This window comes from Roseibium sp. (genome assembly GCF_025698965.1).
In the GTDB taxonomy this organism is placed as follows: Bacteria; Pseudomonadota; Alphaproteobacteria; order Rhizobiales; family Stappiaceae; genus Roseibium.
This window is the reverse complement of the sequence record NZ_JAILWL010000002.1, coordinates 1-44499: the sequence shown is the minus strand read 5'-3', so window position 1 is coordinate 44499 and position 44499 is coordinate 1. Positions and strand designations below refer to the sequence as shown.

The following is a 44499-nucleotide window of genomic DNA, read 5'->3' as shown; positions in this document are numbered from 1 at the left end:
TCGCAAAAAAACGCTAGTTGATGCCGCTGTCGAACTTCTCAAAACAGACGATGTTTTTGCCAACGGACTCCAATTATTGATACCTACTTGGAAGCTTCCTGAAGACACCAAGGAAGCTTTGGAGTTCAAACTGCTCTTTGCCACTTTGAACCGTGACAATTATCAAGTCATGACGGATCCTGAGACCGGTGATGAAAGTCTAAATTTAGTCTATCCGGAAGAGCTCAATCTAGAAATCCAGTCGTGGCAAAGCGAAAATGCAGAGCCAACAGATTACCTGTATTTGCCATACCGTTGCGAGAAGAGACTGCAAGGAGGGCAAAGACTCAACAATGAGGAAGCTGAGTATCTTTCTAGCTTTATCCAGGAGTTCGAAGCGGGTACGCACGATAACGATGCTGCGAAATCAGAATGTAGAATTGCAGCAGCGGCCACGCTCATTTCTCTCGGCGAGCAATGGCTATCAAAAAATCCCGAGGCGCAAATCCAAGTGCTGGCAATCCTACGAGAGACCCTTTCAGGGATTCCATCGACTGAAGATAGGATTCGCGATTACCGTATCGGAAAGTCGCACAGCGAGATTCAGTTTGCAGCCTATGCTGTCATGCATCTCTGGCTCAAGAACAATGAGGCTTCACAAGAGTGGGAGGGCGATGTCCTTCGGCTCTTGACGAGTGGTGATGAAAATGTGGCGGCGACTGTCGTAAGAATCGCCCACGAAAATCGCGAACGACTTGGATCAGCATGGTGGCGGCTGCTTCGTGCTGGGGTCCTCTGGTCAGGTTTGATACGCTTGGCGCGACACCAGTTCGATGGTGAAGAAGTTGAAGATGCTTGGAAAATTTGGCTTGCACGGCTCCGCCGTTTTCCCTTACGAAATAAGGACGCTACACCAGACGATCTCAACCTAGAACGCGTCGCTCAGGGTTGCGGTCGGTTGGATTACCAGCGTCGTATGCGCCACTATGAAACCGGGCAAGATGCATGGCGAGGAAAGCCGAAACGCGATAAATGCTTTTCCTTAGACACCCATTTTCTAGGCGCCTTGTTCAGTTGGCTCATAGACAGCATTGGAACTGACGATTGGTCTCTGCGCGCTGACCTCGCGCTGCGGCTCTGGGATTACGAAGCAACCCGGGGAAAGGCGCATTCGAAAGAGAAGTACGGTGAATACGACCTTCCGAGCCAGCGTCTCGGTTACGGAACTCTCTCGAAGCTTGCTGTATTGCTGGTCGCAGCACCTGAAAGGGAACAAAAGACAATTTGGAAGTCTGTTCTGAGGCATGGACCAGCTGCTCACGCCGCATTGCAATACTTCATTTCTACCTGTTTTCTGCGTCTCAGCGACGTCGATGACCCCTCAGCGTTCGAGCCACTTCTACGTGAGATGGCGGAGTACGGACTCGCGGCGGACTGGTCACAACCAGGCCTCTGGTTCTACGGTGAACGTTTGATTTGCGATTTGCTTGGTTTCGGAAACGAAAGTATTCTCGCGACACTCAGGCCAGGCGCAGCTTTGCGGCTCAAGGATCTCTACCAACGCTGGGCTGAAACCCATTTAGATAGTGACGAAGAATCTGTCAGACGATTCTGTCATTTTCTAATGACAGATTTTGGAGCCCCGTTGCGATTTGATGGTCTCCGTTGGCTTAGTACTATGCTAAATGGGGCCAGCCGCTCCGGTTACTGGTATCGCGAGGGCACCGGCGATGCGTTAGTCGCGCTTGCCGTAGAAACTTTGACTTCGGATACACAAGCTCTGTCAAAGAATCCCGAGGCACGGCAGGCGGTGATTGAGATTGTCGCATCTTTGGTTGCAAAAGGTGTTCCTGAAGCACTTGCTCTGCAAGACCGCATAAAGTGCATTCGATAAAGGAGATCCAGTTTAGCGGATCGGCATAGGTCGAATGAAACTGCATCTCTTCCAAATGCAAAAAGAGCCTCAAGTCCAGCTCCGCCGCAGCTAGTTCATTCCAACAAATTGACATTGTCGACTACGCCAAGCATCACTCCCAATGAGTGATTAGCTGAGTGCTCATGCAAAAAGGAAGACTTCCCGCCCGAAAAAGCACCGAACGGATGTCTTTTGACCTGCTCCCCTGATTGTCCGCATTCATAAGTTAGCTCTGTTCGGCAATGTGGAATCTGTGACTGATCAGCAAGTTGTCATTCATGATGACCATAGTCGCTTGGTTGTCGCAACCCGAGCGCTTAGTCGGATCGATGCGCTGTTTGGTAGTAAATCACACTGATTGCAATTTTCAGCAGAAGACTTACCTCCTACTTCACGATGGGAGGAGTGGTGTGAACATGAGCAGGTGGGAATACAATCAACGTGAGTCTGTGAGACGTTCTGAGGCGAACTGGCGTGCGGAGAATCCACATATCGACACCGAGGTGTGGGAGATCGACCCGGCCCATCATCAGATCTACGTTTCCCCAAAACAGGCAAACCTGAGTGATATCAAGCGGGACTTCGAACACCGATATGCCCAAGCCGCAGACTTCGTAACAATGGTCGACGAGCGTCCAGAAAATGCGATCCGCATTGCGTCTATTTCTGACAAAAACTGGTCGACCGGTTTTGCGGGCACCCCGCTTACGGTCGCTGATACACAAGTTCTGCTGGCCGGAAAGTTCCCCGATGCACCGCTGCTGGCGTCAGCTGGGCCAGACGGGAATGGCTCCCTCGACTACGCTTTCGAGGCGCCACTGCCAGACGGTCTGTGGGACGAAATCAAGGTGGTGCTTGAGCCAAACACAAAAGGCATGACGCCACGCCTCGTGAATCCACAACCGTTGGAATCACAAATAGATGAGAGACAAGCAGAGGGAAACCTTTTCAAGCCAGCCAAACTGCGCTGCCAAGTTCCTGAGTTCGTAGCGAAAGACGAGGCTTGGTGGTTCGACGAAGTCGAGACGCTTTACGAAGGCCGGTTGTCTCCACGTGCTTTCGGCTTCACTGACGATGCTGACATGGCTTGTTACGTCGATGCCAGCATATGGCCAACAGTCGATCTGCGCCAACTTCTGCTCGCTTTCGACACGATCTACATGACACCGCCCATCACAGACGGCTCGGCCGGCGACAGATTTTGGGAAACACAGACCATAGACCAAACTGGCCTTCTGCAAATGATTGAAGCAGATCGAGTTCGGCTATTACTATCTCATCCGGAGGAGCGATACGATGTCGATTTCCTGAGTAGAGCTCAAGCCCTAAACCTGCGAGGTGTTCTTAGCAGGCGAAAGTCTGCTGCCTTCTACATCTCCAATATCGTTGAAATGGACGATTGGTTTCTGTTTTCCGATCCCGCGCTGCGTAGCGATCTGCAGTTGGTCATTAAGCGGTTGGTCGCAGAGCTGAACATCTCAGACAAAGAAGTAGCTGCGTGGTTGTTCTATCCTCGCATGGCTCGCCGCAACAGTTTTCCCTACACGATGAGCCAAGGTTTGCTCGGTATTCAGGGATTTGGACAGGGACGGCACTTCGGCGATAGTCTGCATCGCATAACTGGCAAAGATGGTCGGTTGGAAGCCATGACCTTTGGCACACAGGTTGAGATCGCCCGAATGCTGGACGCAACGTTTATTCCGCCTAACAGTCCGAACTACGTCACAACATGGCACGAGCCGATGCGCATAATCGGCGACAGGCTGAACTTCTTCCGCCACTTCCGAAGAGGCATCTCTGCTCGATGGGCAACGAACGAACGTCGCAAGCGGAAAGAATCCGCAACCCTTCTGCCTCCTCTTCCGCTCATGACTTTTCATCCCGCTGCCACAGTTGACGATGTGCTTGCCTATACCAGCCAAACCTCGTTGCGAAGAAAAGGCAGGAGCCTGATAACGCGGCTGGCTGAACTGCCAGAAGAAGAACGACGTCAGGAACTCGATCGTCTGGAGCGAGAGCTGTATGAGGACAAGCTAGGCAAACGCAAATGGCTCGACCGCCGCGATGTACTGGATCTCTCGGCGCCCTTGGTGTCAGCAGGTACAGGGTTGCCCTTGACAACATTTCTGGGCGCTTGGGACATGCTGCAAAGCATTCTGCGCGTTGCTCGCCGTGCACCAGCACTGGATCGGCTCGTCGAGGTTGTTGAAGAGGCAATCAGCGACAAGGTTCAAATCAATGACGCTTTGTCTTTCCTGTCGAAGATGGACCCAGTCGCGACCATCCGAAAGGAGTAGCTCAACTTTAGAGGCGTTTTGGGAACGTTTCGACTGATGGTTGCCGAAAAAGAACGTCGGAACTAAACGCCTCAACAGTTGGAGTAGTGCACTGGGTTCCAGAACGCTTTGCACGTCGGGTCTTATGAAACAATATGCTGTTATATTGGCGCAGATGGCCGAAACCGACACGTGCGTGCCGCGCAGCATCCTGCAATGTGGGCTTCAAGCCAGCCCAGATAACGGATCAATCGGATGACAGTTACCTTGTCATGAGGAAAGAGACTTTCTCAGCGTTATCATGTCCGCCAAATTGATCGGCGATTGCATGTCGAATGCCGAAGAGAATAACATTTCGAGCAAGTGTCGGGTTGGATTCCATTGCGATCAAGGCAGCTGTCGCTTGAGGGGGGCGCCGTACGAAGCCGTAGGTTCGTTTACAGAGCACAGATGAAATGCCAGAGGAGATTGTGCACCAAAGCGCTCTCTGCATTTCATGTCGCATCTATGTTGCATGGACTTGCCGTGTGTAGTTTGAAATTGGCGGAATTCTGCGGAAATTGGTTGTGAGAAGATGCAACAAAAAAATGCAAAAGAACTGCCGCTTCTTTCTGTTAAGTTGTTGAATTTATTTGGTAAAATTTGGTAGCGGAGGAGGGACTCGAACCCCCGACACGCGGATTATGATTCCGCTGCTCTAACCACCTGAGCTACTCCGCCATCTGCGCGATCCGGGCAGAGGCGCCCGCGCGACGTGGGGTGCTTATAGTGAGGCTGCGGGCAGGCGTCAAGCGTTGAATGTGCGCCTGCCCGCATTCTTTTTTGGTTGTCCTCAGGCCGCTGAAACCGGGGTTTCCGCCTGTGGAAAATCGATTGCCCAAGTGCCTGTGCGCTCGGTCTTGTGGATCCATCCACCGCCCAGAACCCGGGCGGTTTCATCGTCGCTGTCAAAGAAGACACAGGCCTGTCCCGGAGCAACGCCGGTTTCACCATTGGCAAGGTCGACAAAGGCTTTGCCGTTCAGCACCCGGAGTGTTGCCGGTGCCGGCGGCCGGGTGGAGCGAACCTTGGCAAAGACCTCAATTTCATCACCCTCGTCGAGTGGCTGGTCGCCGACCCAGTTCATTTCCCTCAACAAAATGGTTCGGGTTGCCAGTGCCTCGCGCGGGCCGACCACAACGCGCCGGGTTTCCGGGTCAAGGCGGACGACGTAAAGCGGTTCGCCCGTTGCAACACCGATGCCGCGGCGCTGACCGATCGTGAAATGGATGATGCCGTCATGCTTGCCCAGAATACGGCCGTCCATGTGGACGATGTCTCCCGGTTCGATTGCGTTGGGGCGCAGCTTGCGGATCACTTCCGCGTAGTCACCATTGGGCACAAAGCAGATGTCCTGACTGTCAGGCTTGTTGGCAACCGACAAGCCGAACTCGGCGGCCAGTTCACGCACTTTCGCCTTGGGCATGCCGCCTAGGGGAAAACGGACGAAATCCAGCTGTTCCTGGGTCGTGGCAAACAGGAAATAGCTCTGGTCCCGGTCCAGATCCGTCGGGCGATAGAGTGCGCGCTTGTTGCCCTGCTGTGCGGAACGGACATAGTGGCCGGTCGCCAAGGCGTCCGCGCCCAGATCCCTGGCGGTTTTCAGAAGGTCGGTGAACTTGACCGTCTGATTGCATGAAACGCACGGGATCGGTGTTTCGCCGGCAATGTAACTGTCAGCGAACCGGTCCATCACCTGCTCCTTGAAGCGGCTTTCATAATCCAGCACGTAATGAGGAATGCCGATTTTTTCCGCCGCGCGCCGAGCATCATGAATGTCGACGCCGGCGCAGCACGACTTGGCCTTGGCAACTGCTGCACCGTGGTCATAAAGCTGCAGCGTGACGCCGATGACGTCATAGCCTTCGGCGTGCATCATCGCCGCAACGACCGAGCTGTCGACACCGCCGGACATGGCAACAACGACACGTGTATCTTCCGGCCGGCCGGGCAGATCCAGACTGTTTCGCATTTAATTCACTTCCAGAAGTCTTCTGGCTGATCGGTGCAGGGGGAACACTCCAGCGTTCTCGCGCTTCTGTCCTCAAGTCGATGGTCCGGCAAGATCATGCGAACTCGGGTTCAGGCGCACCAATCGAGGCCTTTTCAAAGTTGGCGGCACTATACAGACAAGAATATGCAATGCCAATTGCTTCCTTCCGAAGGATTCGTTTGACCGCCCGGACAAGCAGATCGCGAGTAATGCCAAACCGGTTCCCTGATTTTTCATCCGTGGATATGAGGTTCAGGATCGCAATTTCAAAGGCGTTACGCATGGTGCGGGCGGATGGGTTTCGGGCTTGATCCATTAAGCATGCTGGCCGCGTTGTCTTGTTAAAATGGAAGAAAGTCATTAGAATTTCCGTAAGGTAAATAAGAATTTAGATTTGGATAGTGTGTTTTATTGGTTGAGGCGCTGTAATGAAAGTTGGCCTTGTCGAAACCATGGATCAGCTGCAGGCGTATAAAAACGTCTGGTGTGATGTTTACCAGCGAGACCCGGAAAGCCAGTTCTATCTTTCCTGGTGGTGGCTTACCGACTTTCTGAGCCGGTCAGATGAGGACTGGGTCGTGTTGACGGCTGCCCCTGAGGAGACAAGCCAGCCGGTCGCCTTTTTGCCTTTGCGGGTAAAGCTGAAGCGGCGCAAGAAGTCCGGTATTTTCGTCAACGGTTTTATCATGGCCGGTAATTATGCGGCCGATTACACCGGTCTTTTGTGTCTGCCTGAGTTTGAAGACGAGGCAATTCCCGCCTTTGCAAGACATCTCAAAACCATGGCTTGGGCGTTTCTCAATCTTGACTACCTGCGAATGTCGGAGAAGCGCAAAGGGTTGTTTCTTGGTGAGTTTCCCAAGAAGACCTTTGGTTTCAAGTCCCTTCCGTCAGTCAACAAGAAAGACAATGTCAATAACCTGATTTGTCCCTATGTCGATTTGCCGGACAGTTTTGACGCATATCTGGCGGAAAAACTCAGCGCCAACTCGCGCCAGAAGTTGCGCCGGCTTTTGCGCAAGGTCGATGCGGGCGACGACTATCGCATCACACATGCGGATGCTGACAGCATAGACCGTGACATCGAAACTCTGTTGAAATTCTGGGAGGCACAATGGGCATCACGCAAGGGCGAATATCTTAAGAAGATCCTCTCCAACAACCGCATTCTTCTGCGCAGCGGTTTTGAACTCGGTCATTTGTATATGCCGGTCCTGTGGAAGGGGGACCAGCCGCATGGAGTACTGGGCAGCTTTCTCGACCATGAGAAGAAGGCAGTGCTGTTCATGATTTCCGGTCGCGATCCCTCATTTAACGAAATTCCGAGCGGGCTGCTCCTTCACGCACACAGCATTCGGCATGCTATTGAAACGGGCTTTCGCACTTACGATTTCCTGCGCGGCAACGAACCGTACAAATATTCCTTCGGATGCCAGGAGCGCGCTATCGAACGGATCACGGTCTCAACCAAAAGCGGGGTCAATCTGGGAGGGAGGCTCGCTGCCCGGACCGTTCCTCTGGTATTCAAGCAGGTGCTGTTGCTTCACAAGAAGCGCTATCGGGATGAAGCTGAAATCGGATACCGGCAGATCCTGGAAACCGCGCCAAGGCATGCTGGTGCGCTTTACGGCTTGGCCCAGCTGCTCGCAGCCAGGCAAGAAGATGCGGAGGCGGCGCAGTTGTTCGAGACGCTGACCGCCCTGCAGCCGGCAAATTTAAAGGCGTGGTTGCGCCTGGCTCAGGTTTATCAAAGGTCGTCCGGCGCCGAGGCCGCCTGCGGTGCATATCGAAAGGTGCTCGCGATCGACCCCAAGCTGATTTCAGCACATTTCGGCCTTGCGAAGTGTCTGGCGGAAATGGACCGGCCAAGTGAAGCCGTCGACGTGCTTCAGGCTATCATGCGCTTGCCGCCGCGTAACGAAGCGGAGCGGACGGTTGCAGTTGAAGCAACGAAGCTGCTGAGCGTCTTGAAGCCTGGCCTGGTCTTCACGCATCCGCTGGTTCAATCCATTGCAGCGCCTGGTCAGACGCCCTTTGTGGTTCCGGGCGAGACTGGCGATGTAAATGTGGTGCTGAAGCCTTCCGAGAAATAGTCCCTCGCAGACCATGTCAGGGCGGCACTCCTGCAAACCGGACCAAGCGGATCCACATTCATGGGAACACAGCAGATGCGGCAGGCACGCATTGCCGTGTCGGCAAAGCTTGCCGCCTCCTCGTTTCGAAAGATTGTGCTGTATCTGCGGTAAAGTCATTAAATTCAACATCTTAATCAGTTGATAAAAACTGGCCCGATGCTTGCTTTGTCCTGTGGGACGAAATGCGTCCGCGTGGGCGGTGAAGGGATCGGGGGCGAAATTGCTGCCATTTGGATTGATGACCGATGTTTCTGCTGGGGCCTTGGCAGCCGGAACAGGTGGTTTGCAAAATGCAGGTCAGGTTGTAGCTGGTGGCAAGCAGCCGACCGGATTTGCACAAGAGTTGTCCGCATTCGCACAAGCTCAGAGTTTACCTGGCGAGGGAACGCCTGGCTTCGATGCTTTTGAAAACGGCGCGGGACTGTTTGTCGAAGAACTCTCGGCAGACAATCTGCCTGAGGCTGGTGGTGAGGGTGATGTCGATGCATTGACCGGAAGCACTGGGGATGAGGTTCCCGGTGCTTTTCCTCCGCAAGCCGAAACAAAAGTGAGGACAGCTGGAGAAGAGTGGTCCTGGAAGGATCTCGGCTCAGAACAGCTGACGCAAAAAACTTCCGGCTTGCCCCCTTTGGATCGGGCGTCGCCGACGCAAGGTGAGGGTGTTGCCGATCAATTGCCAGGCCCACCGCGATCGTCAGCACAGGGCGCGCAGGCACAGCCGCCGCTGGGTGCTGGAAACAAACCTGAAAGCGAGACGGCGCTTGCGGCCGCAGATGGCGCGCCGCCAAAGCTTAACGGAGCACAAGCTCAACCGGCATCAGTGTCGCTGGGCCCTGTTGCAGCCGATGAGGGTGCTGCGGGTTCTCAGGTTGGTGTCGGCAAGATTGAGGCAGGTGATGCAAAAGCTGCCAAAACCGTTGTTGGCAGCGACGAGCCTTCCGAAGCCAGGCAGGTTTTGGTTCGCAGTCCTCTTCAGGACGAAGCTGCCGGCGTCGCGAACAGGTCTTCGGGAGAAAGGCTGGGGTTGGGTGGCATCGAAGCCGTATCATTGCAGAGCAAAGCGCCCTTGTCTGCCTTGGAGCCGATCACCGGGGCAGTTGAGCGCCGTTGGCAAAGTGAGTTGCCGCAAGAACTTCGGGCGTCCGCTGGTCGCACTGGAGTTGCTACTGATCCTGCTGCACAAATCGCAAAGAATGCTCCTGGCATCTTGGGTGTGCCTAGTGACGATGCAATTGTGGTTCCGCAGGCAAATGATGGAAAAAACCACGTCTCCGTGCCGGAGCAACCTGTTCCGGGTCAAGATGGCGAGCCAACCGATGGAGCCGTTTCTGAATTGCTTCGGAAAGCTTCCGGTGCGGGTGACAATCCGGCCGTGAAAGACGCACAAACGACTGTTTCGGATCAGGGCAGGGATGCGAAGCAGCAGCAAGGCGCTCCAACAGTCGCTGCTGCCGCTGGTGTGCGGTCTCAGAACACTTCTCAACACGCATCGCAATCTGCTTTTCAGGGAGCGGTTGTTGAGGGAAGCCCTGCCGCTGAAGCTGCATCGGTTGATGCGCCGCTTGAGGCCAAGCCTCAGGAAGTTGTCGGGTCTGGCAAGCAGGTTGCAGTCGGTGGTGACGAGCCTCGTATCGGTGGCAAGGATAAAACTGCAGGTGGAAACGAGCGTCTGGAGGCGCTGGCAGGACGTCCGGGTGAAAGGGCGGCGGCTGCCAATCCATCAATGACTGGAAATCCTCCGATTGCCGCCGCCGCAATACTGACGTCGCAGGTCATGACCGAGGATGGGGACGTGACACTGACAGACGTCAGTTTTACTGGTGAAGCTTCGGCAACGGTTCGCGGTGGAGACCTGACCGGAGCGATGCGGACGGAAAGTCTGCAAACGCCGAACCAGGCGCAGTCCGGTCACGTTTCGACGCAAGTGGCCGCTGAAATTGCACGCAATCTCAAAAATGGCCAGACCAAGTTTCAGATGAGATTTGATCCGCCGGAACTGGGTCGCGTCGAAGTGAACATGAAGGTGGGTGCTGATGGCAGTGTTCAGGCTCATCTGATCGTGGAGCGACCGGAGACCCTCGACATGTTCCTGCGTGACCAGCGCGGACTTGAGAGAGCGCTTGAGGCTGCCGGCCTCAATACGGATTCCGGCAATCTTCAGTTTTCGCTGAAGCAGGACGGTGGACGGGAGTTCGCCTCTGGTGACGGGCAGTCCGACCAATTCGGTGGTCAATCTGATGAGCGAGATGGCTCTGAAGGGGCGGGTTCCGATCCGCATGAGGAAGAAATTGTTCGTTTGACGCTTGCTGCTCAACGCGGTGGCTTGGATGTGAAAATATGAAACTGATGCGCTCTAGGCAGATGTCGGTTCGGGAGTTGATACAATGACGACGGTTTCCTCAAGCACGGGTACCACGACGACAAACAGCAGCACTGGCCAAGCCGGCCTGATGGCAAACTACGACTTGTTCCTGAGCATCCTGACAACGCAGATCCAGAACCAGGATCCGCTCGATCCGATGGATTCTGGCGAATACACCAGTCAGCTGGTGCAATATTCGAATGTTGAGCAATCGATCCAGCAGAACCGGAATCTTGAGAGCATCATTGCCTCGTTGGCAAGCAGCCAAAGTCTGAGCTTTGTCAGTTACATCGGAAATGAAGTTACGGCAGACGCCTCAACGACAACATTGTCCGGAGGGCAGGCGACCTGGAACTACGACGTCAGCGAGGCGGCAACCGGAACAGTTGAAGTCCGGAATTCGAGCGGGGCTGTTGTCTATAGCGGTGATGTGGAACTCGAGGCGGGGAGTGGAACATTCAACTGGAACGGTCAAACCGATTCCGGCGGTGAAGCCCCGGACGGACTTTACACAATCTCGTTCGACGTGAAGGATGCCAACAGTCGTGCCGAAACAGTGCGCACAGAGCTTACCGGTATTGTCGAAAGCGTTGATATGTCAAAGTCCGAGGCGATTTTGAAGGTTGGCAATCAGGAAATTCCGGTGTCGTCCGTTATTGCCGTCTCACGTCCGAGCTGAAGCAGGTCATATCCTCATAAGGTGGACCGCGAGGGTGTGAGGATCTGCTCTAGTGGTTCGGATTACTGGCTTGCTTTGCTGCGTTTGGTGCTTTTGCCGGACGTGTTTGGCTTTATTTTGTGCCTTCTTATTGAAAATTCTTCTGAAAATGCCGAGATGATCGTGCGACGGCTCAATTATTTCGAGTGTGCCGGCCCGTGTTCCATTCGTAATTTACACGATATCTCCGTTCTGCCTCGCAAAATGCATCACATGCTTTTTATGGTTAACAAATTCATATATTGCGGTTAATAATTTTAGTTGTTTTCTTTGTATAATCCTAAATATCATTCACTAAATTTAGATTTTATAGTTAATAAAAACACAACTTTGCTTTAGTCGTTTGTTAAGTGTCGTCCTGTAGTCTCAATTCAACCTTGGTCATGGTTAGTGTGAGAGTACAATGACCGAACATATTCGTTCGCGTGTTAAATACGTCATCGGGCCGGATGGTAGTCCGCTTACAATAGCGGATCTGCCGCCGACATCGACAAAGCGGTGGGTGATCCGTCGTAAGGCAGAGGTGGTCGCCGCAGTCCGCGGGGGGTTACTGTCCCTTGAGGAGGCCTGTCAGAGGTATACTCTGACGGTTGAGGAGTTTCTCTCCTGGCAAAGCTCGATTGAAAAACACGGCCTTGCCGGGTTGAGGGCAACTCGTGTTCAGCAGTACCGGAACTGATTGACCAGCTACTGGTTTTTACAGCATCCGTTAGGGCATGAAAGAGGTCGGCTAAGCCGGCCTTTTTTGTTTGTGCTGAAAAACGTTTTGCCAACCGTGTGAAGCATCGGCCGGCTTCGTGTCGTGAAGGCCCGAAAGAGGTGGTGGCATCAGAAAGTTAGCCACATTCTCTAATGTGAATTGCGATCAAATCACGGCAAATTCTTGGCGCAAAGGCTTTCCGGTCAGCGGTAAACTTATCCAAAAGTTAATGAGGTAGGCAGTTTTTCCCCACCTCAGTTGCATATTGCATAAGGCAAAATCGCTGAAATCCGCGGTTGCGCTCATATTGGTTAATGCCTGTTAACGAGTTGTTAACCTTGAAGGCGGCAAATTTTGCCGATCAAGGGCATGGCATGTCGAGCCGACTCCAATAATAACGGCTTGAACATGTTTCAGATGCGGGCGGGCATTCGTGAACGGACTTATTGAATTTATTAAAACACTTGGACCAGCACGTGTTGCCGCCATGGGCGCGGTTGCCGCAATATTGGTTGGCGTGTTCGCGTTCATCATCTTTCGGGTAACCGCCCCGCAAATGACGACGCTTTACAACGAACTGACGCTTGAAGATTCCGCAGCAATCGTTACGCAGCTCGAAAGCCAGGGTGTCCAGTTCGAATTGGCCCGTCAGGGCTCCACCATTTTGGTGTCGAAAGATCAGGTTGCCCGTTTGAGAATGCAGCTTGCGGCTGAAGGTCTGCCAACCGGGGGGTCCATCGGTTACGAGATTTTCGATCGTTCCGATACGCTTGGTGCAACCAGTTTTGTTCAGAACGTCAATCATATGCGTGCCATGGAAGGCGAACTATCGCGGACAATCGGGTCGCTTGATCGTATCCGGGGCGCTCGGGTTCATCTGGTTATCCCTGAACGCCAATTGTTCCAGCGGGACCGCAGGCCTCCTTCCGCATCCATTGTCCTGAACGTCCGGGGCGCACTGGGCCCGGGAGAAATTCGTGCTGTTCAGCACCTTGTAGCCACGGCGGTTGATGGTCTTGACCCGGACCGGGTGTCGATCGTCGATGAAAGCGGTCGTCTGCTGGCATCAGGTGCCAACGGCGATGAAGAGGGGCTCGTTTCCGCTTCGCTGCAGGAACGCACCGTGGAAGTTGAAGGGCGTTTGCGAAACCAGGTTGAAGAGATTCTGAATTCCGTTGTCGGTCCAGGACGGGCGCGCGTGCGCGTCAACGCCGAAGTTGACTATAACCGGCTGACGGAAACGACCGAAACCTTCGATCCGGATGGTCAGGTTGTGCGCTCCACACAAACCAAGGAAGAAGCTTCTTCAGCTGCCAGCCGCAATGCGCAAGTCACCGTCGGCAACCAGTTGCCGAATGCGGCAGGGCAAGGTGGAGATGGGGGGCTGGATACGGCTTCGCTGACCGAGGAAGTCGTCAATTACGAAATTTCCCGTTCCACCAGAACGCAGGTTGTTGAAGCAGGTCAGGTCAAGCGTCTGTCCGTGGCGGTGCTTGTTGACGGTACTTACGAGCCAAACGAGGACGGAGATGCGATTTACACGCCCCGCACACAGGAAACGCTTGACCGGATCGCCGTTCTCGTGCGTTCCGCTGTCGGCTTCGATCAGGGGCGCGGCGACGTCGTTGAAGTCGTCAATCTGCAGTTCGCACTGCCCCCGCAGGATGAGCTGCTGACCGAAGGCGACGGGTTGTTCGAATTCACGCGCGACGACATCGTCCGGTTTGCCGAGCTGGGTGTTTTGTTCCTGATTGCGCTTCTCCTGCTGTTGTTCGTTGTCCGTCCGCTTCTGCGCCGTATCGTGACACCGGAAGAAAAGCAGCCGCAGGAACTGATGATCGGGCCGGACGGAACGCTGGTCGTTGAGACGGAAGTTCCCCAGGAAGAAAGTCATGAAGAAGAGTTCGTGATCGAGTGGCTTGAGCAGGCCAAGCAGGAAGGTGCAATGCAGGCGAGTTCGATCGCGAAAGTGGGTGACATGATCAAAGACCATCCGACAGAGGCGGTGACGATCGTCCGCGGTTGGCTGGATGACCAGGCGGCCTGACAATGAGTGACCAACTTCAAAAACAACTCAAGGTCAGTGCCGACGAAGAGGATCGGGAGCTCAAGGGTGCCGAACGCGCTGCGGTCCTCCTGCTTGCGCTGGGAGAGTCTCACGGTGCCCCGATCTGGCAGAAGCTGGACGAGATTGAAGTTCGCCAGGTGTCAGCCGCCATGGCCAATCTCGGTCCGGTTACACCCAATATGCTTGAAGACCTCTTCAAGGATTTTGTCCGGCGCGTCAGCTCCAACGGAGCCTTGACGGGCAACGTGGACGCAACCGAGCGTCTGCTCACCAGTTTTCTGCCTGGCGACAAAGTTTCCATCATCATGGAAGAAATCCGCGGACCTGCGGGCCGCAACATGTGGGAGAAGCTTTCCAACGTTCAGGAAAACGTGCTCGCCAATTACCTGAAGAACGAATACCCGCAAACCGTCGCCGTGGTGTTGTCCAAGATCAATTCCGATCATGCTGCCCGTGTTCTCGGTATCCTGCCGGAAGAGCTCGCCCTTGAGGTGGTAAGCCGGATGCTGCGCATGGATGCAGTCCAGAAGGAAGTCCTGGAAAAGGTGGAGCAGACACTCAGGGTCGAGTTCATGTCGAACCTGACCAACACCTCTCGTCGGGACAGCCACGAGATGATGGCCGACATCTTCAACAATTTCGATCGACAGACCGAAGCGCGTTTCCTGGCGGCTCTTGAAGAAGACAACCGCGAGGCAGCGGACCGGATCAAAACGCTGATGTTCACCTTCGACGATTTGTTGAAGCTGGACGCGGCCAGCTGTCAGACGCTGTTGCGCCATGTCGAAAAGGACCAGCTTGCGATTGCTCTGAAAGGGTCGACCGACACCGCCCGGGAGTTCTTCTTCGGCAACATGTCCTCCCGCGCGGCCAAGTTGCTGGAAGACGATATGGATGCCCTGGGACCAGTGCGCTTGCGGGATGTCGATGAGGCTCAAACGAGCATGGTGAACAAGGCCAAGGACCTGGCAGCCAAGGGCGAGATCATGATCTCCAAGTCCAAGGGCGAGGATGAAATTATCTACTGATGCGGCAGACGGCAGGTATCTACAACAGCATGGGCAGCATGACAAACCCATCCAAATTTCTCTTCAATGTCGACTTTTCCGAGCCGGAGGAGCCGGAAGTGGTTGCACCGCTTGAACCGGAGATCCCGATGATCGCCGTTGCGGATCACGAAAAACTTTTGGCGGACGCCAGAGCGCAAGCCTTTGAAGAGGGCAGGGTCAAGGCGCTGCAGGATCTGCAGACCAAGCAGGAAACATTGCTGACGGCTGAAGTGGATCGTCTCGTTGATGCTGTGTTGCAGGTTGTTCAGACTTTGGATGAAGAGCAGGCCGGCAGGGAACAGGATGCCATCAGCCTCGCATTTCTTGTGGCTAGACGCCTTTGCGGCCATCTGATCGCACGTCAACCGCTGGCGGAGACGGTGGCTTTGGTGTCAGAATGTCTCGGACCGCTGCGTAAAGCTCCGCATCTTGTGATCCGTATCGCGGAACGGGATGTCGATGCTCTGAAGGCACAGGTGGACCCGATCGTGCACGAAAAAGGCTTCGAAGGCCGTCTCGTGATCCTGGGGGAGCCTGAAATCGATCGTGGGGACTGCCACATCGAATGGGCCGATGGCGGGATCAAGCGTGACCGGAGAGCGCTCGAGGGCGAAATCGATACGAACATCAAAGCCTATTTGCGCGCTCGTGGCACGGCCAAAAAAGCTAAAACGTCCGACACGTCGGCGAAAAAGGATACTGACGTATGAGCGACGAACAAGACACAAACATCCCGCTGGACGAGCTGGAAGTTCCCCAGCGCAGTCTTGAAGACGAGGATATACAGGCGCCGCAGTCTGCGGCCGATCTGGAAGCCGTGTTCGATGTACCGGTTCGGATTTCGGCCGTACTCGGACATTCCAAAATGCATGTCTCTGATCTTTTGAAACTGGCTTCCGGCACCGTACTGGAACTCGACCGGAAGGTTGGTGAAGCCATCGACATCTATGTGAACGACCGGCTTGTGGCCCGTGGAGAAGTTGTCCTTGTGGAGGACAAGCTCGGGGTGACCATGACCGAAATTATCAAGACTGACCGATAGGAAGGCTAACGAATGCGCCTGTTAATTGTCGGAACCCTGGGCGGCCAGCTATCGACGGCATCGAAAATCGCGATGCAAGGTGGGGCACAAGTCACCCATGCGGAAGATATCGAAGGAGCCTTGAAAGTGCTTCGCTCGGGCCGCGGGGCGGATCTGATGATGGTCGAAGTCCATCTCGATATCGCCGGGCTCATTGCCAAGCTCCAAAATGAGCGTGTGCATGTTCCTGTGGTTGCGTGCGGTGTGGAGACTGACGCCCAGGCAGCCGTTTCCGCTATCCGTGCTGGAGCCAAGGAATATATTCCGCTGCCGCCCGATCCGGAGATGATCGCGGCCGTGATTGCAGCGGTTGCACAGGAGCGCGGCGACCTGATTTACCGCGACGAAGCCATGGCGTCGGTCGTCAGGCTGGCGGAGCAGGTTGCGCCGTCAGAAGCCTCGGTGCTGATTACCGGCGAGTCCGGCACGGGTAAGGAAGTGATCGCCCGTCATGTTCACAAGTGTTCCAACCGGGCTTCAAAGCCGTTCATCTCGATCAACTGTGCTGCGATTCCGGAGCAACTGCTGGAATCGGAACTGTTCGGGCATGAGAAGGGCGCATTCACAGGTGCGGTTGCCCGCAGGATCGGCAAATTCGAAGAGGCGGATGGCGGAACGTTGCTGCTCGACGAGATTTCCGAAATGGACGTGCGACTGCAGGCCAAATTGCTGCGTGCCATTCAGGAGCGTGTGATCGACCGTGTCGGCGGAACCCGACCTGTACCGGTGAATATTCGTATCCTTGCGACGTCCAACCGCGATCTGGCGGAAAGTGTGCGCGAAGGGCAATTTCGGGAAGATCTTCTCTTCCGCCTGAATGTGGTGAACTTGAAATTGCCGTCGCTGCGTGAACGCCCGGCGGATATCATGGAACTCGCGCAGTTTTTCATCACGCATTATTCAGAAGCCAATGGTGTTCCCGTCCGCCCCCTGTCCGTGGAGGCACGTCAGGCACTTATGGCCAATCCCTGGCCGGGCAATGTCCGCGAGCTGGAGAACACCATCCACCGGGCCATCCTTCTGGCCTCGGGCATGGAGATCGGGGTTGATGCGATCCGAATGCCGGATGGCACGCCGTTGACGGTTTCCAGAGGGCCGGCTGAAAAGGCCGCCCAGACTGCGGAAGCTGTTGCAAGGTCGTTTGTTGGCCGGACAGTGGCTGATGTGGAACGGGATCTGATTCTCGATACGCTGGATCATTGCCTTGGCAATCGAACGCATGCTGCAAAAATTCTGGGTATCTCGATCCGTACGCTGCGCAACAAACTGAATCAGTATACCGATGATGGGATTAGCGTTCCGGGACCGGGCGAAGCACGGATCTGAACGTAAGAATTGACAAGGGGCTGGCGCCTGAACTCTGGAAAATAAGGCGCCAATAGGAGACCGGACCAGGGAATGTCGGACACGACAGCAGGCGGACAAGATAAAGCACCGGCTCCCACTGGGGAGCAGCAGGCGCTGGCAGAGCAGCCTGGCGCCGTCGCGTCCGCTCTTCCAAGTCTTCAGGATTTGGTCGATACCCTGCGCAAAGGCGACATCGGCCTTGCGACAGGCATTCTCGTTATCCTGACACTCCTGATCCTGCCGATGCCGCCGGTGATGCTGGACATGTTTCTGGCGGTCTCGATCATTTTTTCGGTCTTGATCCTGATGACCGGTCTCTTCATTCAAAAGCCCCTGGAATTTTCCTCGTTTCCAACCGTTCTTCTGATCGCGACCATGTTGCGCCTTGGTTTGAACATTGCGTCCACGCGCCTGATCCTCGCCAATGGACATGAGGGAACAGCGGCTGCGGGAAACGTCATTCAGTCCTTTGGCAATCTCGTCATGGGCGGAAATTTCGTTATCGGGATCATCGTGTTCGCGATCCTGGTGATCGTGAACTTCGTCGTCATCACCAAGGGTTCCGGCCGTATCGCAGAAGTCGCAGCGCGTTTTACACTGGACGCGATGCCTGGCAAGCAGATGGCGATCGATGCAGACCTTTCAGCGGGTCTCATCGATGAAGCGGAAGCCAAATCCCGACGCAAGGCGCTGGAGGATGAAAGTTCGTTTTTCGGTGCCATGGACGGTGCCTCGAAATTCGTCCGTGGTGACGCGATTGCAGGCCTGCTGATCACCTTCATCAACATTCTCGGCGGTATTTTCATCGGTGTCGCCCAGATGGATCTGAGCTTTTCCGAAGCCGCCAACAATTACACGCTGCTGACCATCGGCGATGGCCTGGTCTCCCAGATCCCGGCACTGATTGTCTCGACCGCGGCAGGTCTTCTGGTGTCGAAAGCCGGCGTGCATGGTGCAGCCGACAAGGCGTTGACGAGCCAGTTCACTGGATATCCGAAGGCGCTCGGCATGTCGGCCGCCGTCATGGTGGTTCTGGCCCTTCTGCCGGGAATGCCGATGATACCGTTTTTCAGCCTTGCCGGTCTGGCCGGCTATCTAGCCTATCAGGTTGGTGCGAAGAAGAAGAGGGTAGCGGCGGAGGTTGCCGAGAAAAAGGCCGTCGAAGCCGCACCCAAGCCACCACCCGAGCCACCGATCACCGACGCGCTCAAGATGGACGAACTCAGGATCGAACTTGGCTATGCCTTGCTGCCGCTGATCAACGGCAAGGCGCAAGGAGATGGCGATGTTCTGACCGAGCAGATCAAGGCGCTGCGCCGTCAGGTCGCCGGAGATATGGGGGTTATCATGCCGCCCGTGCGTATCCTGGATAACATTCAGCTTGGAGCCAACGACTACGTCATCAAGGTCAAGGAAGTGGAAGCCGGTCGCGGCATTCTTTACCCGAACCACTATATGGTCATGGATCCGGCTGGCGGTCAGGTGAAACTGCCGGGAACCCATACCACCGAACCGACATTCGGACTGCCGGCAACTTGGGTTGAGGCCCAGTATCGCGAAGATGCGTCGCTGCGCGGTTATACTGTTGTCGATCCTGCGACAGTTCTTTCCACGCATCTGACCGAGACCATCAAGGGCAACATCAGCGAATTGCTGACCTATGGCGATGTCCAGAAACTTCTGAAAGAGCTGCAAGGCGAGCAGGCAAAGTTGGTCGAGGATCTCGTTCCTTCACAAATCACCGTATCCGGCCTTCAGCGCGTCCTGCAGGCGCTGCTCAACGAACGCATTTCTATCCGAGATCTCGGCACGATCCTGGAAGGTGTGTCGGAGGCAACCGGCATGACGCGCAATACCGACACGATTGCAGAGCATGTGCGTACACGGCTCGGGCGTCAGATCTGCGCGGCCAATCTCGCACCGGGCGGCTATCTGCCGTTGATCGCCCTGTCGCCGCGTTGGGAACAGGCCTTCCTTGAGTCCATTGTGGGAGAGGGGGATGACCGCCAGCTTGCCATGCAACCGAGCAAGCTGCAGGAGTTCGTCGGCAAGGTCCGGGATGCATTTGAAGAGGCTGCCCAGCAGGGTGAGGTACCGGTGCTGCTGACGTCTCCGCAGACCAGGCCGTTTGTCCGTTCGATTGTCGAGCGTTTCCGCGCGCACACGACCATCATGAGCCAGGGCGAAGTGCACCCGCGCATCAAGCTGAAAACCATCGGTTCAATCTGACGTCTTGCTGTAGAGCGCTCTATCGCATTCAAACCAGAACACTGACGCGCGACATGACCGCTGTCGGATTGGCGTAAGGGCCGCTGACATTCTGGTTCTGCATCGAAAAGAGAGTTGTTGCCTGCGCGGCTTGAGCGTTGATCGTGCTGAAGTTGTTGGCGATTGTTCGCAGCTGCTTGGATTTTTCCAGCGCGTTGGAACGGCGCGTGCTCCAGCTTTTGTTATAGTCGGACCATGTCGATTTGCGCTGCGAGCGAAACCGATTGTGATAGTCCTTCTGGACGTAATTTCCGACTTTAGGCATGAATGCATCTTTCCTGGATACGGTTCCAGCCTCTCAAGGCGTGGTTAATAACCGGTTAACAGATCGCAATACGCAATTCGGGCACTTGGTGTCGTCGCTCTGTCCTGATATGGCCTGATTGCTGACAACAGGTTGGAGATATCATGAGCGGGCAAATGCTTGATATGAATGGCTATACGGATGTTCCTGACGGCAAGATTGCGTTTGTCGTCACTTATCTGGAAATGCTGGAGGGCCCTTCTTCACCGCTCGCGCCGCCACGAGATGACATCATGCTTGAGCGTTGGCGGGCGCCGGAGCCAGCAGACTACAAAAAACTGTTCCGGGAGGTCGGGGAGGACTGGATCTGGTTCAGTCGCTTGACGCTTGAAGAAACTGATCTTGCGAAACTGCTGAGCGAACCGACACGGGAAAATTACCGACCGGTCATCAACGGCGAGGCGGTGGGTACGCTGGAGCTTGATTTTTCCGATCCCGCCGAACCCGAACTTGCCTATTTCGGTCTGACGCCCGGGGCAATCGGCGGCGGCGTCGGCCGCTGGCTGATGGCACAGGCACTTGAGATCGCCTGGTCGCGTACTGAAACCAAACGGCTTTGGTTGCATACCTGTACCGGCGACAGTCCCCAGGCAATGAAATTTTACATGTCCTGTGGCTTCCAGCCCTACAAACGGGCAATCGAGGTGACCGACGATCCGCGGCTCGCCGGCGTGTACCCCGTAGACAAGGCGTTACATGTTCCTCTGATTGGATAACGCGTTTCGTGTGTTCAGCGCAGCTTTAAGCGCTGAGCTTCACTCTTTCAGGAAACGCTTCCGCAATCGCCTGCCGGTTTGCAGAGAGCACGCCACGCTCGGTGATCAGGCCTGAAACCAGCCGAGCCGGGGTAACGTCGAATGCCGGGTTGGCGACTTCGGAACCATCGGCGACGATGCTGATGGTCTCGATGGCCCCGCTTCTGGAACGACCGGTCATGTGGCTGACTTCCTCACCGCTGCGTTCCTCGATCGGGATCTCCCGGATGCCGTCAGAGAGCGAAAAGTCGATGGTCGGGGAGGGCAAGGCCACATAGAAGGGCACATTGTTGTCCCGGGCTGCGAGCGCCTTCAGATAAGTGCCGATCTTGTTGCAGACATCGCCCGTGGCCGTCGTGCGGTCGGTGCCGGTGATGACCATGTCCACTTCACCGTGTTGCATCAGATGGCCACCGGCATTGTCAACGATGACCGTATGCGGAACACCGTGATGGCCAAGTTCCCAGGCCGTCAGGAAGGCTCCCTGGTTTCTTGGGCGGGTTTCGTCTACCCAGACGTGAACCGGAATGCCGCCTTCATGGGACATGTAAATCGGGGCAGTTGCCGTGCCCCAATCGACTGTCGCCAGCCAACCGGCATTGCAATGCGTGAGAATGTTGACCGGTTCGCCCTCACGCTTGGTGCGTGCAACAGCGGCGATCAACTCCATGCCGTGCATACCGATCGCCATGTTGATGGCAATGTCCTCATCGCAGATCTCGTTGGCAAGCGTGAAAGCCGCCACAGCGCGATATTCTGGCGCGACCTGGATAAGGCTTTTGCGAGCTCGATCCAGCGCCCAGTGCAGATTGATGGCAGTTGGGCGTGTTTCCAGGAGCACAGAGCAGGCAGTGTCCAGAGCGTCGTCGGATGAATCCGCGCGCATTGCCAGCGCGACGCCATAAGCGGCTGTCGCGCCGATCAGAGGTGCGCCACGAACCTGCATGACGCGAATTGCGTGCGCCGCGTCTTCCATCGTGTGAAGTTTAGTGATTTCAAAAGCATAGGGGAATTTGGTCTGATCGATGATCTCGACACTTTCACCGTCTTTCGCGAGCCAGATCGTGCGATATTTCTTGCCATCCACTTTCATGGTGGAACCTCCTGGAGCGACGCAATATGTCATTGCATACCCCAAGAGCGCGGCACAAACCAGCACCGCTGACTGGCTTCAGGGTTAAAAATCTCTTAAGATTCATTAACCAAGTTTGGATCATTGCCAGTGGATAGCGGGGTGGAACGGCCTTCAGGTTGTTTCGTACCGGTCTGAGTCAGTTAAGACTCGATTCACCAAAGGCATAAAAACGGAGTCAGGCGCCTCATGTCTGAAATGCAGGATAACGTTGTTCCACATACGCGCATGCGATCCCTGCGGGATGCGATCCGCAAGGTTCAGCTCGGTGAAGTTGAGCGGTCGGATGTGGTGGTGGAGCTGCAGGACACTGAAAGAGCGCGGCTCGACATGCTTGCCGACGAGCTGAAGGATGTCTTCAAGGAGATCCCCGAAGACGACGACCAGTTCTCGTTGCAGATCATTGCCGGATCGACACCGCGCCTTTGGATTGATGCCACCAGTCACGTCGCGGTTGGCGGGGATCGCCGTACCTATCGTTTCCTCAAGGATACCCGGCTGGGACGTGTGGTCATTCTGGAAACGGCCAATATCGACGACATGGCCGACTGTCTGACCGAGTATATCGCCGAACGGGTCATCGAGCGGGAAAAGGCTCTTGAGGGTGATTGGCTCAACAACCGCCTGCGTCAGGTCGCGCTTGATTCCAAGGTTGTGCGGGTCAAGGAAAGCCGGACGCCGTGGCTTGCGGTTGCCGGTGCCTTCGGGATTGGCATTGCAGCCGGCATCATGGGTCTTATAGCCTTTGCCTGGTTTGCCAACCCGCTTTGAGACCGTAGCCCGAAATACGTGCCGGATCAGTCACGATCTGATTTGCCTTGAGCGCCCGGCATCGTTGGCCCCAGCCATCTTCGATTGCACATTCTAACTTGCAGGCAGCGCTGACAGGCGGCCGTTCGGAACCGCTACGTCGCGTTCACGCATTAGCTTCACCGGTGTGTTCGGGGCTTCGAAACCGTGTTCTTCCATGCGGCAGGACCAGCCGTCATTTGTTTTTTCGATCCTGAACAGATTGTAGCGGGCCGCCGGATGCTTGCCTCCGGGCGCGCTGGTTGCCGACGGAACGCCGACGACCGGGACCGGGCCATGCGGTCCGTCGATCACTTCAAAACTGTCGATATGGGTATGGCCATGCAGGATCAGTTCCGCGCCGGCACGCTTGACCACGGTTCGAACTCTTGAGGCATCCGACAGACGCTTGTGCCATCTTGTGGCATGCTTGAAAGGTGGGTGATGCAGCATGACGACCCGGAAGAGGCCTTCCTTGCCCAGTTCTTCCAGGGTTGCGCGCAATCGTTTGCTCTGTTCACTGCCGACGCGTCCTGTTGCAAACCAGGGGGCACTGGCGCGACCGGTGGTGACACCGATCAAGGCAATGTCTCCCCGCCTGCGGACATAGGGAAAGGTGGCTTCAGAGCGCTGGTCCCTTGCCGGCTCGGTGCTGGCGTCGTCTGCGCACATATACGGCCACCAGGCGGTGCGCGCTTTGCGCACGGCGCCGGGAACATAGGCGTCATGATTTCCGGGAACGACCGAAACCTGGTCCGGGGCGCCAATCTCTTCCAACCAGTTACGCGCACCGGTAATTTCAAGCGGCAGTGCAATGTTCACCAGATCGCCGGTGACGGCGATGTGGTCTGGTGCTTTGGCCTTCATGTCGTCGACCAGTTGCTCCAGATAGTTTGCACCCATGATCTTGGAGCGGTTTCGCTGCCAGTTCATGTAGCCGAGAATACGCTTTGAAAAGAGCTGTAGAAGCTTGGGGTCCGGCAACGGGCCGAGATGCGGGTCGGAAAGATGCGCGAGCGTGAACATAAGGGCGCATCTTCAAATCAAAAAGCGCCGCGTCAAGAAAAAACGCGGCGCTCTAAAGGCAGAACACAGTTTTTTGCGGAGATCAGGCCTTGGGCTTGACCTTGCTATTGAAAGCCGGCGCTCGCTTGACTGCCTTGGCAGTATTGCTTTCTGCGGAGCGCGTGGTTTCGCGCAGCGTCGCATTTACAACATTCACGAGTCCGAACATATCGGTCCTCCGCTTTGCGTTGCTTCCGAACCTTAGTTGGTCGGGAAAGTTGTCAGGGACGCAGCAATGCGCGGATTGCTGAGGTCAACAGCCGGTTTCCACTGGTAGTGGGACGTGCGGCGGCGGCGTTTTCCAAACAGTGCGTTCAACATTGGGATTTTCCTTTCAAAAGAAAGGCAGGCAACGTGTCTGCCTTCGAATTCATCATGTTGCCTGTTATATATGCACGCTTGGGACGAAGGAGGAGCGTTATTCTAGCGTAGCTGCCCTGCGGGGAATGCATGGGTTAACAAGCTCTTTCTTCAAGAAATGGTGGTTTAAGATTTAGCAAATGCTGAGGATTTTTTCTTTGCTCCCCAAGCAATGGACGAAACGTCTTGTTCAGGGGGCGGGCCTTGTCCGCAACCCGTATACGCTCGGGGTCAGAGTAATTGTCGAGGATGAGCTGAAAAGAGTGCTCCTGGTCCATCACAGTTATCTCCCCGGCTGGTATCTGCCGGGTGGAGGGGTGGAAGGCGGGGAGACGCTTGATGAGGCCGCATGCCGTGAGGTGCGCGAAGAGGCGGGCATCGTTGCCGACAATAATCCGACGCTCTTGAACATGTATCTGAATGAGGAGGCGACCGGGCGGGACCATGTCGGCCTGTTTTATCTTTCAGCCTGGCAAAAGGCGGACAATTTCCTGAAACCGAATACCGAAATTGTCGAGGCGGCCTTTTTTGCGCTGGATGCGTTGCCGGCCGATTTAAGCAAGGCAACATCCCGCCGGCTTGATGAACACCGAAACGGCGCATTTCCGGCAGGCGGCAGATGGTGAGCCTGCTGTCTGCAGGCTCCACCGGCCCGTCAGGCCAGTCAGCCTTGTGCGAAGGTCAAGCTGCCGGTTTTAGCCGATCGCGATTATGGGGTTGAAGGAAGTCGATTTCCGGTCCGACTGGAACAATCCGGTGTGGATTGATGCTTTCGTGGGACCCGAAATAGTGATGCTTGATCGTCGGCATATCCACGGTCTCCGCAATGCCCGGCATCTGATAGAGATCAAGCAGGTAGTTCCATAGGTTCGGATAATCAACGATCCGGCGGATGTTGCACTTGAAATGACTGACATAGACCGGGTCAAAACGAACCAGCGTCGTGAACAGGCGCCAGTCGGCCTCGGTCAACCTGTCGCCCATCAAGTAGCGCTTGTCAGACAGCAAGCCTTCCAGAAAATCCAGAGTTTCAAACAGGGCCTGAACGGCTTCCTCATAGGCTTCCTGGCTTGTTGCGAACCCGGACTTGTAAACGCCGTTGTTGACCGTGTGATAAATGCGCTCGTTGATCGTGTCGATTCGGCTGCGAAGATCCTCCGGATAGAAATCGAGCGAAGACCCGGTCACATCGTCAAAGGCGGAATTGAACATCCTGATAATTTCAGAAGATTCGTTGCTGACGATCGTGTTCTGATGTTTGTCCCAAAGGATCGGAACGGTTGCCCGGCCGGTATAGTGCGGATCAGCCTTTGCATAGATGTTCCACGCGTATTGGGCGCCTGTAACCGGTTCCTGTTCGCCAAACTCCCAGCCGTTCTCCAGCATCAACGGCTGAACGGCGGTCACCGGTATCAGATCTTCCAGTCCCTTCAGTTTACGGAAGACCAGCGTGCGGTGTGCCCACGGGCAGGCGTAGGAGACAAACAGGTGGTAGCGGTCGGCCTCTGCCTTGAAGCCACCGTCGCCGCTCGGCCCAACCGACCCGTCAGCGGTGATCCAGTTCCTGAAAGAAGCGTCTTTGCGGACAAAACGTCCGCCAGTTGATTTTGTTTCATACCAGACGTCTTTCCAGACACCATCGACCAGCAATCCCATCGTGAACTCCCTTGATCTGCCTTCCTGGTAGGTTGTGCGCTGTTCGTGAAAATCAATCAACTGAATGCAGTGTTCGCAATCGCTGAACAATTTCGGAGGTCCGGTCATGACAAAAAAGCACTGGACCGAAAGAAGTTGGCGTGGTAACCGCTTTGCCTCATAAATGAACTACCGGTGACTTGAAAGTTACCGGCGTATCGACGAGACAGGTTTCCATGACCTCAGGTCTGACACTCCGACGACGAACCAGCCGACGAGAAAGCTCTCGTTCGCTCCGTCGCGGCTGACCTGATCCCGGAATTTCGATAAATACATTCGGGCTAGTGGCAGGCGCGCTTTTTTAAAAAGATCGCTTTTCAGGAACTGCCACATGAAACAGACCACATGGGTCATCAGGCTCGAAGACACCTCCGACAATACTGCTATTGAAGACCTTCAAGCCGAGGCATTTGGACCCGGCCGGTTTGCGCGGACCGCATTTCGCATACGGGAAAACGTTCCACATCGGCCAGACTTGTCCTTTGTCGGTCTGGCAGGCTCTCAGATCGCAGGGTCCATTCGGTTGTCACCGATCCAGATCGGCGAGACCGAAGCGCTGCTTCTTGGGCCGCTGACCGTATCTCCCAACTTCAAGAACCGGGGTCTTGGAAAGGCGCTGCTGCGCACAGCAATGGATGAAGCTGCAACTGCAGGCGACAAGGTCGTGCTTCTAGTCGGCGACGCTCCCTATTACAGCCCCTTCGGCTTTCAGCAGGTCCCTTTCGGCCAGATCACTTTGCCGGGTCCGGTCGACCCGGCCCGGTTGCTCGTGGCCGCCCTGAATGGGGCAACCATGCCGACAGGAGCGGTTCACGGCGGGGCAGGGCCGGGGCGCTAACGCCCCTCGCGATACCAGGTCAGCGAAAGTGCCCCCAGCAGTAACGCCAAGCCGAGAAGGCCGATCATCAGCGGATAGCGGTCGACACCGTTCAGAATGCTCGCTTCGGTGGCTTTCAGACCGATCCAGCCATTACCCGCATAATTCGCTGACTGGCGCATGGACACGACCCTTGGAACGTCCAGTCCTCCTCCAACGTCTCTCAGACGCTGGGTCGCCCCTCCGGTTGCCTCGCTGATCGGTTCCAGCACTTCCGTTGTCGAAAGAACATCGGTGTATTCACGCGGGTTTTGTGGTCCGACATGAATAAGCGCGCTCATTTCTCCATCCGAAACGGAATGAAGTCCAGTTTCGCCGACCGGCATGGCACCGCGCCACAGGCCTGGATCCTGCTCACTCATGGTGATTTCCGTCTGCTCTCCTGTCGGAGCGATAACGATGACATCTCCGACGCTGTCTCCGAGCGTCTGGCGTTCCACCACCAGCTCATTGCCCAGGAGAGAAACGTTCAGGGCTTCTTCCTCCAGATCGGGTTCCTGCATCAGCCAGTGCGCCAGGCGCCGTAGCAGGGGGACATGCGGCCCCCCACCTTCAAAACCGCGAGCCCAGAGCCAGACGTGATCGGAGAGCAACATTGCGACCCGGCCTTCACCTTCACGGTTCAACACCAGAAGCGGGGTTTCGCTTGGCCCGGACATGAGCTGCTGACCCGCATCCAGTTCCGTATCGACTGCCCGGAACCAACGGCTCCAGGCCGGAGGTTCCTGTTCCGAACCGGGCAGGCCCCTGGTTACGGGATGTCTTTCACCCAGGCTGGCCAGTGTGGCGTGGAAAGGTTGCTCGAGGATCGCTCCGGTTGGCCGGGCCGGCAGAATAGGCGCCAGCGGTGTTCTGTACAGACTACCGGTCTCGGCATAGTCCGGACCACCGGCCAGCAGCACGGCACCGCCATCGCGAACATAACGGGCTATGTTGTCGAAATAGAGCATCGGCAATACGCCGCGCCGGACATAGCGGTCGAAAATGATCAGATCGAATTCGTCGATTTTCACCGAGAACAGTTCGCGTGTCGGGAAGGCGATCAGGGACAGTTGATTGATCGGTGTGCCGTCCTGCTTCTCCGGTGGGCGTAAAATTGTGAAATGGACCAGATCGACCGAAGCATCCGATTTCAGTAGATTGCGCCAGGTGCGTTCCCCGGCATGGGGGGACCCGGATACCAGCAGGACGCGCAGGTTTTCCCGAATGCCGTCTATCGTGACCACGGCGCGATTGTTCAATGTGGTGAGTTCATCTGCCAGGGTATCGGCTTCAAACTCGAAGATATTGTCGCCGCCATGCGCGATTTCGACGGGGATGTCGATTTTTTCACCTGTGCGCGCCATACGCTCGCTGACGACATTACCGTCCCGTTTCACGGTGAGGCGCACCTGATCTCCGGGACCGGTACCCTGGCCTTGATCGACAACGGTCAGGCTCACTGTCTGCTCCGAGCCGACCAGCCCAAATCTCGGCGCCTTGTCGAGCACGATGCGGCGGTCGCGTTCGTCCGAGGTTCCCGTGATCAGGCCGTGGACCGGAGCGTCAAAGCCAAGAGCGCCCGCGTTTTCGGGAATGTCGTGGATTTGGCCATCGCTGACAATTACTGCACCGCCCACCCGCTCAGGAGGCACATCCGCGAGGCCATTTGTGAGTGTCTGGAACACTTGCGTTCCATTGCCCGCACCAGAGTTTCTGGCTTCGAGAACGCGCAGGTCAAATCCGTCCAGAGCCTCGATCCTGCTCTGGATTTCCGCAGCTGCCTGGTCGGTGGTGGTTTCTCTTTCGGCCAGGCGCTGGCTCTGACTTTTGTCGACAATCAGCGCGACGACACTAGACAAGGGTTCGCGATCCTCGCGCTCGATGGCCGGGTTGGCCAGGGCGAACAGGAGGAGCGCCATTGTGAACGAGCGCAGGACCCATCCGCGCAGTCTCAGGAAGCCGGAAAGGCCCGACAGCAGGACGGCCACCGCGATGCCTGTGGCGAGTGCCCAGAGTGGAAGCAGGGGATCAAAGGAGAGAGACCAGACCATCAGCGCTCCTATTGCCCAAGCCGTTCAAGCAAGGCGGGAATGTGAACCTGGTCGGCCTTGTAGTTGCCAGTCAGGCTGTACATGACGATATTAACGCCCGATCTGAAGGCGTAGTCCCGTTGAACAGGACTGTTCGGCACCGTCGGATACATGAATTCCCCGCTTTCGGAGATTGCCCAGGCGGCTGCAAAATCGTTGCCGGTGATCAGGATCGGGGAAACACCGTCGCCAGCGCGAACGGGCCGATCGCCACGGGCTGCAATTTCTTCAAGGCTCTCGACCCAGAGCGGACTGGTCGCATATCGGCCAGGAAACGAATCCAGCAGATAGAAGGCCTTGGTGAGGACGTGATCGGGTGGAACGGGCTCCAGCGGAGGAACATCCAGATCTTCGAGAATTTCCCGGAGCTTCAACGTTGCAGGCGTGGAGGCAAAGCTGTTGGCCGAGGCATTTATGTGATCCCTGGTGTCGAACAGGATGGTGCCGCCATTGCGCATGAAAGTATCAATGCGCGCAACGGTCTGATCACTTGGTTTGTCCGCCGCGGCATCGATTGGCCAGTAAAGCAGCGAGTAAAACGCCAGCTCATCCCGGGCAATGTCCACGGCAATCGGTGGTCCCGGTTCCAACGCCGTGCGCTCGGCGAGAAAGCGCGTCAGTCCCGAAAGACCGGCGGCGCTTGCATCGTCGATTTCAGGATTGCCGGTAAGCACATAGGCAAGCCGGGTTTCCAGCGCCGAGTCCAGAGCTTGCAGTTCATCGGATGTCGATTGCGCCAGCGCCAGGTCTGACCCTGTGACTGTCAACAGGCTCGCGGAGGCAAACAGGGCAAAAGCAATGCTTGCCGTTCTCCTACTCAATCCAATCCGGCTGAGACCTCCCGCCAGCAGGAAGACAGCAATGGCGTCAATCACCAGCAGCAGGAACGCGAGCGAGAAGAAGACAGAGCGCAGGTCAAGCGGATCTGATGCCGGATAGGCGGCCACCGAAACGGTGTCGCCGAGCGCTGTCAGATCCAGTGGCTGGATCTCGTCGTCTGCCTGCATCAGGTTCAGCGCTCGAAATCCGTCCTCTGTTCCATAAAGACCGGGCGGGGTCCTGCGGCTGGCCAATGATTCCCGGAAAACGGATGCGTTTACAGGCGTTACCTCCACGGGCGGTGGACCGAAGCGCCCGTAGCCGTCCAGCAATCGTAGGGGAGGAAGCACGCTTTGAGCGGACGTGCCATCGGCTGGTGTTTCCGAAGCGGCGGCGACATTCGACACAGACAGGATCCTGCGCAACATGTTCAGGAACACGCCCGAGAGCGGCAGATTGGACCAGGAGGAATCTGCCGTGACGTGAAACAAGACCACAGAGCCGGCCCCCATTGCCGCTGCGGTGACAAGGGGTGTTCCGTCTTCGAGCATAGCCCAGGTTCTGTCTGGAAGATCGGAGGTCGGCTCGGCAAGAACTTGCCGCGTGACCGTGACTTCCTTGGGTATGTTCAGACCGGCAAAGGGTGAATCTTCCGGAAAATCCGCCAGATGTTGCGGTTGTTTCCAGGAAAGCGAACCGCCCAGGGACCGATCACCTGCCCTCAGGCGAACTGGAATAAGTTCATCGCTGCCGCCAGCGGTTCGCGGTCCGGCAAACCGCAACAAGGTGCCACCGTTTTCAATCCACTCGCGCAATACCTCGCTCGTGGTGTCCGGCAGACGTCCGACATCGGCAAGGACCAGAACCGAGATACCCTGATCGATCAGGGCCGGAACGGCCACGTCGATATCATTGTCGCGGGGGCGACGGATGTCGGAGAAGGGAGCCAGCGCGCGTTCCAGGTAATAGACCGGAGACAGGAGCGGTTGATCCAGATCGCCGGACTGACCGGAAATCAGGCCAACGGTGCGACGCCGCCAGCTGTCGTCCACCAGCTGCACCGCACCGGCGGCCGCTTCACCTGCAATTTCGACCCGGGCGATATCGTTTCTGAGTTCGCTCGGCAGATCAAATCGGGCAACGGTTTCAGTGCTGGCGGGTTCGAACGAGGCCTGGACTTCGCCGAGAACCAGACCTTTCAGATCGAGGGCCTGAACAGTTGCGGTGCGAAGATTCTGGTCGGGGTGCCTGACAACGGTCAGCGATAGCGCCTCGGCATCATTCTTGAGGTCTTTCAGGCCCATGGGCGTATCGAGACCGGAAAGAACAGTGACAGGTGCATCGCCGGTGATCGCGGCAAGGTCGGTCAGAAAGGCACCCTTGGTATGGGTATTGTCCGAAAGCCAGACGACGGCGCCCGGCGGGTTTTCCTGTGCAGCCTTGCGCAGCCCGAGATTCAGTTCATTGCGTTGCGGTGGATATGGCCGAGGTTCCAGGGCGCGGAGTTTTTCCAGAGCACTTGCTGCTGCCTCGGGCATCAGGTTTTGTGCCGGGCCTTCTGCGGTTGCCGCAAACAAAACCGGACGTCCGGTCTGTTCAGCCGTGGTCAGAAGCTGTTCTGCGGTCCTGACCTGATCATCCCAAGCTTTTGCCGATGTCCAGCCGTTGTCGATCAGAATCCAGAGAATGCCTTCTCCGGTTTCCACCGGCTCTGCTGCACGCCAGATTGGACCTGCAAGGGCGATGATCAGGATTGCGGCAAGCAGCAGTCGTAACAGGGTCAGCCACCACGGGCTTCGCTGGGGAGTTTCCTCATGCTGATCGATGTCGAGCAGCAGACGGGTCGGCGGGAAGGCAATCTCGCGAGGGCGGGGAGGTGTCAGCCGCAATAGCCACCAGATTACCGGCAACAGTGCGAGTGCCGCCAGAATCCACGGAGCTGTAAACGTCAGGGGCAGGCCTGCAAACACGGGTCAGACGCCTCCTTTTTGCATGACATCCAACGCACCTGAAAGTGCACTATGCAGCACAAGCAGCGGTTCAGAAGCGGGACGGTCAGTATGATGCATAACATAGGTCCAGCCGGCTCTGCGAGCCATGTCCCGGATTTCTGCCCGATGTGCTTCCAGTTTGTTCTGATAATCTTCGCGCCAGTTCTCCGCCCGCCCGGTCGTCAGGCGAATGCCTTTTTCCGGATCGGTAAACTCGATACGACCGTCAAAGGGAAATGTCTCTTCAATAGGGTCCAGCACCTGAACCAGATGCCCCTTGGCTCCCGTCGCCGCGACTCGTGCGATCCAGGCCGCGATATCTTCGAGCGGATCGAGAAAGTCGGACACCAGTACAATATCCGCAAATCGTTTGACCGAAAGCGTGTCCGGCAAGGCAATCGGTCTGGAAAGATGGGCGAGTGCGTCCGCCAGCCTTTCGGCGGCGCGCCGATCGGAAAAAGGACGCGTCAGTCCGGGAAGGCCGATCCGTTCTCCGGTCTCCGCGAGCATGTCGGCAAGCGCCAGCATCAGGACGATGGACCGGTCGCGCTTGGTGACATCTGACAGACGGGAACGGAACACCATGGAAGAGGAAAGATCGGCCCAGAGCCATACAGTGTGGGCGGCTTCCCATTCGCGTTCACGGACATAAAGATGGTCGTCACGAGCGGACCGGCGCCAGTCAATGCGTTTTGCCGGTTCACCCATGTTGAACGGTCGGAATTGCCAGAAGCTTTCTCCAGGACCTGCCCGCCGGCGTCCATGCCAGCCGGCGATGATGGAACTTGCGACATGGCTCGCCTCGACCAAAAGGTCGGGCAACGCGTCTGCGACCGAACGTGCCTCACCGATCACATTCGGCCATGTGTCCTGATCAATGCCTGCCTTCGTGTTGCGGGGATCCATGTGGGCGTGGGCTCCAGAAAGAGAAACGGTTTGCTTCAGGCGATCGTCTCTTTCACCCGACGGATCACATCCCTGACCGTGTGGCCGTCCGCACGGGCGGCAAAGGTCAAAGCCATTCGGTGCTGTAGAACCGGTTCGGCCAGCGCCAGTACATCATCGATCGACGGTGCAAGGCGGCCATCGACCAACGCTCGTGCGCGAACTGTGAGCATCAGGGCCTGACTGGCGCGGGGTCCCGGACCCCAGGCAATCAAACTCGTAACGTCCGACCCTTCCGAGCCTTCTTCAGGTCTTGCGGACCGAACAAGTTTCAGGATCGATTCCACAACGGTCTCGCCTACAGGCATGCGCCGCACGAGTTGCTGATACTCCATCAGTTCTTCCGCGTTCATGGCGACCTGAGCTTCCGCCTGTTCGGCACCGGTTGTTTCCAAAAGGATGCGACGCTCTGCATCGAGATCGGGATAATGCACGTCGATCTGCATCAGGAAGCGGTCGAGCTGGGCTTCGGGAAGCGGGTAAGTGCCTTCCTGTTCAAGCGGATTCTGTGTCGCCAGGACATGGAACGGGCGTGGCAGATCGTGAGGATGACCGGCAACGGTCACGTGATATTCCTGCATCGCCTGCAGCAGAGCCGATTGAGTTCTGGGGCTGGCACGGTTGATTTCATCGGCCATCAGCAACTGGGAAAACACCGGTCCTGGAATAAAGCGGAAGGACCGACCTCCATCGGCACTTTGCTCCATGACCTCGGCCCCCAGAATATCGGAGGGCATCAGGTCTGGCGTGAACTGAATGCGGCGTGCATCCAGCCCCAGAACAGTTCCGAGCGTTTCGACAAGCTTGGTCTTTGCAAGCCCGGGAACCCCGACAAGAAGACCGTGACCACCGGCAAGGATGGTGACAAGCGACTGTTCAACAACGGTTTCCTGTCCGAAGATGATCCGTGCGATGTCGGCTTTCGCATCACTGATGCGGCTTACTGCGCGCTCCGCATTTTGCGCGACGGCAGCCATATCTTCTTCGGTTGGGCCTGTGGGGGAAACAACGCTCATGAATCACCTTTCCCTGATTTTTTGCTTTCCGCGTCAGGAGGTTGGCGGAGAGCTGTTGCACCGTGAACCTTGGTTGCTGCGACTCATGCAGTCTGACACCATATAAATTGCTAGATAAGGCGCAATTGTGCGCCATACAGTGGAAAGGTCCAAGATTCTTTCCATGGTTTGGGGATAAGGTCGAACTTGCGGGCGGTGCTCGCCTGCCGGTTACAAATGAGAAAAACACCGGATTGGTAAAAATCCGGGTGCTGGTGATGAACAGTTTGGAGTGAGTAGGTCTATGGCGGACGGACCCGTAAATATCGTCAAGACAATGCCGGATGGGCTCAAGGCATTGATGAGCCGGGCAGATGCTCAGGACAAGTCTTCCCCCCCCGTCGAGAAATGGAATCCGCCGTTTTGCGGGGATCTCGACATCCGGATAGCAAGAGACGGAACCTGGTATTACCTGGGCTCGCCGATTGGCAGGGAAGCGCTTGTCAAGCTGTTTGCCTCCGTGTTGCGCAAGGATGAAGACGGCAAACACTACCTAGTCACACCCGTCGAGAAAATCGGTATTACGGTCGACGATGCTCCGCTTCTGGCAGTTGAGATGGCGGTCGAAGACGCTGGCGAAAAACAGGTTCTGACGGTCAGGACAAATCTCGGTGATCTGGTTGCCATTGGTGCGGAACACCCGCTCCGTTTCGAAAAAGAACCGGACAGCGGCGGTCTGAAACCCTATGTTCACATCAGGGGTAGGCTGGAAGCCCTGTTCACACGAGCGCTGATGTATCAGCTGGCCGACATGATTGCCGAGCACAAGGATGAAGACGGTTCCCGGATGGGGATCTGGAGCGGAGGAACCTATTTTCCGATTGATCCGGATTTGCTGTCGCCACCCGAATAACTATTTGAGTACATGAACAGAACGAACTCGAACGGCCAGGTTGAATGACCGCATCTTTAGTGACAGACACAGGCTCCGGCACGCTTTCCGGTGAAGACTGGGCAAAGAGATTGCACGCGCGCCTTGCTGAAAATGCTCGGCAAAATGCAAAACGCGACACCGGTGACCATGTACTGAACCCCGATCTCGGTCCTTATGCCAAGTGGGACGGACCACCGCGGGATGCAGCCGTGCTGATCGGTATTCTGGAGCGGGAACAAGGACCGAGCGTGGTTCTCACGCAGCGGACCGGGCATCTGAAATCTCACGCCGGGCAAGTTGCGTTTCCGGGTGGAAAGATTGATCCGACTGACAACGGACCGGTTGAGGCCGCGCTCAGAGAAGCTGAAGAAGAGATCGGTTTGCCGCCAAAGGTCGTTGAACCGCTGGGAAATCTGGCGCCCTATCTGACCGGATCCGGCTACAGGGTGGTTCCAATTGTTGCGGCGATCCGGGAAGTCACGCCCTTTCAGCCAAATCCGGACGAGGTCGAGGACGTTTTTGAAGTTCCGCTGACATTCCTGATGAACCCGGTCAATCATCAAAAGCAAAGCCGGGTCTGGCAAGGCAAGCAACGCTACTTTTATGCAATGCCTTTCGGTGAACGTTATATCTGGGGTGTTACCGCCGGTATCATCCGATCCCTCTATGAGACGGTGTATCGCTGATGCTTCGTGTTGTTCTGACACATCTCGTTTTGTTCCTGATGCCTTTTTTCTGCTACGCGCTGTGGCTGTGGCTGACGAAAAGAAGCAAACATCCGGATCGCTGGGCCAAGGGACCCTTGGCTGGTTTTTGTGATTTCGGGTTTCTTTGTCATGGCCACGGTTAACCGGGGACCTGAAGGGACCGACTACAAGCCATCGGTAATGCGTGATGGCGTTTTCGTGCCGGGCCGGTTTGAATAGTGCGATGACTGTCAATGTTGACGATATACTCCGGCGGGCCGACTGGCTGAATGCTCCTGGCATCCAGGATGTGTTCTCCGCTATCGAGCAGGATGGTGACCAGGCTCGTGTGGTTGGTGGGGCCGTTCGCAATACGCTTCTAGGCCATCCGGTTCCGGACGTTGATATTGCAACATCAGCGCGGCCTGAAGACGTCATGCAGCGTGCAGCGCAGGCTGGACTTAAGCCCGTTGGAACAGGCCTTGAACATGGCACGATAACGGTTATCAGCAGCGGTTTTCCCTATGAGGTCACTACATTACGGGAAGACGTGGAAACGTTCGGGCGGCAGGCAAGGGTTGTTTTCGGCAAGGACTGGGTCAAGGATGCGGAGCGTCGTGATTTCACGATGAATGCGCTTTATGTCGACCGGCATGGCGGCCTGCATGATCCGCTTGGCGGCCTCGGGGACTGTCTGGAAGGCAGGGTGCGTTTCATCGGCGATCCGGATACGCGGATCAAGGAAGATTATCTGCGCATCTTGCGGTTCTTTCGCATCTACGCTGCTTATGGCCGCGGTGAGCTGGATGCGGGAGGACTGAGCGCCTGCCTGCGTCAACGCGACGGACTGAGGCGTTTATCCGCGGAACGTATCGGCCACGAAATGCGGCGGTTGTTGCGAGCGCCGCTGGCTGCGACGGCGCTTCGGCTGATGAATGATTGCGGATTGTGGGAAATCGCAACGGGTGGCCTGGCACGCATTGATGATTTTGACGCCCTGCGCACGATGAAAGATGTTGCCCCCGAGGCAGGGGATCACGAGGTCGGTCTTGTGGTTCTGGCCGGTTTTGTGCGCGAAGACCTTGAGAGGATCTGCGACCGTTTCCGTCTGTCGAATGCCGAACGCAAACGCATGAGGACAGCCTGGGCAGTTACCAAACGGCTCAAACAATCAAACGAAATGCCGCAAGCGTCTTCGCTGGTCTACGAATACGGCAAACAGGGTGCGATCGACGGTCTGCCCTGTGGGCGCGCAGGACGGCACAGGAACGGGTGGACGATGATGCATTCAGAGCCCTGTTGTCGGAAATAAGGCCGCTGACTGTTCCGGAATTTCCGCTGAAGGGGGCGGATTTGATTGCAGCAGGCCATAGGCCAGGAAGGGCGCTGGGAGATCTTCTCAAGACATTGGAAGATGATTGGTGCGAAAGCGGGTTCTCACTCAGCAAAAAAGATCTGATCCTTAAAGCCAGTAAGATGTTTTAGCGTTTTTTTAAATGAAATAGTCCCAAATGTGAGGATGTATTTCGTTTGAAGAAATTCAATGGCTGATTGTTTCTCCTTCAACTGGAGAATTTGTACGAGGCTTGGATGGAAATTGTTCTGATTTCGGATGGACCGCTTCCTCTCGACTCTCCGGTTAGAAAGCTGCCCTTCTTCTTTCCGGCGCGTTTGATCGATATGTCGAAAGTGTCTGCTGAAACCGTCGGCGATGGCAAAGTTGCAGTTATCGAGCTGTTGGATGCGACGGATGTGGGATTGAAGGCGCTCAAGGCATCCTGGGAGAGTATTGCCGAGATACCGGTTATTTGTCTGGTTTCGCAAAAGAACCGCAAGGAAGTTATCCAGGCCGGCGCGCTGGGCAAGACGGAGACGCTGGAGCGCGACGCCCCCTTCGCTCTGTTGCTTCGAAGAACCAAGACACTGTTGAAAGCGGATGTTTGCAAGGTTCTGCCGGAAAACACTCCTTCACGCACTGTCGAAGCCTACAAATCGAGCAACGCCTTTCTGGAGAGCCTGTGTCTTTCCTCTGCCGAAGGTTCGAAAATCCGTGTCACACTGATGAACGAGAGTGCGGAGGAAATGTTCGCGGCTCTTTCAAGCGATGGTTGGGCAGCCTGGCTTGGCGCTGTGCAGACCCATCACAGCGGCACCTATAGTCACACTCTGCGGGTTGCGGGGCTTGCAGGAATGCTTGCCAGGCATTTGGGCTGGAGCGATACGGTTTGCAAGGAAATCATCGCCGGTGGCCTGGTTCATGATATCGGCAAAATGCGCATTCCGCTGTCCATTCTCGACAAGACCGGCAAGCTGACGAAGGACGAGCGGGTGTTGATCAAGAGGCATCCGATGTTCGGAAGAGACATGTTGAAGTCGCGGCTGGAAGTGTCCGTCGACATCAAGAGAATGGCGATCCAGCACCATGAATATCTGGACGGATCCGGATATCCCGACGGGTTGGCAGGTGACAGGATTTCGCCGAAGGTCCGGTTGATCACGGTGTGTGACATCTTCACCGCGCTGACGGAGGAACGACCCTACAAGGAAACATTTCCGGCACGTACAGCTCTGACCATGCTGAAAGACATGGGCCCGAAACTGGATCAGAAGATGGTCGCTCAGTTGGGAAGTATGCTGTTCGGCCAACAGCTCGGGGCTGTCAGCCGTCTTTCTGCGCAGTCGAAGGGGAACGCGGCCGCTTAGTGCGGATTTACGGCCACTTCACCACAGGTGGCATGGATGACAGGATGGAGGAAACGTTGCCGCCTGTCTTCAGGCCGAAAATCGTGCCGCGATCGTAAAGCAGATTGTATTCCACGTATCTGCCCCGGCGGACCAGTTGTTCCTCGCGCTCGTTTTCGGACCAGGGTTTTTCGAAATTCCGTCGAACGAGCTCCGGATAGACGTTCAAAAACGCCAATCCGACATCCTTGGTGAAGGCAAGGTCCGCGTCCCAGTCGCCGCTGTTGAGATAGTCATAGAATATGCCGCCGATCCCGCGCGCTTCATTCCGGTGCTTCAGGAAAAAATACTCGTCGCACCAGGCTTTGTAGGCGTCATAGTCAGCAACGTCATGAGGCTCACAGGCTGCGCGCATTGCATCATGAAAGGCAACCGTGTCCGGATCTTCCTGGGTTCGCCGAGCGTCAAGCACCGGCGTCAGGTCAGCACCTCCGCCAAACCACTGCCGGGTTGTCACAACCATGCGTGTGTTCATATGCACGGCCGGAACATGCGGATTGTGCATATGGGCAATCAGGCTGATGCCGGACGCCCAAAACCGCGGATCTTCGTTGGCTCCCGGGATCTGGCCACGAAATTCGGGTGAGAATTCGCCATGGACGGTGGAGATATGCACACCGACCTTTTCGAAGACCCGGCCATGCATCATCGACATCACACCGCCGCCGCCTTTTGCGCCCGTGCTGTCGGTCCGCTCCCATGGCGTGCGCTCAAACCGGCCGGCCGGCAGGTTCGCATTCGGGCCTTTATGCGCTCCGATTTCGTCTTCCAGATCTTCAAAGGCCTGGCAGATACGGTCGCGCAACTCCCTGAACCAGACGGAAGCAAGCTGTTTCTTGTCTTCGATGCCCTCGGGAATCGGACCGCCGCGCTTTTCCGGTGAAGGTGCATTCATGACTTTGGCCTTGGGTTCTCTGTCGGGCGTCTCAGGATGGAGAGGGCCGAATGTTTGCTCTAGTTGGGGCTTTTAGGAAATGTGCCTGTTTGCCGCAAGGCTTCTCCCAGGGCCATTCCGGCGGATACTGCAACGTTGATTGACCTCATTCCTTCCATCATCGGAATGGTCAGGCGCGCATCCGCCAGCTCATGAATATCCTGTGGCACACCAGTACTTTCGCGACCCATGAACAGGATGTCATCGGTCTGATATGCATGATCGGTATAGGCATTCGTGGATTTGGTCGTCAGCAATACAAGGCGCCGTTTTTGTTCCTGCCGCCAGATTTCGAATTCCGGAAAGGATGTGTGACGTCTCATTGCCGCGCGTTCAAGATAATCCATACCGGCGCGTTTGAGGGCGCTGTCTGAAATGGGAAAGCCTGCAGGTTCGATCAGATGCACAGTGACGCCAAGGCAAGCGGCAAGGCGCAGTATTGTGCCGGTGTTTTGCGGGATGTCTGGTTGATAAAGGGCAAGGTCTGGCATGGTCGAACGCAATGGTGATTATTTGACCGCGGACATAGCAGCTGCTCCGGCATTTGTCATATCGGTGTAACACCTGCAAAATTCAATTTGTCCGGGCCAAATGCCCGGCATGCGCGTAGGATGTGAGTCAGAATCATTTCCGTCCTTTTGCATCGGTTGCCTGATTTCCATCTCCCGGTGGCCCGAATTGGGCAATTACTCTTTGCTTCCGTCTCTACTGGAGTTGCAACGTGTCGCCGCTGTTCCGTCTGTTTGAGTCCTGGATCAACCCATTCAGAACGCCTCCTCAAAAAGACATGCCTCATGGCGGGCTTGCCTTTCTTCTCTACTTTGTCAGTCAGGTCCGCTGGCCTTTCGTCGTGATGCTCCTTCTTGGAGGGGCCGCCGCATTCATTGAAGTTTCGATCGCGAATTTTCTGGGCAACATCGTCGATCTTCTGCAATCGGGGGACCAGGCTACGTTCTTTCAGGACCACGTTTGGTATCTGTTGGGAATGGCGTTTGTCATTCTCGTGCTTCGGACAGTGGTCCTCGCTCTGATGGCTTTGACGGAAGAACAGGCTATCGTTCCCGGTTTTTTCAATCTTGTGCGCTGGCAAGGGCACCAGCGCGTGATGAAGCAGAGCCTTTCCTATTTTCACGACGACCTGGCGGGGCGCTTGTCGCAGAAAGTCATGCAATCGGGGCTGTCCGCCGGCGATTTCATGAGCAACCTTCTTCAGGTTGCCTGGTTCATTGTGGTTTATGCCGCGGCAACTCTCGTACTGGTAGCCCAGTTGGACATGAGACTTGGGGCCGTTGTTGCGCTGTGGCTGCTCATGTTCGGCATCACTGCCTGGATCTATGTCCCGAAGGTTCGCAATGCCTCCAAGTCCGTTGCACATTCCTACTCCGGAGTGACGGGGCGCCTTGTCGATACCTATACCAACATCCAGTCTGTCAAACTGTTCGGATCTGCCTTTGAAGAAAACCGGGGGGCGAAAACCGCCTTTCAGAATTTCATCGGGCAGTTGCAGGTCTTTACGCGACTGCTCTCCTCCATTCGCATCATCATGAACCTGATCAATGGCGTGATGATCGTGGCAATATCGGCGGTTGCGTTGAAGATCTGGCAGGACGGTGGCATCAGTACCGGTCATGTCGCGTTCACAATGAGTGTGGTCCTGAGGCTGAATATTCTTCTGAACCGTCTTTTCATGCAGCTGAACGGTCTTTTCCGGAACTTCGGTTCGATGCAGGACAGCATGGAAACAATCGTCAAACCGATTGACCTGTCAGATGCTCCGGCCGCGAGGGATCTCGTGGTATCGAACGGGGCTGTAAATTTCGAAAACATACGGTTTCACTACGGCAAGGAAGGGGGTGTGATCGACCACCTGAATCTTGCGATCCAGCCTGGTGAACGGGTCGGACTTGTCGGCCCGTCTGGGGCAGGCAAAACAACGCTGCTGAGCCTGCTGTTGCGGTTTTTCGATGTAGAGTCAGGCCGCATTCTGATTGATGGACAAAACGTGCGCGATGTCACCCAGGAATCGCTACGTCGGGCAATTGGAATGGTGACGCAGGATACATCCCTTCTGCACCGGTCAATCCGGGAAAACATTCTCTATGGACGCACGTCCGCGAACGAGGAAGAACTTGTTGAAGCGACCCGCAAGGCTCACGCATATGAGTTTATTCAGGAACTGGAAGACAAAAGGGGCCGGATGGGTTTCGACGCTTTTGTCGGTGAGCGTGGGGTCAAGTTGTCAGGTGGGCAGCGTCAACGGATTGCAATCGCGCGGGTTCTTTTAAAAAACGCGCCGATCCTCGTATTGGACGAGGCAACATCTGCGCTGGATTCAGAAGTTGAAGCCGCTATCCAGGAAAACCTGCAGGGATTGATGTCAGGCAAAACCGTGATTGCGATTGCGCATCGCCTGTCGACGATTGCAGCCATGGACCGGTTGATCGTCATGGACAAGGGCAGAATAGTTCAGCAGGGCACACATGAAGCCCTGTTGCTGGATGAAAATGGTCTTTACGCCCAACTCTGGCACCGACAATCGGGAGGTTTTTTGACACCGGAGACCGTTTTGACCTGATCCGCCGGGAAATCGGGGGCGTAGATAAATGGTGTTTTTACCGAGGGTCCAATGATTCAGCTTGCTGCTGCCTATTTCTTTACCGCTTTGGTGTTCCTGGCCATCGATTATGTCTGGTTGTCCCAGGTGGCAACCAGATTTTATTTTGACCGGATCGGGCACCTTTTGATGGACAAGCCGAACATGGCGGCGGCCGGGGCTTTCTATATAATCTATATCGTCGGGATCGTTTTCTTTGCCGTAGCACCGGCTCTGAAGGCGGAAAGCTTCGCTATTGCGGTTATCTATGGAGCGATGTTTGGTTTCTTCACCTATGCCACCTACGATGTTACCAATTTCGCGACATTGAAGAACTGGCCTGTCATCGTCACGGTTGTCGATGTTGCCTGGGGGACATCACTGTCCGCGGTTTCCGCAGGTTCCGGCTATGTCTTCACGCGTCTGGTTTCCTAGGCCACATCCATTGAATCGGCTGACGCCAATACGCAAAAAAACATATCCGAGAAATTCTAAGTCCCGTTGTTACTGATTGTTTACGTGCCGGGCGATAGGTTTTGCCCAACTCAGTAGAAAATCAGGTTCCAGCAACCGGCAGATGCTGAGATGCGGAATGATACTCGGGGTATTAGCGTGACTCTTTCAATCAAGGGCAGGTTCGTTGCCATGGTCCTCACCGCCGCTGTCATCATGATGGCGGGGACTGCATTTGCATTCTACACCTTCCGCCAGGCCTTCATGGAGAAGATTGGAACGCCCGAGGGCGCACAGCAGTTTCTGAACGGAGATGTTGCCGGCAAGATCGACGGCCTTATTCTGGATCAGATGATCACGATCGGGATGGTCGTTTCTCCGGTCGGCTTGGTTTTCCTTGGACTTGCAGTTGTTCTGGCCCTCGGAATCGCGCGCCCGCTGGCGCGGCTTCAGAACGGGTTGGACCGGTTGTCGGACGGGGATCTCGATATTCATATCGAAGGAGACGAGCGAAGCGATGAAATCGGCGCCATCGCGCGGTCGGTTACCTCGTTCCGCGAAAACCTGGCGGAAAAAGCAAAGGCACAGGCACAGAAGGATCTGGTGCACCAACAGGCTCTTGATGAGGAACGCAAGGCCTTGATGCAGGATGTTGCGGACGATTTTGAAAAATCCGTCATCGGCGTTGTTTCCGCATTGTCCAATGCCGCCGGAAGCGTGGAAAGCAATTCCGGTCAACTCAATCATGCCATGAGGTCTTCGCTTCATGCTGTGCAGGAAGTGCATCAGGCAACCGACGAGGCCAATCATTCGGTCGGCATCGTCACGACCTCAGCCGAGAATTTGTCCCAGTCGCTGATCCGTGTGCGTGAAGATGTCGATCAAGCCGCAAACATTGCGAGTGCGGCAGTGGAAGAAGCCCGAAAGACGGACGAGGTTGTGGGCCGCCTGTCCGATACCGGCCGAGCGATCGGCGAAATCGTTGAACTGATCAGCCAGATCGCCAGCCAGACCAATCTGCTTGCGCTGAATGCGACAATCGAGGCAGCGCGTGCCGGCGACGCGGGACGTGGCTTTGCGGTGGTTGCGAACGAGGTCAAGGCGCTGGCTGAACAGACCACGAAGGCAACGGATGATATTTCGGCTCAAGTGGCATCTGTGCAGGATGTTGCTGAACAGTCAGAAACAGCCATTCGCTCCATAGCGGAAACGATTGGCAAAGTGAGTGAGATTTCGGGCAAAATCCGTGAAGCCGTTGAAGAGCAGGCCACCGCGACACAGGAAATCAGCAGCAATGCCCTGACTGCGCGTTCCAGCTCCGAACAGGTCGGCAGCAATGTCAACACGCTGAGCGACGTTATGGAGACCAGCCGGTCGGCGACTGATGAAATGCAGCAGGCATCGGCAGAGCTGGGCGAACTTTCAAACAGCCTGCAATCCCAGGTCAGTCAATTCCTTCAAAGTGTCAGGGCGGCCTGAACCAATCCGACGGTTTGCAAACCGATTTTGAAACAGCCGGTGTTTCACCGGCTGTTTGCGTTTGTGAAAGCTCGTCGCGGGTTGCTTGTAAATTTGGATTTCGCTCAAGACCGAAACACTGCAAACAGCGATGTGCGAAGTGCAGAAAGTTCAAGCAGATCGGATTTGTCCGCGGGAATGGCATGACCCAATTTCTTGGGTTGCCAAATCAACACGTAAAACCGACGGCTGTGTCCGATCGGCAACAGTGCAAAGATTCATATCCCGATTTTTCACATTCGCTCTTTTCAAACGAGCCGAAAGCGGTTACCAACGCAACCAGTCACCTTGCCAAAGTTGACTTTACTTTATCCCCAGCGGCCGCCCGGCTGCGCAACCAGGAGGGCTTTACATGACTAATCATCGCTTGATGCTTCCATTTGTAACCCCCGCAGGTTGCTACAAGGTTTCTGAACGCCTCCGTTAGGAGGCTCAGCCCTTCTTCAAAATCCAGTTTCTTGCGGTGACAGGCTTAAGCCGTCCCATCCGTGCTGCACGCGTGTCTTTGCGTGTCTGCCGTCACCAACGACCCAATCTCGTTTCGGAGACTTTCCGATGTTGTTTCATTTGCCGCCGGGCGTGTCTGGATTGCCAGACCGTTCGGATTTCGAAGTGTCCGTTCCAGAAGAACCGGACCCGGGACTGTTCCGTCGTATTGGTCGGAAATTCGTCACGGCGGGTTTGTTTCTGGGAGCCACTTTTTTGGTTGCCGTGGTCTTCTTTATCCCGGTGCTCATCTTTAATGTAAGCCGGATTGAAGCTCTCGAAATTGCAGGCGAACATATGTCTGTTTCGCTTTTCGCAGAGCAACTTGGTGCGCTTTTCTGGGGCACCGCAGTCCTGGCTCTGGCCTTCACCAGCTTTGTCGTAAACGTGCTTTTTTATGCAGTTGGTGCCCAAATACGCCCCA

The 44499-nt window shown here is 55.9% G+C and carries 38 protein-coding genes and 1 tRNA gene; 25 read left to right on the top strand and 14 right to left on the bottom strand.

Annotated features, from left to right (window positions below; all coding sequences use genetic code 11):
- A partial coding sequence (locus K5905_RS00460; protein ID WP_297578869.1) for a hypothetical protein occupies positions 1 to 1873 on the top strand: 1873 nt, incomplete at its 5' end.
- A 437-nt stretch (positions 1874 to 2310) separates the two neighbouring features.
- Positions 2311 to 4191, top strand: coding sequence for a hypothetical protein (locus K5905_RS00455; protein WP_297578867.1), 1881 nt, complete (start codon positions 2311 to 2313; stop codon positions 4189 to 4191).
- A gap of 622 nt (positions 4192 to 4813) precedes the next feature.
- Here K5905_RS00455 and K5905_RS00450 read toward each other — a convergent pair.
- The 3 genes from K5905_RS00450 to K5905_RS00440 all read right to left on the bottom strand — a co-directional run bounded on the left by K5905_RS00450 (position 4814) and on the right by K5905_RS00440 (position 6563).
- Positions 4814 to 4890 (bottom strand) — tRNA-Met (locus K5905_RS00450).
- 112 nt (positions 4891 to 5002) lie between these two features.
- On the bottom strand, positions 5003 to 6181 hold the full coding sequence (gene mnmA, locus K5905_RS00445) for a tRNA 2-thiouridine(34) synthase MnmA (RefSeq protein WP_297578865.1): 1179 nt from the start codon (positions 6179 to 6181) through the stop codon (positions 5003 to 5005).
- Positions 6182 to 6275: 94 nt separating this feature from the next.
- Entirely contained in the window at positions 6276 to 6563 is a 288-nt protein-coding gene (locus tag K5905_RS00440) for a hypothetical protein (protein ID WP_297578863.1), read from the bottom strand.
- 67 nt (positions 6564 to 6630) lie between these two features.
- Here K5905_RS00440 and K5905_RS00435 point away from each other — a divergent pair, with 67 nt between their 5' ends.
- The 10 genes from K5905_RS00435 to flhA all read left to right on the top strand — a co-directional run bounded on the left by K5905_RS00435 (position 6631) and on the right by flhA (position 19891).
- The gene (locus tag K5905_RS00435; RefSeq protein WP_297578861.1) at positions 6631 to 8295 is read left to right on the top strand and encodes a GNAT family N-acetyltransferase; all 1665 of its coding nucleotides are present in this window, start codon (positions 6631 to 6633) and stop codon (positions 8293 to 8295) included.
- 262 nt (positions 8296 to 8557) lie between these two features.
- Positions 8558 to 10678, top strand: coding sequence for a flagellar hook-length control protein FliK (locus K5905_RS00430; RefSeq protein ID WP_297578858.1), 2121 nt, complete (start codon positions 8558 to 8560; stop codon positions 10676 to 10678).
- A gap of 43 nt (positions 10679 to 10721) precedes the next feature.
- A complete protein-coding gene (locus tag K5905_RS00425; protein ID WP_297578855.1) occupies positions 10722 to 11378 on the top strand; it encodes a flagellar hook capping FlgD N-terminal domain-containing protein in 657 nt (218 codons plus the stop codon).
- Between the two features lie 442 nt (positions 11379 to 11820).
- Positions 11821 to 12096 (top strand): DUF1153 domain-containing protein, encoded by a 276-nt coding sequence (locus K5905_RS00420; protein WP_022998157.1) that lies wholly within the window; start codon positions 11821 to 11823, stop codon positions 12094 to 12096.
- A 454-nt stretch (positions 12097 to 12550) separates the two neighbouring features.
- Positions 12551 to 14164, top strand: a complete 1614-nt coding sequence (fliF, locus tag K5905_RS00415; RefSeq protein ID WP_297578852.1) for a flagellar basal-body MS-ring/collar protein FliF — start codon at positions 12551 to 12553, stop codon at positions 14162 to 14164.
- 2 nt (positions 14165 to 14166) lie between these two features.
- Complete coding sequence (gene fliG, locus K5905_RS00410; protein ID WP_297578849.1) at positions 14167 to 15213, top strand: flagellar motor switch protein FliG; 1047 nt, start codon at positions 14167 to 14169, stop codon at positions 15211 to 15213.
- Complete coding sequence (locus tag K5905_RS00405; protein ID WP_297578847.1) at positions 15213 to 15944, top strand: FliH/SctL family protein; 732 nt, start codon at positions 15213 to 15215, stop codon at positions 15942 to 15944. Before fliG ends, K5905_RS00405 begins: the two co-directional genes overlap by 1 nt.
- Positions 15941 to 16276, top strand: a complete 336-nt coding sequence (fliN, locus tag K5905_RS00400; RefSeq protein ID WP_297578845.1) for a flagellar motor switch protein FliN — start codon at positions 15941 to 15943, stop codon at positions 16274 to 16276. The genes K5905_RS00405 and fliN overlap by 4 nt, the downstream gene beginning before the upstream one ends.
- 12 nt (positions 16277 to 16288) lie before the next feature.
- Positions 16289 to 17641: a sigma-54 dependent transcriptional regulator gene (locus K5905_RS00395; protein WP_297578842.1), complete on the top strand. Its 1353-nt coding sequence runs from the start codon at positions 16289 to 16291 to the stop codon at positions 17639 to 17641.
- 72 nt (positions 17642 to 17713) lie between these two features.
- Positions 17714 to 19891, top strand: a complete 2178-nt coding sequence (gene flhA / locus K5905_RS00390) for a flagellar biosynthesis protein FlhA (protein WP_297578839.1) — start codon at positions 17714 to 17716, stop codon at positions 19889 to 19891.
- Between the two features lie 28 nt (positions 19892 to 19919).
- Here flhA and K5905_RS00385 read toward each other — a convergent pair whose 3' ends face one another.
- Positions 19920 to 20195 carry a flagellar biosynthesis protein gene (locus tag K5905_RS00385; protein ID WP_297578837.1) on the bottom strand — a complete coding sequence of 92 codons (276 nt, stop codon included), beginning with the start codon at positions 20193 to 20195 and terminating at the stop codon, positions 19920 to 19922.
- A 143-nt stretch (positions 20196 to 20338) separates the two neighbouring features.
- Between K5905_RS00385 and K5905_RS00380 the strand changes: the two genes are divergently transcribed.
- On the top strand, positions 20339 to 20950 hold the full coding sequence (locus K5905_RS00380; protein WP_297578834.1) for a GNAT family N-acetyltransferase: 612 nt from the start codon (positions 20339 to 20341) through the stop codon (positions 20948 to 20950).
- A gap of 25 nt (positions 20951 to 20975) precedes the next feature.
- Here K5905_RS00380 and mtnA read toward each other — a convergent pair whose 3' ends face one another.
- On the bottom strand, positions 20976 to 22082 hold the full coding sequence (gene mtnA, locus K5905_RS00375; RefSeq protein ID WP_297578832.1) for an S-methyl-5-thioribose-1-phosphate isomerase: 1107 nt from the start codon (positions 22080 to 22082) through the stop codon (positions 20976 to 20978).
- 228 nt (positions 22083 to 22310) lie between these two features.
- Here mtnA and K5905_RS00370 point away from each other — a divergent pair, with 228 nt between their 5' ends.
- Positions 22311 to 22892, top strand: a complete 582-nt coding sequence (locus K5905_RS00370; RefSeq protein WP_297578830.1) for a hypothetical protein — start codon at positions 22311 to 22313, stop codon at positions 22890 to 22892.
- Between the two features lie 93 nt (positions 22893 to 22985).
- Here K5905_RS00370 and K5905_RS00365 read toward each other — a convergent pair whose 3' ends face one another.
- Positions 22986 to 23936, bottom strand: a complete 951-nt coding sequence (locus K5905_RS00365) for a metallophosphoesterase (RefSeq protein ID WP_297578828.1) — start codon at positions 23934 to 23936, stop codon at positions 22986 to 22988.
- A gap of 82 nt (positions 23937 to 24018) precedes the next feature.
- A complete protein-coding gene (locus K5905_RS00360) occupies positions 24019 to 24144 on the bottom strand; it encodes a hypothetical protein (protein ID WP_297578826.1) in 126 nt (41 codons plus the stop codon).
- Between the two features lie 349 nt (positions 24145 to 24493).
- Between K5905_RS00360 and K5905_RS00355 the strand changes: the two genes are divergently transcribed.
- Positions 24494 to 24961, top strand: a complete 468-nt coding sequence (locus K5905_RS00355; RefSeq protein ID WP_297578824.1) for an NUDIX domain-containing protein — start codon at positions 24494 to 24496, stop codon at positions 24959 to 24961.
- Positions 24962 to 25016: 55 nt separating this feature from the next.
- Here K5905_RS00355 and K5905_RS00350 read toward each other — a convergent pair whose 3' ends face one another.
- Positions 25017 to 25991, bottom strand: coding sequence for a glutathione S-transferase family protein (locus K5905_RS00350; protein WP_297578821.1), 975 nt, complete (start codon positions 25989 to 25991; stop codon positions 25017 to 25019).
- 370 nt (positions 25992 to 26361) lie between these two features.
- Here K5905_RS00350 and K5905_RS00345 point away from each other — a divergent pair, with 370 nt between their 5' ends.
- The gene (locus K5905_RS00345) at positions 26362 to 26868 is read left to right on the top strand and encodes a GNAT family N-acetyltransferase (protein WP_297578818.1); all 507 of its coding nucleotides are present in this window, start codon (positions 26362 to 26364) and stop codon (positions 26866 to 26868) included.
- Here the strand turns inward: K5905_RS00345 and K5905_RS00340 are convergent.
- From K5905_RS00340 to K5905_RS00325, 4 genes are read right to left on the bottom strand one after another with little or no spacing between them, the layout of a single operon-like run.
- Positions 26865 to 28940, bottom strand: a complete 2076-nt coding sequence (locus K5905_RS00340) for a hypothetical protein (RefSeq protein ID WP_297578815.1) — start codon at positions 28938 to 28940, stop codon at positions 26865 to 26867. The genes K5905_RS00345 and K5905_RS00340 overlap by 4 nt on opposite strands.
- Positions 28941 to 28948: 8 nt before the next feature.
- Positions 28949 to 31768 (bottom strand): DUF4159 domain-containing protein, encoded by a 2820-nt coding sequence (locus K5905_RS00335; protein ID WP_297578813.1) that lies wholly within the window; start codon positions 31766 to 31768, stop codon positions 28949 to 28951.
- Between the two features lie 3 nt (positions 31769 to 31771).
- On the bottom strand, positions 31772 to 32695 hold the full coding sequence (locus K5905_RS00330) for a DUF58 domain-containing protein (RefSeq protein WP_297578810.1): 924 nt from the start codon (positions 32693 to 32695) through the stop codon (positions 31772 to 31774).
- Positions 32696 to 32730: 35 nt separating this feature from the next.
- A complete protein-coding gene (locus K5905_RS00325) occupies positions 32731 to 33750 on the bottom strand; it encodes a MoxR family ATPase (protein ID WP_297578807.1) in 1020 nt (339 codons plus the stop codon).
- 283 nt (positions 33751 to 34033) lie between these two features.
- On the opposite strand from K5905_RS00325, the gene K5905_RS00320 reads away from it, so the two are divergent.
- The 5 genes from K5905_RS00320 to K5905_RS00305 all read left to right on the top strand — a co-directional run bounded on the left by K5905_RS00320 (position 34034) and on the right by K5905_RS00305 (position 38052).
- Positions 34034 to 34642, top strand: a complete 609-nt coding sequence (locus K5905_RS00320) for a DUF1285 domain-containing protein (protein WP_297578805.1) — start codon at positions 34034 to 34036, stop codon at positions 34640 to 34642.
- A gap of 44 nt (positions 34643 to 34686) precedes the next feature.
- The gene (locus K5905_RS00315) at positions 34687 to 35349 is read left to right on the top strand and encodes a CoA pyrophosphatase (RefSeq protein WP_297578802.1); all 663 of its coding nucleotides are present in this window, start codon (positions 34687 to 34689) and stop codon (positions 35347 to 35349) included.
- Entirely contained in the window at positions 35349 to 35513 is a 165-nt protein-coding gene (locus K5905_RS31535; RefSeq protein WP_367186862.1) for a DUF6111 family protein, read from the top strand. The genes K5905_RS00315 and K5905_RS31535 overlap by 1 nt, the downstream gene beginning before the upstream one ends.
- A gap of 80 nt (positions 35514 to 35593) precedes the next feature.
- Positions 35594 to 36661 (top strand): CCA tRNA nucleotidyltransferase, encoded by a 1068-nt coding sequence (locus tag K5905_RS00310; RefSeq protein WP_297578799.1) that lies wholly within the window; start codon positions 35594 to 35596, stop codon positions 36659 to 36661.
- A gap of 278 nt (positions 36662 to 36939) precedes the next feature.
- Positions 36940 to 38052 (top strand): HD-GYP domain-containing protein, encoded by a 1113-nt coding sequence (locus tag K5905_RS00305; protein WP_297578796.1) that lies wholly within the window; start codon positions 36940 to 36942, stop codon positions 38050 to 38052.
- 7 nt (positions 38053 to 38059) lie between these two features.
- On the opposite strand, the gene hemF is transcribed toward K5905_RS00305, so the two are convergent.
- Positions 38060 to 38986 carry an oxygen-dependent coproporphyrinogen oxidase gene (gene hemF / locus K5905_RS00300; protein WP_297578793.1) on the bottom strand — a complete coding sequence of 309 codons (927 nt, stop codon included), beginning with the start codon at positions 38984 to 38986 and terminating at the stop codon, positions 38060 to 38062.
- A gap of 59 nt (positions 38987 to 39045) precedes the next feature.
- Positions 39046 to 39516, bottom strand: coding sequence for a tRNA (cytidine(34)-2'-O)-methyltransferase (locus tag K5905_RS00295; protein ID WP_297578790.1), 471 nt, complete (start codon positions 39514 to 39516; stop codon positions 39046 to 39048).
- Positions 39517 to 39746: 230 nt separating this feature from the next.
- On the opposite strand from K5905_RS00295, the gene K5905_RS00290 reads away from it, so the two are divergent.
- From K5905_RS00290 to K5905_RS00275, 4 genes are all read left to right on the top strand, one after another.
- Positions 39747 to 41600 carry an ABC transporter ATP-binding protein gene (locus K5905_RS00290; protein WP_297578787.1) on the top strand — a complete coding sequence of 618 codons (1854 nt, stop codon included), beginning with the start codon at positions 39747 to 39749 and terminating at the stop codon, positions 41598 to 41600.
- Positions 41601 to 41651: 51 nt separating this feature from the next.
- A complete protein-coding gene (locus K5905_RS00285) occupies positions 41652 to 42053 on the top strand; it encodes a DUF2177 family protein (protein WP_297578784.1) in 402 nt (133 codons plus the stop codon).
- A 177-nt stretch (positions 42054 to 42230) separates the two neighbouring features.
- Complete coding sequence (locus K5905_RS00280; protein WP_297578781.1) at positions 42231 to 43550, top strand: methyl-accepting chemotaxis protein; 1320 nt, start codon at positions 42231 to 42233, stop codon at positions 43548 to 43550.
- Between the two features lie 594 nt (positions 43551 to 44144).
- A partial coding sequence (locus K5905_RS00275; RefSeq protein WP_297578778.1) for a hypothetical protein occupies positions 44145 to 44499 on the top strand: 355 nt, incomplete at its 3' end.

Coding starts and splice junctions, on each gene's coding strand:
- flhA (WP_297578839.1), top strand. CDS start 17,714: ATGTCGGACACGACAGCAGGCGGACAAGATAAAGCACCGGCTCCCACT.
- K5905_RS00425 (WP_297578855.1), top strand. CDS start 10,722: ATGACGACGGTTTCCTCAAGCACGGGTACCACGACGACAAACAGCAGC.
- K5905_RS00340 (WP_297578815.1), bottom strand. CDS start 28,940: ATGGTCTGGTCTCTCTCCTTTGATCCCCTGCTTCCACTCTGGGCACTC.
- K5905_RS00435 (WP_297578861.1), top strand. CDS start 6,631: ATGAAAGTTGGCCTTGTCGAAACCATGGATCAGCTGCAGGCGTATAAA.
- K5905_RS00350 (WP_297578821.1), bottom strand. CDS start 25,991: ATGGGATTGCTGGTCGATGGTGTCTGGAAAGACGTCTGGTATGAAACA.
- K5905_RS00285 (WP_297578784.1), top strand. CDS start 41,652: ATGATTCAGCTTGCTGCTGCCTATTTCTTTACCGCTTTGGTGTTCCTG.
- K5905_RS00360 (WP_297578826.1), bottom strand. CDS start 24,144: ATGTTCGGACTCGTGAATGTTGTAAATGCGACGCTGCGCGAAACCACG.
- K5905_RS00365 (WP_297578828.1), bottom strand. CDS start 23,936: ATGTTCACGCTCGCGCATCTTTCCGACCCGCATCTCGGCCCGTTGCCG.
- mnmA (WP_297578865.1), bottom strand. CDS start 6,181: ATGCGAAACAGTCTGGATCTGCCCGGCCGGCCGGAAGATACACGTGTC.
- K5905_RS00320 (WP_297578805.1), top strand. CDS start 34,034: ATGGCGGACGGACCCGTAAATATCGTCAAGACAATGCCGGATGGGCTC.
- K5905_RS00455 (WP_297578867.1), top strand. CDS start 2,311: ATGAGCAGGTGGGAATACAATCAACGTGAGTCTGTGAGACGTTCTGAG.
- fliN (WP_297578845.1), top strand. CDS start 15,941: ATGAGCGACGAACAAGACACAAACATCCCGCTGGACGAGCTGGAAGTT.
- K5905_RS00380 (WP_297578834.1), top strand. CDS start 20,339: ATGAGCGGGCAAATGCTTGATATGAATGGCTATACGGATGTTCCTGAC.
- K5905_RS00420 (WP_022998157.1), top strand. CDS start 11,821: ATGACCGAACATATTCGTTCGCGTGTTAAATACGTCATCGGGCCGGAT.
- K5905_RS00385 (WP_297578837.1), bottom strand. CDS start 20,195: ATGCCTAAAGTCGGAAATTACGTCCAGAAGGACTATCACAATCGGTTT.
- K5905_RS00305 (WP_297578796.1), top strand. CDS start 36,940: ATGGAAATTGTTCTGATTTCGGATGGACCGCTTCCTCTCGACTCTCCG.
- K5905_RS00325 (WP_297578807.1), bottom strand. CDS start 33,750: ATGAGCGTTGTTTCCCCCACAGGCCCAACCGAAGAAGATATGGCTGCC.
- K5905_RS00440 (WP_297578863.1), bottom strand. CDS start 6,563: ATGACTTTCTTCCATTTTAACAAGACAACGCGGCCAGCATGCTTAATG.
- K5905_RS00310 (WP_297578799.1), top strand. CDS start 35,594: ATGACTGTCAATGTTGACGATATACTCCGGCGGGCCGACTGGCTGAAT.
- mtnA (WP_297578832.1), bottom strand. CDS start 22,082: ATGAAAGTGGATGGCAAGAAATATCGCACGATCTGGCTCGCGAAAGAC.
- K5905_RS00345 (WP_297578818.1), top strand. CDS start 26,362: ATGAAACAGACCACATGGGTCATCAGGCTCGAAGACACCTCCGACAAT.
- fliG (WP_297578849.1), top strand. CDS start 14,167: ATGAGTGACCAACTTCAAAAACAACTCAAGGTCAGTGCCGACGAAGAG.
- K5905_RS00405 (WP_297578847.1), top strand. CDS start 15,213: ATGCGGCAGACGGCAGGTATCTACAACAGCATGGGCAGCATGACAAAC.
- K5905_RS00395 (WP_297578842.1), top strand. CDS start 16,289: ATGCGCCTGTTAATTGTCGGAACCCTGGGCGGCCAGCTATCGACGGCA.
- K5905_RS00370 (WP_297578830.1), top strand. CDS start 22,311: ATGTCTGAAATGCAGGATAACGTTGTTCCACATACGCGCATGCGATCC.
- K5905_RS00330 (WP_297578810.1), bottom strand. CDS start 32,695: ATGGATCCCCGCAACACGAAGGCAGGCATTGATCAGGACACATGGCCG.
- hemF (WP_297578793.1), bottom strand. CDS start 38,986: ATGAATGCACCTTCACCGGAAAAGCGCGGCGGTCCGATTCCCGAGGGC.
- K5905_RS00295 (WP_297578790.1), bottom strand. CDS start 39,516: ATGCCAGACCTTGCCCTTTATCAACCAGACATCCCGCAAAACACCGGC.
- K5905_RS00315 (WP_297578802.1), top strand. CDS start 34,687: ATGACCGCATCTTTAGTGACAGACACAGGCTCCGGCACGCTTTCCGGT.
- K5905_RS31535 (WP_367186862.1), top strand. CDS start 35,349: ATGCTTCGTGTTGTTCTGACACATCTCGTTTTGTTCCTGATGCCTTTT.